The following is a 56,743-nucleotide window of genomic DNA, read 5'->3' as shown; positions in this document are numbered from 1 at the left end:
GGCCGAGGTGAAGGGGCCGTGGGTCCGGGCGTAGCGGGCGAGGAGGTCTCCGAGGGGGTCCTTCACCGGCTCCGTGAAGGCCTCCGGGACACCGACCGGCAGGGCCGTGCCGAGGGCGTCGCGCAGCCGGCCCGCGTCCTCGATCGCCGCCCAGTGGTCCGCGCCGGCGATGCGGACCCTGATCGCGCGGCGGGCGCCGGCCAGCTCCTGTGCCCACTGCGGCTCTGCGCCGCGTTCAGCCAGCTCCGCCTCGGTCAACGGGCCGAGCAGGCGCAGGAGATCGGCGACACCCTCGGCGTCCTTGACGCGCCGGTCCTCGGTGAGCCACTGGAGCTCCCGCTCCAGCTCGGTCAGCACCTCGGCGTCGAGCAGTTCGCGCAGCTCCGCCTGGCCCAGCAGCTCGGCCAGCAGCCGCGAGTCCAGGGAGAGGGCGGCGGCGCGGCGCTCGGCGAGCGGTGAGTCTCCCTCGTAGAGGAACTGGGCGACGTACCCGAAGAGGAGGGAGCGGGCGAAGGGGGAGGGCTCGGGGGTGGTGACCTCGACCAGGCGTACCTTGCGGGACTCCAGGTCGCCCATCAGCTCGACGAGGCCGGGGACGTCGAAGACGTCCTGGAGGCACTCGCGGACCGCTTCCAGGACGATCGGGAACGAGCCGAACTCGCTGGCCACCTGAAGCAGTTGGGAGGCGCGCTGGCGCTGCTGCCACAACGGGGTGCGCTTGCCCGGATTGCGGCGCGGCAGCAGCAGCGCGCGAGCTGCGCACTCGCGGAAGCGGGACGCGAACAGGGCGGAGCTGCCCACCTGGTCGGTGACCACCTGGTCGACCTCGCCCTTGTCGAAGACGACGTCCGCCGCGCCGACGGGTGCCTGGTCGGCGTCGTACTCCGTGCCCGCCTTCATCGGTTCCTGGTCGAGCAGGTCCAGGCCCATCAGGTCGGCGTCCGGGAGGCGCAGCACGATGCCGTCGTCGGCGTGCATGACCTGGGCGTCCATGCCGTAGCGCTCGGAGAGCTTGGCGCCGAGGGCGAGTGCCCACGGCGCGTGCACCTGGGCACCGAAGGGGGAGTGGACGACGACCCGCCAGTCGCCGAGCTCGTCCCGGAAGCGCTCCACGACGATCGTGCGGTCGTCAGGGACGTGACCGCAGGCCTCGCGTTGCTCGTCCAGGTAGGACAGGACGTTGTCCGCGGCCCAGGCGTCCAGGCCCGCCGCGAGGAGGCGCAGCCGGGCGTCCTCCTTGGGCAGCGAGCCGACCTCGCGCAGGAACTGGCCGACCGCACGGCCCAGTTCCAGCGGGCGGCCGAGCTGGTCGCCCTTCCAGAAGGGGAGCCGGCCCGGTACGCCCGGCGCGGGGGAGACCAGGACGCGGTCGCGGGTGATGTCCTCGATGCGCCAGGAACTGGTGCCGAGCGTGAAGACGTCTCCCACGCGCGACTCGTAGACCATCTCCTCGTCGAGCTCACCGACCCTGCCGCCGCCCTTCTTGGGGTCGGCTCCGGCGAGGAACACCCCGAAGAGCCCGCGGTCGGGGATGGTGCCGCCGGAGGTGACGGCGAGGCGCTGAGCGCCGGGACGGCCGGTGACCGTGCCGGCGACGCGGTCCCACACCACGCGCGGGCGCAGCTCGGCGAACGCGTCGGACGGATAGCGGCCCGCGAGCATGTCGAGGACCGCAGTGAACGCCGACTCCGGGAGTGAGGCGAAGGGCGCGGCCCGGCGGACCGTGGCGAGCAGGTCGTCGACCTGCCAGGTGTCCAGGGCCGTCATCGCGACCAGTTGCTGTGCCAGGACGTCCAGGGGGTTGGCGGGGACCTTCAGGGATTCGATGGAGCCGGTGCGCATGCGCTCGGTGACCACCGCCGCCTGGACGAGGTCGCCGCGGTACTTGGGGAAGACCACGCCGGTGGAGACCGCGCCCACCTGGTGTCCCGCGCGGCCCACGCGCTGCAGGCCGGAGGCGACGGACGGCGGGGACTCGACTTGGACGACGAGGTCGACCGCGCCCATGTCGATGCCGAGTTCGAGGCTCGAGGTCGCGACCACGGCGGGCAGGCGGCCCGCCTTGAGGTCCTCCTCGACGAGGGCGCGCTGCTCCTTGGAGACCGAGCCGTGGTGGGCGCGGGCGATGACGGGTGGTGCGCCCTGCGCGGCTCCGGAGCCGCCCATGAGCTCGGCCGGGGCGTGGTGCTCGTCCAGGGTCTCGCCGGTGGCCCGCTCGTACGCGATCTCGTTGAGCCTGTTGCACAGACGCTCCGCGAGGCGACGGGAGTTGGCGAACACGATCGTGGAACGGTGGGCCTGGACGAGGTCGGTGATCCGCTCCTCGACGTGCGGCCAGATCGACGGGCGCTCCGTGCCCTCCGATCCGTCGGCGACCGGGGAGCCGCCCAGCTCGCCCAGGTCCTCGACCGGGACGACGACCGAGAGGTCGAACTCCTTGCCCGACTTCGGCTGGACGATCTCCACCTTGCGGCGCGGTGAGAGGTACCGGGCGACCTCGTCGACCGGGCGGACCGTCGCCGAGAGGCCGATGCGGCGGGCCGGCTTCGGCAGGATCTCGTCCAGCCGCTCCAGGGAGAGGGCGAGATGTGCGCCACGCTTGGTGCCCGCCACCGCATGCACCTCGTCGAGGATCACCGTCTCGATGCCGGTCAGCGCGTCGCGCGTGGCCGACGTCAGCATCAGGAACAGGGACTCCGGGGTGGTGATCAGGATGTCCGGGGGGCGGGTGGCCAGGGCGCGGCGCTCGGCGGCAGGAGTGTCCCCGGAGCGGATGCCCACCTTCACCTCGGGCTCGGGCAGGCCCCGGCGCACGGATTCCTGGCGGATACCGGTCAGGGGGCTGCGGAGGTTGCGCTCGACGTCGACCGCGAGGGCCTTGAGCGGTGACACGTACAGGACGCGGCAGCGCTTCCTGGGGTCTGCGGGCGGGGGTGTCGAGGCCAGCTGGTCCAGGGCGGCGAGGAACGCGGCCAGGGTCTTGCCGGAGCCGGTGGGGGCGACCACCAGCACGTCCGAGCCCTCTCTGATGGCCTGCCACGCGCCTGCCTGGGCCGCGGTGGGCGCGGAGAAGGCGCCCGTGAACCAGCCGCGGGTCGCGGGGGAGAAGCCGTCCAGGGCTCGGTGTGCGGAGCTGACCATGCGTCCATCCTGCACCCGGCCACTGACAATGGGTCTGACCTGCGAGTTCGCTGCGCTGGGCTTGGGCCGGGCGCGAATTGGTTCGTTGTGGGTCGGGGTCGCGGCGGTACGGCGAGCCCGCCGCCCGCTGTTCGTCCGCCTGGTGCCTGAGCGGGCCGGTGGTGGGGCCAGGTAAGCGGCGGGCTGCGTCATACCGCGGCGACCCGCTCCTATCCGTCGGCGGCCGTGGGTGGGTGGGGGTGGAGGTGGAGAATGGGGGTATGGCGGGGTCGGGGAAGGAGTTGGCTCGGCACTGGCAGTACGCCGAGCTGCCCGGCGTCGATCTGCTGCGTGCCCGGTACGTCCGCAAGGAGTTTGTGCGGCATACGCACGAGAACTTCGTCATCGCCGCCATTGCCGACGGGGTCGAGGTGTTTCACCATCGCGGGGCGGATCAGTACGCGGGGGCGGGGGCGCTCGCGTTGGTCAATCCGGACACTCCGCACACGGGGCGGGCCGGTGTGCCGGAGGGGTGGCGGTACGGGGCCGTGTATCCGTCGCCCGAGGTGGTGGCCGAGATCGCGGCCGAGACCACGTTCATTCGGGGGACGCCCGGGTTCGTCAGTCCGGTGCTCGACGATCCGTACACCGTGAGGCTTGTGCATCAGGTGCTGCGTGCCGCGGAGGACGGCAATGCGCTGGCCGCGGACACGCTGCTGAGGGTCGCGGTGACGAGGCTGCTACGGCTCAACGGCGGGGCGTTGCCGCAGCGGGAGGTGCGGACGGCGGGTGCCCGGATCGCGGCACGCGCGCGTGCCGTGCTGGAGGAGCGGCTGGCCGGGCCTCCGACCCTGGAGAGGCTTGCTGCCGATCTCGGTACCAGTCCGTTCGCTCTGCTGCGGGCGTTCCGGGACACCTACGGGATGCCGCCGCACGCCTGGCTCACGGACGCGCGGGTGCGGCAGGCGCGACGGCTGCTGGACGCCGGTGCGACGCCCGCGGAGACCGCCGTCGCCGTCGGGTTCACCGATCAGCCGCATCTGAACCGGCACTTCACCCGGATCGTCGGCGTGCCCCCTGGGGCGTACCGGCGTGAGCGCAAGAACGTACAAGACGCGCGAGCGTGACTGCTTCTACCGTCCGGTGCGTGGCAGAAGAGACAGCTCTCGCAGGCATAAGTCCGGAAGGCGGACAAAGGGCCGACTCCGCCGTCGTACGGGACGCCCTAGGAGTCGGCGTCGCCGTAGGAGCGTCCGGCTTCGCCTTCGGGGTGACCTCGGCCGGCAGCGGGCTCACGCTGCTGCAGACCTGCGCACTCAGCCTCCTGGTGTTCACCGGGGCATCCCAGTTCGCCCTGGTGGGGGCGCTCGCGGCCGGGGGCAACCCGCTCACGGCGGCGGCGGGCGCCTTCTTCCTAGGTGTGCGCAACGCCTTCTACGGGCTCCGTCTGTCCCAGTTGCTGGCGCTCCCGCGCGCGGTGCGGCCGTTCGCCGCCCAATGGGTCATCGACGAGACCACCGCGGTCGCGCTGGTGCAGCCCACGCGGCGGAGCACGCGCATCGGGTTCGCCGTCACCGGGCTCAGTCTGTACCTGCTGTGGAATCTCACCACCTTCCTCGGCGCTCTGGGCGCAGACGCCATCGGGGACACCGACGCATGGGGCCTCGACGCCGCCGGGCCGGCCGTTTTTCTCGCCCTGCTCGCGCCGATGCTCAAGACCACCACCGAGCGCACGGTGGCCGGCCTCGCCGTGCTGCCGGGGCTCGGTCTACTGCCCGTGCTGCCCGCCGGAGTGCCCGTCCTGGTGGCCGCGCTGGCAGCGCCCGCCGTTCTGGGCCTGGAGGGCCGCCGCAGGGGCATGTCACGCAGGGAAGCGCACGAGAACGACGTACCGGGGGAGGACCGTTGAACACCTGGATCGCGATCGGCGCGACCGCGTTCGGCTGCTACGCCGTCAAGCTCGCCGGACTGCTCGTACCCGCGGGCGTGCTCGAGAAGCCGCTCGTCAGGCGTCTGGCCGCGCTGTTGCCGGTGGCCCTTCTCGCCGCCCTCACGGCCCAGCAGAGCTTCGCCGACGGGCACGCCCTGGTGCTCGATGCGCGGGTTGCAGGGCTTGCCGCAGCCGCTGTGGCGCTGGTGCTGCGCGCTCCGTTCCTGCTCGTTGTGGCGGCGGCCGTCGTGGTGACCGCCGGAGTGCGCGCCATGGGCGGGTGACGGCGCCCAGGTCAACCGATGGGACGCCCGTGCGCCCTGAGGGTGTGCAGCGCCTCGATCGTTGCCATGGGGCGAGCTTCCAGCGCGGTGCCCGGTGTCCAGGCGGGCCGGCGGACGGGCCAGCCGCCGTCCTCGTGCTGCGCGTCCGCGAGGTGGTCCAGGGAGCGCGTCATCTCGGCATCCGTGAACCACGCGCGCGCCAGGGAGCTCGGCGTCTTCGCGTAGTCGTGCGGGAAGTGGTGCTCACCGGGTGCGCAGCCGAGGGCGACCGGGTACGCGTCGAGGCGGTCGGGCTCCAGAGCCGCGAGCCGCCGTTCGCGCACCAGGCGGCCGAGGCGGTCGGCGGCCGCCTCCGCGCGCGGGCGGTCGGGAGCGGAGTCCAGGAAGGCCACGGCGGCCTCGATCTCGTAGGGGTGGGACTTCTCCAGCGACTCGACGGCATGCCAGCAGAAGTCCGTGGCCCGGAACAGCCAGGCGTGCCAGACCTCGTTGCGGTGCAGCAGGCCCACCACCGGACCTGTGGTGAGGAGTTCGCTGGGCGGGTCGTCCACGATCGGCATGAAGGGGGCCGCCGGATAGCCGCGCTGGCTGGGGTGGATCGCCGGGAGGGCACCGTCCGTCGTGGACACGGCGGTCAGATAGCGGCACACGCGCTCCACCCGCTGTCCGCCACACCGCCCGATGGCATCCAGAGCACGCAGCGCGCGCACGGTGTGCAGCGGCTGGCTGACCGGGCCGCGCAGATCGGGCTCCAGCGCGTGGCCGTACCCGCCGTCCTCGTTGCGGTAAGCGTCCAGCGCGGTCTCCACCGGGTCGGCGCCCCCGTTCAGGAAGTGGTGCGCGAAGAGGCGCTGCTCCAGCACGCGCGCGGTGAGCCAGACGAAGTGCTCGGCGCGGAACAGCGGGGAGCGTGCCGGGGGTGTGGCAGGGAGTGCGGAAGCTCCTGTTTGGGACATGCGTCAGACCGTAGGGCGGAAAGCGGTCTCGGCAAGGGGTCCCGGCCCAGGCCCACCCTCAGGGGCGGGATACTGGAGTCATGCGGTTGACGGTCTTCTGGCAGCGGATGGCGGATCACTTCGGTCCGGGATACGCCGACACCTTCGCACGCGACCACGTGATGGCGGAGCTCGGCGGTCGCACGGTGCGCGGGGCGCTGGACGCGGGCTGGGACGCCAAGGACGTGTGGCGCGTGGTCTGCACAGTCATGGACGTTCCGCGGGAGAAGCACTGATCGGTCACGAAGATCGCAGGACGGTAGTTGATTGTCAGACCAGTGGGCGAGACTGAATCCGTGGCACCCACTGACGAGGCCGGGCAGACGGCCCAGCACGCATCCCCGTTCGGTACGACGCCGCCCGGCCGTCCCCCGGCCGACGGCGCCGGGCCGGGCGTCCGTATGCCGCGCTGGCTGCCGCGCGCCGTGGTGCTCGTCCTCGCCCTCTACGCGGCTTTCCAGCTGGGCACGTGGGCCTTCCATCAGCTCACCGGACTGCTGATCAACATTCTCATCGCGTTCTTCCTGGCCCTGGCCATCGAGCCCGCGGTGAGCTGGATGGCCTCGCGCGGCATACGCAGAGGGCTGGCCACAGGCTTCGTCTTCCTCGCCGTAATGATCATGGCTGCGGGCTTCGTCACCCTGCTCGGCTCCATGCTCGCGGGCCAGATCATCAAGATCGTCGAGGACTTCCCGAACTACCTCGACTCCGTCATCAACTGGGTCAACACACACTTCCACACCGAGCTCAGACGCGTTGACGTCCAGGAGGGACTGCTCCGCTCCAACTGGCTGCGCAACTACGTGCAGAACAGCGCCACCGGTGTGCTGGACGTGTCCGCCCAGGTCCTCGGCGGTCTCTTTCAACTGCTGACGATCGTGCTGTTCTCGTTCTACTTCGCCGCGGACGGCCCGCGGCTGCGCCGCGCGATCTGCTCCGTCCTGCCGCCCGCGCGTCAGGCCGAGGTGCTGCGCGCGTGGGAGATCGCCGTCAACAAGACGGGCGGTTACATCTACTCGCGCGGCCTGATGGCGCTCATCTCCGGCATAGCGCACTACATCCTGCTGCAGTTCCTGGGTGTGCCCTACGCGCCCGTGCTCGGCGTCTGGGTGGGTCTGGTCTCCCAGTTCATCCCGACCATCGGCACCTACCTCGCGGGTGCCCTGCCCATGCTGATCGCCTTCACCGTGGGGCCCTGGTATGCGCTGTGGGTGCTGATCTTCGTCGTGGTCTACCAGCAGTTCGAGAACTACATGCTGCAGCCCAAGCTGACCGCGAAGACCGTCGACATCCACCCCGCCGTCGCCTTCGGTTCGGTCATCGCCGGCACCGCGCTCCTCGGCGCCGTCGGCGCGCTGATCGCCATCCCCGCGGTCGCCACGTTGCAGGCGTTCCTGGGGGCCTATGTGAAGCGGTACGCCGTCACGGACGACCCTCGTGTCCACGGGCACCGGAGAGGGGGATCCGGCCCGGGTCTGCTCACACGCGCGAAGCAGTTGTGGATACGGCGCCCGGGCGTGGCACAGGACGAAGCGGTGGAAGCCGGAGAGGGGTCCTCCTCCTGAGGCACGGCCCGCTGAGCGGGCGCAACCGGCTCAGTGCGTGAGGACGGCCCACACCCCGGCCACGATGACGGCAGCCACGTAGCAGCCGGTCGCCGCGGCCACGATCCGTCGCCGGGCCGACTCGCTCCAGGACGTGCCGGACAGCAGCCGGGCCAGCGCCGGCAGGACGAGCACCGCGTGCAGGCTGACTCCGTGCAGCGGCTTGAGCGGGGCCGTCGAGTGGTAGGCAGCCTCCTGGTGCCCGGTCCGGGTGAGTACGACACCGCGCGCGATCATCGCGGCGCCCGAAGCGAGCGCGACGAGCAGGATCGCGAAGCCGGAACGCACCGCGAGCGCCATCCCCGCGGGACCTGTCGGCCGGTGCCGGAACGACGCGACGGCGAACACGGTGAGCAGCACCACGAGGACGCCACCGCCCACCGCAAGCGTCATGGACACCGCGGTGTCGAACGGTGTCTCCATGTCGAGGTGCGAGGGCACCCGGCGCCAGGCCTGAAGGGTGATACCGCCGACCTCCACGACGCAGTCGGCGGCGAACACGACGAGCAGCAGGGCGCGCAGCCGCGAACCGATCCGCAGATACGACGTCACCCAGGTGACCGCGATCAGCGTCGCCCCGAAGGACAGCCCGAACGTGACGGGCTTGCGCCAGGAGACGGGCCCGTCCCAGGGTCCGCCGTCGACGGCGAACACCACGAGGTGCACGAGTCCGGAGAGGATCAGGACAAGGCCGACGGTGTGGCAGAGGCGCTCAGCCGGGCGGTCCCCCGCCGTGGCTGCGGCGACAGGGGGACGTTCCGCCCTGCCGTCCTCCTGGGTGAGCTGCGGGGTCTCCATGCCTTCAGCTTCGCGAGAGCGCCCCCTCCGGTCGTCGTCCAGCCGGAGACACCCGCCGTACGCCGCAGGGAGCAGCCGGACGGGGCGCGGGTGCGGACAGCGGCCGCATGCCTCGGGGTCCGGCCCGTTGTCGGACTGCGGACGTAGGGTCGGAGGTGCCGCGTGGTGCGCTTGACACGAAAATCGAACATCCATTCTTATGGAGGCTCCGGCGAGGCTCTCGACGGGTAATTCGGCACGGTTTTGACGGAGATGTACCCGAGTTATCCACAGGCCGGACGGGCGTCGGGGCGCATTGTCAGTGGCAGGCGTTAGCGTCTTTGACGTGAAGCGATCGACTCAAGCAAACCGGGTGGAACCCATGGCAGGAACCGACCGCGAGAAGGCGCTCGACGCCGCGCTCGCACAGATTGAACGGCAATTCGGCAAGGGCGCCGTGATGCGCCTCGGCGAGCGGCCGAACGAGCCCATCGAGGTCATCCCCACCGGGTCGACCGCACTCGACGTCGCCCTCGGCGTCGGCGGCCTGCCACGTGGCCGTGTGGTGGAGGTGTACGGCCCGGAGTCCTCCGGTAAGACGACCCTGACGCTGCACGCGGTGGCGAACGCGCAGAAGGCCGGCGGCCAGGTCGCCTTCGTGGACGCCGAGCACGCCCTCGACCCCGAGTACGCGAAGAAGCTGGGCGTCGACATCGACAACCTGATCCTCTCCCAGCCGGACAACGGCGAGCAGGCCCTGGAGATCGTGGACATGCTGGTCCGCTCCGGTGCCCTCGACCTCATCGTCATCGACTCCGTCGCCGCGCTCGTCCCGCGCGCGGAGATCGAGGGCGAGATGGGCGACAGCCACGTCGGCCTCCAGGCCCGTCTGATGAGCCAGGCCCTGCGGAAGATCACCAGCGCGCTCAACCAGTCCAAGACCACCGCGATCTTCATCAACCAGCTCCGCGAGAAGATCGGCGTGATGTTCGGCTCCCCGGAGACCACGACCGGTGGCCGTGCGCTGAAGTTCTACGCCTCGGTGCGCATCGACATCCGCCGCATCGAGACCCTGAAGGACGGCACCGAGGCGGTCGGCAACCGCACCCGCTGCAAGGTCGTCAAGAACAAGGTCGCCCCGCCCTTCAAGCAGGCCGAGTTCGACATCCTCTACGGCCAGGGCATCAGCCGCGAGGGCGGCCTGATCGACATGGGCGTGGAGCACGGCTTCGTCCGCAAGGCCGGCGCCTGGTACACGTACGAGGGCGACCAGCTCGGCCAGGGCAAGGAGAACGCGCGCAACTTCCTGAAGGACAACCCCGACCTGGCCAACGAGATCGAGAAGAAGATCAAGGAGAAGCTGGGCGTCGGAGTACGCCCGGAGGAGCCCACCGCCGAGCCGGGCGCGGACGCCGCCGTCTCCGCCACCGCGGACGACACCGCGAAGACGGCGCCCGCTCCTGCGGCCAAGGCAGCCAAGACCAAGGCTCCGGCTGCCAAGAGCTGACGTATGACACGGCGAACCGACTGGGCCGAGTACGCCTACCCGGACCCTCCGCGAGGAAGGGACGGGAGAGGCGACGCGGCTCTTGACGGGCCGGACGGCGATGCGTACGGGGCTGATACGGACCACGGCGCGCAAGTGAGACACGGCCGCGCGAGGCCACGCGGCACGACGGCGTACGGCATCGGGGGGTCGTACGGCGACGAGCCGGGCGGCAGCGAGTGGCCGGATGACGGGGGACCGGACGGTTTCGGCTCGTCCGGTGGTGGTTCGCGCCGTGGCGGCCGGACCCGTGGGGCGGGCGGCTCCCGCGGGCGCCGGCAGCGGCGCCGCGATGAGCCGTCCGGTGAGCACGGGGATTCCTCCTCCTCGTCGAGGGCCGAGCAGGAGGAATCTCCGGCGGACCCGGTGGAGCGGGCACGGGCGATCTGCCTGCGCCTGCTCACCGGGACCCCGCGCACGCGCAAGCAACTCGCCGACGCCCTGCGTAAGCGGGAGATCCCGGACGAGGCCGCGGAGGAGGTGCTGTCGCGGTTCGAGGAAGTCGGGCTGATCAACGACAGCGCGTTCGCGGACGCCTGGGTGGAGTCCCGGCACCACGGCCGCGGGCTCGCCCGGCGGGCTCTTGCCCAGGAGCTGCGGACCAAGGGGGTCGACTCCACGCTGATCGACGCGGCCGTCTCCCAGCTCGACTCGGAGCAGGAGGAGGCGACCGCGCGCGAACTCGTCGCCCGCAAGCTGCGTTCCACACGCGGCCTCGACCGCGACAAGCGCCTGCGCCGCCTTGCGGGCATGCTCGCCCGCAAGGGCTACTCCGAGGGCATGGCGCTGCGGGTGGTCCGGCAGGCGCTGGAGGAGGAGGGGGAGGACACGGAGTTCCTCGGGGACGAGGGGTTCTGACGGGGCAGGAGCCGACGAGGCGTGGCCGCCGGGATCCGTGCCACACGTAGAACGGCGTGACCATCGCACCCGGCGGCGCGGTCCCTCCTTGCCGGTGCTGTCGTCGTCAACGTCGATGCCATGCCGGACTGCTACGGAGTACCGGCGCCGGCGCCGACCGATCGCCTATGACGTCACCGGCAGCCCCGCCGCCTTCCACGCCTGGAACCCGCCGGCCAGATCCGTGGCCCGTCCCAGCCCCAAACCGTGCAGCGATGCCGCCGCGAGGCTCGATGCGTACCCCTCGTTGCAGATCACCACGACCCGCACCTCGTGACTCGTGGCCTCGGGCACGCGGTGGCTGCCCTGAGGATCGAGGCGCCACTCCAGCTCGTTGCGCTCGACGACCAGGGCGCCGGGAATCAGGCCGTCCCGTTCGCGCAGGGCGGCGTATCGGATGTCGACCAGGAGTGCCTCACCGGCCCGGGCGGCGTCGTACGCCTCCTTCGGCCCGATCCGCTCGTAGCCCCCGCGCACCCGCTCCAGCAGCTCGTCGATGCCGAGGGGCTGTTCGCCCGCACCGCCCGCGTACCCGCCGACCGGACCGCCGCCGCTCACTGCCAGTCCTCCGGACGCTCGACCTGCTCCAGGCGCAGGACCTGGCCCACGCGGCTGTAGCGGCGGATCTGCGGCAGCGGCGGGTAGTAGGCGTGGACGGAGACCGCGTGCCGGTCGGTGGACTCGTTGAGCACCTCGTGGACATGGTGGCGGCCGAAGGCACGCCCCTTGCCGGCCGGCAGCTGCCGCTCCCGGTCCACGCCGTCGGTGAGTTCCAGGGTCTTCCAGCCGTCGGCGGGCAGCCGGGCGGCGAGCGAGTTCTCCTTGAGCTCGCCGGACGCCGTCACGAAGGCACCGACGGACTCGGCGTGGTCGTGCCAGCCGGTGCCCGTGCCGGGCGGCCAGCCGATCAGCCAGGCCTCGCTGCCGCCGGGCCCCTCCAGGCGCACCCAGGTGCGGCCCTCGGGATCGAGCGGGAGGGAGGCGATCAGCTCGGCGTCTGCGGCCGTACGACGTACGAAGTCGAGGAGGTCCGCCTGCGTCGGAGCCTGGACGGCTGTGGCGGCAGAGGGAGGGGCAGAAGGGGAGACAGACACGTGGCACCGTCCTGACGAAGCGTTCGCTGGGCGCGCGGCAGCACCGGAAGGCGCGCGCGGGAAGAAGGGATGCGAATTCAGCAGGACGGACGACACACGCAGCCCGCATAGCGGACGAGGTCCATATGGACCCTCCGCCACAGGCGCACATAGGTGTCGGTCACGATCCGGAGTACACCATTGACGGCGCGAGCGGTCAACTCACCGTCACTATGTGGACCACTGGGTGACGGTGAGCAGGGTCACTTCGAGGGTGAGCCGGCCGTGGCCTCCGCCTTCGCAGGCCCTCCCAGTGTCGCCTCCGCCGCCGAGTAGAGCTCGGCCGGTCGCACTCCGCCCAGCGCCGTGGCCAGGTGCCCGTCCGGGCGCACCAGCAGTACGGTGTGGGCCGCCGCGCCTGGGTAGCTCTCCGCGACCAGCAGTTCGGCGCGGTGCGGCAGCGCGGCCACCGCGGCCGCCAGACGGGGCATGATCCCGGCGGACATCCAGTGCTTGCGGTCCCACACCGCCGTGCCCGGCGCGATCAGCACCACCAGCAGGGCTCCGCGCCCGAGCCGGTCCCGCAGCTGTACGAAGGTGCCGTCCTCCGCGGTGACCCGCACATCGGTGACCGGCTCGCCGGGCGCCGTGTCCACGGGGACCTCGGCTTCGAGGTGCCGGGGCGCGAGCGGGGAAGCGGCGTACGCCCCCGGCGCACCGAGTGCTCCGCGCCCCAGATGACCGTCCGTGAGCAGCGCGTCGTGGCCGCGCGCCGAGCCGGGCACGTATGCGCGCAGCCCTCCGCCGCCGCGCAGCAGCGGCAGGGCCTGGTCGGCGGCGCGCAGCCGACCTGCGACGACCCCGCGCCGCTCCGCCTGGTAGCTGTCGAGCAGCGCCTGGTGCGGGCCGTGGTGCCAGGCGAGCGCCAGCTTCCAGGCCAGGTTGTCGGCGTCCCTGAGCCCCTCGTCGAGGCCCTGCGCGCCCAGGGCGCCGAGCAGGTGCGCCGCGTCCCCGGCGAGGAAGACCCGGCCGACCCGCCAGCGGCGGGCCAGACGGTGGTGGACCGTGTGGACTCCGGTGTCGAGGAGTTCGTACGGCGGTGTCGGGCCCCCGGTCCAGCCGGCCAGGGTCTCCCGGATGCGGGCCAGCAGCAGCTCGGGCGTGACCAGGTCCTTGCCCGGCGGCAGCAGCCAGTCCAGGCGCCACACGCCGTCCGGGAGGGGGCGGGCGGTCACCTCCCCGGCCGAGGGCCCGGACGTCCGCCACGGAGGCATCCGGTGGAGCAACGCTTCGTCCGCCCACGGGAGTTCCGTGCGCAGCGCCGCCACGGCGTGTCGCTCCACCGCGGTACGGCCCGGGAAGCGGATGTCCTGGAGTTTGCGCACGGTGGAGCGCGGGCCGTCGCAGCCGACCAGGTAACTGCCACGCCACCAGGTGCCCTTGGGGCCGCGGGTGTGGGCGGTGACCCCCGAGGCCTCCTGCTCGACTGTGTCGAGGCGGCTGTCGACGGCGACCTCGACGAGGGGCTCGGTGGCCAGGGCGGCGCGCAGGGCGCCGGTCAGGACGTGCTGGGCGATGTGCAGCGGGGCCGGGTCGTCGCCGCCGAACGTGACCTCGCGCATCACCTGCTTGCGCCGCATCGACCGCCATCCGGCCCAGCGGGCTCCCTCCTGCGCGAGTGGCTGGCCGGACAGCCGCTCCAGCAGGGCGGCGGTGTCCTCGCGCAGGACCACGGTGCGCGCGGGGCGTGGTTCGTCCTTGCCAGGCCCCTCGTCCAGCACGACGCAGGGCACTTCCTGGCGCGCCAGCGCCAGGGCGAGCGTGAGCCCGACGGGCCCCGCGCCGACGATGATCACCGGGTCCACGGCGCGGCGCCCCCTGCTCGTGGCGGCGTCCTGTCGGACGTATGTGAACAGGAAGTTGGAGCCGGGTGCACGATCACAGAACGTATGCAACCCATTGGCGGGGTTTGCGTCAAGCGACGGAGGCAGTGGCGATCATGCCACTGCCTCCGTGTTGTCCATGCCGTTTGACCGCGTATCAGGTCGTCACGGCTTCTTGGTGAAGGTGAGGCCGCCCGGGCCGCCTCCCTCGCCGCCGGTCCCGAAGGCCCCGCCCACCGCGGCCGGGTTGACCTCCACCGCGTCCTCACCGAGGACCGCGCCCGTGCTCTTCTTGCTGCGCCTGAGCCTGGCCTCCAGCCAGCCTGCGAAGCTCGTGAGCGAGAAGTTCAGCACGATGTAGATCACGGCGATGACCGTGAAGCTGGCGATGGTGTTGCCGTAGTAGCCGATCATCGTGTTCGTCGACGCAAGCAGTTCCGGGAAGGTGAGGACCGCGCCGCCCAGGGCGGTGTCCTTCACGATCACGACGAGCTGGCTGACGATAGCCGGGAGCATCGCGGTGACCGACTGCGGCAACAGGATGAGCCGCATGACCTGGCCCTTGCGCATCCCGATCGCCACGGCGGCCTCGGACTGGCCCTTGGGCAGGGCCAGGATGCCGGCCCGGACGATTTCCGCGAGGACCGCGGCGTTGTACAGCACAAGGCCCGTGACAACCGCGTACAGCGGGCGGTCATCCGAACTGACGTTGGTGTAGTTGGCGTACAGGGCCTGCCCGAAGATCATCAGCACCAGGACCGGGATCGACCGGAAGAACTCCACGACGATCGAGGCCGGTACGCGTACCCAGACGTGGTCGGAGAGACGGGCGATGCCCAGGACGGCACCAAGCGGCAGCGCGATGACCATAGCCAGCGCGGCGGCTTTCAACGTGTTCTGCAGACCCGGCCAGATGTACGTGGACCAGGCCTCCGTGCCGGAGAAGAAGGGCTTCCACAGGACCCATTCGAGCTGGTGCTTGTCGTTGAGGCTGGTGTACACCCACCAGGCCACCGCTGCGAGGGCGACCACGAAGACACCGGTGAAGAGGACGTTGCGCCGCTTGGCCCGTGGCCCCTGCGCGTCGTAGAGAACGGAACTCATCGCTTGATCGCCACCTTCTTGCCCACCCAGCCGAGGATCAGACCAGTCGGCAGCGTCAGAATCACGAAGCCCAGCGCGAAGACCGCGGCGATCGGGATGAGTTGGGCCTCCTTCTCGACCATCGTCTTCATCAGGGTCGCCGCCTCGGCGACACCGATTGCGGCAGCCACCGTGGTGTTCTTCGTGAGGGCGATCAGGACGTTCGCCAGCGGGCCCACAGACGAACGGAACGCCTGCGGCAGTACGACCAGCCGGAGCACCTGGGAGAAGCTGAGGCCGATCGCGCGGGCGGCCTCCGCCTGACCGACCGGTACGGTGTTGATGCCGGACCGGACCGCTTCGCACACGAACGCCGACGTGTATGCGATCAGGCCGAGAACGGCGAGCCGGAAGTTGAGCGTGTCGATGATCCCCTTCGCGCCGAGGGTGACGCCCAGGGTGTTGGCCAGGCCCAGCGACGTGAACAGGATGATCACTGTCAACGGAATGTTCCGCACAGTATTCACATAGACGGTGGCGAAGCCGCGCATCAGAGGCACCGGGCCGACGCGCATGGCGGCCAGCAAAGTGCCCCAGACCAGGGAGCCGACGGCGGCGAGCAGCGTCAGCTGCACCGTCGTCCAGAAGGCCCCCAGCACGTCGTAACCTTCAAGAAAGTCGAACACGATCTCCCGCGCTTCCGCGTGTAGGGACGCCTCGGTGCGCCGCCGCCAAGGGCGGCGCACTCGTCAGGCGTTGCTTCAGCTCTTGACGTCGCCGATCTTCGGCGCGGGCTCGTTCTTGTAGCCCGCCGGGCCGAAGTTCTTCTTCACGGCCGACTCCCAGGAGCCGTCGGAGACCATGTCCTCGAGAGCCTTGTTGATCTTGGCCTTGAGGTCGCTGCCCTTCTTGACGCCGATGCCGTAGTTCTCGTTGGTCATCTTGAAGCCGCCGAGCTTGAACTTGCCCTTGTACTGGGCCTGAGAGGCGTAACCGGCGAGGATCGAGTCGTCCGTGGTGAGCGCGTCGATGGCGCCGCTCTGCAGACCGGTCAGACAGGCCGAGTACGTCGGGTACTGCTGCAGCTGGGCCTTGGGCGCCAGCTTGTCCTTGACGTTCTGCGCCGAGGTCGAGCCGGTCACCGAGCAGAGCTTCTTCTTGTTGAGGTCGGCCGGCGACTTGATGGAGTTGTCATCGGCGCGGACCAGGACGTCCTGGTGGGCCAGCAGGTACGGGCCGGCGAAGTCGACCGACTTCTCGCGCTCCGGCGTGATCGAGTACGAGGCGGCGATGAAGTCGACGTCACCGCGCTTCAGCATGGTCTCGCGGTCGGCGCTCTTCGACTCCTTCCACTCGATCTGGTTCGCGCTGTAGCCGAGCTTCTTGGCGACGTACGTGGCGACGTCGACGTCGAAGCCGGCGTAACCCTGCGGCGTCTTCTGGCCGATGCCCGGCTGGTCGAACTTGATGCCGATGGTGATCTTCTTGCCGCCGCCGGAGGAGGAGCCGCCGTCCTTGTCGTTGTTGCTGGAACCGCACGCCGTAGCCGCCACGGCAAGAGCGAGCACGGCGGCCGAAGCGGCGGTGACCTTGCGGAGCTTCATGATGAACATCCTTTGGCTGATGAAAAGATGAGTGCTGGCGGAGAGATGAGAGCCGACGATGGCTGAGCGGGGCGAACCGTCAGTGGTGGAGGATCTTCGACAGGAAGTCCTTGGCGCGGTCGCTGCGCGGATTGCTGAAGAACTGGTCGGGCGCAGCCTCCTCGACGATCCGGCCGTCCGCCATGAACACCACACGGTTTGCAGCCGATCGTGCGAAGCCCATCTCATGGGTGACGACGATCATGGTCATGCCGTCGCGGGCGAGCTGCTGCATGACCTCGAGGACCTCGTTGATCATCTCCGGGTCGAGGGCCGAGGTCGGCTCGTCGAAGAGCATGACCTTCGGGTCCATGGCCAGCGCCCGGGCGATGGCGACGCGCTGCTGCTGGCCGCCGGAGAGCTGTGCGGGGTACTTGTCCGCCTGGGTGGCGACGCCGACCCGGTCGAGCAGGGCCCGGGCCTTCTCCTCGGCCTTCTTCTTGTCGGCCTTGCGGACCTTGATCTGGCCCAGCATCACGTTCTCGAGCACGGTCTTGTGCGCGAAGAGGTTGAAGGACTGGAAGACCATGCCGACGTCGGCACGCAGCCGGGCCAGCTCCTTGCCCTCCTGGGGCAGTGCCTTGCCGTCGATCGTGATCGAGCCCGAGTCGACTGTCTCCAGGCGGTTGATGGTGCGGCAGAGGGTGGACTTACCGGACCCGGAGGGCCCGATGACCACGACGACCTCGCCGCGGGCGATCGTCAGGTCGATGTCCTGGAGTACGTGCAACGCGCCGAAGTGCTTGTTGACGCTCTTCAGGACGACCAGTTCGCCGGTCGCGGCCACATCTTCCTTGGCCACCGATACTTCGGTCATCGCTATCGGGCTCCGTCCTCCTCGGTTTCGGAGGACAGTAGTAACCCCGTTCCACCAGCGTCATTACATCTGAGGGGAATCTGAGCATCACGATCCGATAGCAATCGGACACATGTCGTAGCAGCTGCGAGGGGGCCGGTCTCGGCCGGGTAACTAAAGCGGTCCGCAACCGGAACCCACTTGACGGCGTACTCGTCCATCAGCGTGACTGCGTTGGTGCACGCGCGCGTGTCAGGCGTTTTGTACCCACTCCGATCATACGTTCGATGAACCGAAGGAGGCCCGGATGAGACTGCTCCTCGTCGAGGACGACAACCATGTCGCCGCCGCTCTTTCTGCGGTTCTGGCGCGGCACGGTTTCGACGTCACGCACGCGCGTAGCGGCGAGGAAGCTCTCCAGGCGCTCGTTCCGGAGGGGGACGGCTTCGGCGTCGTCCTGCTCGACCTGGGCCTGCCCGACCAGGACGGCTACGAGGTCTGCGGCAAGATCCGCAAGCGCACCAGCACCCCGGTGATCATGGTCACCGCGCGCTCCGACGTCCGCTCCCGCATCCACGGCCTCAATCTCGGCGCCGACGACTACGTGGTGAAGCCGTACGACACCGGGGAACTGCTCGCCCGTATCCACGCCGTCAGCCGGCGCAGCGTCCACGAGGACGCGGGGGCGGGCGGCGACCACGAGCTGCGCCTCGGGTCCATGCTCATCGAACTGCCCACCCGGCAGGTCAGCGTGGACGGTTCGGTTGTCCAACTGACCCGCAAGGAGTTCGATCTTCTCGCCCTCCTTGCGCAGCGCCCCGGGGTCGTCTTCCGCCGGGAGCAGATCATCAGCGAGGTGTGGCGCACCAGCTGGGAGGGGACCGGACGCACCCTGGAGGTGCACGTCGCGTCCCTGCGCGCCAAACTGCGCATGCCGGCCCTGATCGAGACCGTACGCGGCGTCGGTTACCGGCTTGTCGCCCCGTCCTCGTAGCGTGCACGGGTGCGTACTCGTCTTCTTCCGCTGCTGATCGTCCTGATGGCGGCCGTGCTGCTCGCGCTCGGTATCCCGCTCGCCGTGAGCGTGGCCTCCGCCCAGCAGCAGAAGGTCGTCGTCGACCGGATCGACGACACGGCGCGCTTCGCGTCCCTGGCCCAGTTCGTCACCGACGCCTGCAGTTCCACGCGTACGTCCACGGACGCACGCCTGGAGACACTGAGCAGTGAACTCGAGAGCTATTACGACGTCTACGGCATCCGGGCCGGGGTGTTCTGCCGTACCGGTACCCCCATGGCCCAGGCGCCGCAGACCTTCATCCTCCCCGACAAGGGCGAGGTGCACGACGCGTTCGCCGAGGCGCTGCTCAGCCGTCGCAGTCACGACCCCAAGCAGGTGTGGCCCTGGCAGCGCCACCGTCTGGTCGTCGCCTCACCGGTCATCCGGGACGGTGATGTCGTGGCGGTCGTCGTCACCGACTCGCCGACCGGGGCGATGCGTTCGCGGATCCTGCACGGCTGGCTGGTCATCGGTGTCGGTGAGATCGCCGCGATGCTGCTGGCCGTCGGCGCCGCGCTCCGGCTGACCGGCTGGGTGCTCAGGCCGGTACGGGTGCTGGACGCCACCACTCACGCGATCGCGAGCGGCCGCCTGAAGTCCCGGGTTGCGGCCGCCGGCGGCCCCCCGGAACTCCGGCGCCTGGCCCATGCGTTCAACGAAATGGCGGACAACGTCGAGGACGTACTGGAGCAGCAGCGCGCCTTCGTCGCCGACGCCTCGCACCAGCTGCGCAACCCCCTCGCGGCGCTGCTGCTGCGCATCGAACTGCTCGCTCTCGAACTGCCGGAGGACAATGAGGAGATCGCATCGGTCCGCACCGAGGGCAAACGCCTTGCGGAGGTCCTCGACGACCTGCTCGACCTGGCCCTGGCGGAGCACGCCGAGGCAGACCTGCGGATCACCGACATCGGCGCTCTGACCGCCGAGCGCGTCGCAGCCTGGACACCGACCGCCGAGGCCAAGGGAGTACGCCTGGTGGGAAACTGTCCGCCGACCACCGCATGGGCCGACCCGGTCACGCTCTCCAGCGCGCTGGACGCGGTGATCGACAACGCGGTCAAGTTCACGCCGGAGGACGAGTGCGTCGAGGTCACGGTCGCGATTGACGGGGATACCTCGACGGTCGTGGTCACCGACAACGGCCCCGGCCTGACCGATGAGGAACTCGCCCGCGTCGGCGACCGCTTCTGGCGCAGCAGCCGCCATCAGAACATCAAGGGGTCCGGGCTCGGTCTGTCCATCTCGCGCACGCTGCTCGCCGCGGGCGGCGGCTCGATCTCGTACGGCCGTCACGAGCCGCACGGGCTCACGGTGACGGTGTCCGTGCCGAGGAACAGCCCTGGGGTCTGACCGAGGCGTGAGACCCACAAGGCTTGACCGAAGGGTGGAACGGCTACGGCTTGACCGAGCGGTAGTAGCGCCGGGCGCCCTCGTGCAGGGCCAGTGGGTCGGTGTAGATGGCGGTGCGCACGTCGACGAGCTGCGCGGAGTGGACCTTGGTGCCGATGCCGTCCCGGCTCCTGATCACGGTGCGGGTCATCCACTCGGTGAGCCGGGGGTCCATGTCCTTGCGGGTCATCAGCAGGTTGGACACGGCCAGCGTCGGCACGGCGACCCCGTTCTGGATGCTGGGGTAGGCCGACTCCGGCATGTTGGTGGCGCGGTAGTAGCGGGTGGCGCGGTCCTTGTCGTGGAGCTCGGCGACGAGGTCGGGCTTGATCGGGACGAACCGGAAGGTGAAGGTGTCGGCGAGCTTCTGCAGCCCCTCCGTGGGCAGCCCGCCCGACCAGAAGAAGGCATCGATCTTGCCCTGCTTCAGCCGGGCCGGGCCGGTGTCGATGCCGTCGGCGGAGGGGGTGATGTCCTTCGTCGCGTCGATGCCGGCCGCCTTGAGTACCCGGTCGGCGATCAGCCGTACACCCGAGCTGGGCGGCCCTATGGCCACCCGCTTGCCCCGGAGGTCCGAGACAGACGTGATGCGAGAGCCGCGGGGGACTATGAGCTGCACGTAGTCGTCGTACAGGCGTGCGACGCCCCGCAGCTGGTCGGCGCCGGGGTTGTGGCCTCCGAGCTCGTAGGTCTCGACCGCGTCGGCCGCGGCGATGGTGAAGTCTGCCTTGCCGGTGGCCACCCGCCTGACGTTCTCCTGGGAGCCGTCGCTGGTCAGCAGCTTCACCTTCAGGTCCGGCATGTCCTTGTCGAGGGCGGTGCGCAGCAGCTTGCCGTACTGCTGGTACACCCCGGCCTGCGTGCCCGTGCTGATCGTGATCGTTCCGCTCGGAGGGGCCTCGCCCAGGGGCAGCAGCCACCACAGCAGCAACCCGAGGGTGACGACGCCGGCAGCCGCGCCCTGCAGGGCCCGACGTCTGCCGATCCGGTGGAACATCTGGGACATGCGAGGGATCCTGCCAGCCGGAACGCGGTGCTGACCAGGGCTGCTGACCAGGGCAGGGGTCACAACGGGATCACGACCGGGCGTTGTCAGTGGCGGTCGATACAGTCGCCGTATGAGTGCTTCGCCCGCCGACCTGGTTCGCCAATTCCACCTCGCCGTCGGGCTCGACGCCCGCAGTACGCCCACCGAGGTGTCGCCCGCGCTGGCCGCCCACCGTGGGGAACTGCTGGCGGAGGAGGCCGCCGAGGTCGCCGAGGTCTCGGTCACCGGCCCGCTCGACAAACTCGCCCACGAACTGGCCGACGTCGTCTACGTGGCCTACGGCACCGCCCTCGTCCACGGCATCGACCTCGACGCGGTGATCGCCGAGATCCACCGCTCCAACATGACCAAACTGGGCCCCGACGGCCTGGTCGCCCGCCGCGCCGACGGCAAGGTCCTCAAGGGCGACCACTACGAGGCCCCGGACGTGTCGGCGGTACTGCGCCGACAGGGGTGGGCGCCCGACGGCATGTGACGCCCTGCGGCGGTGCTGCCGAGGGCCCGGGCCAACGAGGCTCCCCCGTGGGGGTCCGACCTGTGTGCCTCCATCAGTGGCCCGTCGGCGGGGCCGTCAGTCGTCCGTCAGCTGATCGATACACGGTGACGAGCGAGTCTCGCGGCGGCCTGCCTCAGTCGCTCCAGGGTGTCCGACGTGCCTGCGTTCTCGCGGCGGTCCGTCGAGGGGACCGTCTCTGCACAAGCTGGGCATGCGCGACCGCCTGGAACTCACCCGCTAGGCGATTCGCGCGGGCTTCATCGGGCCCTGAGTCCCCGGTTGTCCACAGGGCGGCGGGAGGCACTTCCGGCACCGCCTACCCTTGTCACATGAGCAGCATCGACCGGAGCCAGGCAGTGGGCGTGAAGACCTACGAAGTCCGCACCTACGGGTGCCAGATGAACGTCCACGATTCCGAGCGCTTGTCCGGGCTGCTCGAAGAGGCCGGGTACGTGCGGGCGCCCGAGGGCTCCGACGGCGACGCCGACGTCGTCGTCTTCAACACCTGCGCCGTCCGCGAGAACGCCGACAACCGGCTGTACGGCAACCTCGGCCGCCTCGCGCCGAAGAAGGCCTCGCGGCCCGGGATGCAGATCGCGGTCGGCGGCTGCCTCGCGCAGAAGGACCAGGACACCATCGTGAAGAAGGCGCCCTGGGTGGACGTCGTCTTCGGCACGCACAACATCGGCAAGCTCCCGGTGCTGCTGGAACGCGCGCGCGTGCAGGAAGAGGCCCAGGTCGAGATCGCCGAGTCCCTGGAGGCGTTCCCCTCCACCCTGCCGACGCGCCGCGAGAGCGCGTACGCGGCGTGGGTGTCGATCTCCGTCGGCTGCAACAACACCTGCACCTTCTGTATCGTCCCGGCCCTGCGCGGCAAGGAGAAGGACCGCCGCACCGGCGACATCCTCGCCGAGATCGAGGCCCTGGTCGGCGAGGGCGTCTCCGAGATCACCCTGCTCGGGCAGAACGTCAACGCGTACGGCTCCGACATCGGCGACCGCGAGGCCTTCAGCAAGCTCCTGCGGGCCTGCGGCAAGATCGAGGGCCTGGAGCGCGTCCGCTTCACCTCCCCGCACCCGCGCGACTTCACCGACGACGTGATCGCGGCGATGGCCGAGACCCCGAACGTGATGCCGCAGCTGCACATGCCGCTGCAGTCCGGCTCGGACACGGTCCTGAAGGCGATGCGCCGCTCGTACCGGCAGGAGCGCTACCTCGGGATCATCGAGAAGGTACGCGCCGCCATCCCGCACGCCGCGATCACCACGGACATCATCGTGGGCTTCCCGGGCGAGACGGAGGAGGACTTCGAGCAGACCCTCCACGTCGTCCGCGAGGCGCGGTTCGCGCAGGCCTTCACCTTCCAGTACTCCAAGCGCCCCGGCACCCCGGCCGCCACCATGGAGAACCAGATCCCGAAGGAGGTCGTCCAGGCGCGTTACGAGCGTCTCGTCGCCCTCCAGGAGGAGATCTCCTGGGAGGAGAACAAGAAGCAGGTCGGCCGCACCCTGGAGCTGATGGTCGCCGAGGGCGAGGGCCGCAAGGACGGCGCCACCCACCGCCTCTCCGGGCGTGCCCCCGACAACCGCCTGGTCCACTTCACCAAGCCCGAGCAGGAGGTGCGGCCCGGCGACGTGGTCACGGTCGAGATAACGTACGCCGCTCCCCACCACCTCCTCGCCGAGGGAGCCGTCCTCGACGTGCGCCGCACGCGCGCGGGGGACGCCTGGGAGAAGCGCAACGCGACCGAGGCGGCGAAGCCCGCGGGCGTCCTGCTGGGCCTGCCGAAGATCGGTGTGCCCGAGCCGCTGCCGGTGGCCACGGGGAGCGGCTGCGGCTGCGACTGACCGCTCCGCCCGGCGCGGTGTCCGCCGCCGGTCGGCGGGGTTACCCTGCCGATCATGCTTGTCGCCGCCGCTGTCTGCCCCTGCCCGCCGCTGCTCGTGCCCGAGGTCGCCGCGGGTGCCGCCGCCGAGATGGACGTCGCGCGTGCCGCGTGCACGGACGCGGTCGGCGTGCTCGCGGCCGCCCGGCCCGACCGGCTCGTCGTCGTCGGTCCCGCGGAGCAGAGCGGTCGGGGCGCGTATCCGGAGGACGCGCAGGGCTCCTTCCGCGGCTTCGGCGTCGACGTGGACGTACGGCTCGGCAGGGCCGACCGCTCCGAGGCCGAAGCCCCTGCCCCGCCGGCGTCGGAGCGGTCGCTTCCGCCCTCGCTGGCGGTGGCCGCGTGGCTGCTGCAGCGCACCGGCTGGTCCGCCGCCCCGATCGAGGGACTCGGTGTCGAAGAACCTCTGGCGGCCGAGCGGTGCATTCAAGCCGGAAGGGACATCGCCGCCGGGGCCGAGCGGGTGGCGCTGCTGGTCATGGGCGACGCCAGCGCCTGCCGCACGCTCAAGGCTCCCGGTTACCTCGACGAGCGCGCGGCGCCCTTCGACGCGGAGGTCGCGCGTGCGCTGGGAGCGGCGGACGTGGCGGCCCTCAAGGCGCTGGACACCGAGCTGGCGTCCGAGCTGAAGGCATCGGGCCGGGCTTGCTGGCAGGTCCTCGCGGGCGCGGCCGAGGGCACGGACCTCGCGGGCGCGCTGCTGTACGAGGACGCGCCGTACGGCGTGGGCTACATGGTCGCGACCTGGTCGTAGAGGCCGAGGGGAAAACGGCGGACGGCCGGGAGCCCTCGGGCTCCGCGGCCGTCCGCCGGTGTGCCGTGCCGTTCAGGAAGCAGGCGGCGGGGAGTCGGGCCGTGCGGTCGTGCCACCGCCTGCCCCCGTGTCGTCCTTGTGCGCGAGTCGGTCCATGGCGCCCTTGGCCTTGCCGGTCCCGGTGTGGATCTTGTCCCTGTACTTGCCCTTGGTCTTCTCGTCGACGACCTTCGCGGCCTTGTCCAGACCGTGCGTGATCTTGTCCCCGTGCTGCTGCGCGAGGCCGGTGACCTTGTCCTTGGCCGGGTTGAGCTTGGCCTTCAGGTTGTTCAGGAGACCCATGGTCCGCCTTCCGTTGTTCCCGGGCTCGGCACGCCCCTGCGGCTCACTCGCCACCAGGGGCCGTTACGTGCGGGCGTCCTCGTCGGCGTCCCTGTCGGCCGCCTCCTCGGCGGACTGCTGCTTGGGGATCTCGACGGCCTCACCGGAGGCGGCCTCGGCGGCCTCCGTCGCCTCAGGCTCTCCCTCGGTCGGCTCCTCGGCCTCGACCGACCCCTTCGCCTCTGCCGCCTCCTCCGGCGCGGGCTCGGCCGTCGGTGTGTCGGCCTGAGCCTCGGCGGTTGACGCCTCCTCGGTAGCCTTCGACCTCCGCAGAAGTCGTGCGAAAACGCCCATATCCACTCCATACGTTACTTGTGCGGGCGAAATCCCGCGTCGTCCGGTGCGTCCGTTTGCGCCGCCCGGGTCGCCGCCCCCCGAAACCGGCGGCGAGAGCCTCGCAACGGGCAACGACCCGGCATCCGTGCCGTCACGTAACTCGTTCGAGGAGTGCCCTCGGGGTTTGCGAGACTGGTGCGGTGAGCACCGCACCCCCCGCCCCCCGAGTCATCGCCGTCGTCGGACCGACCGCGGCCGGAAAGTCCGATCTGGGCGTTTTCCTCGCCCAGCAGCTCGGAGGCGAGGTCGTCAACGCCGACTCCATGCAGCTCTACCGGGGGATGGACATCGGCACCGCCAAACTGACGCCCGAGGAGCGCGGTGGTATTCCGCACCACCTCCTCGACATCTGGGACGTGACGGTCACGGCGTCGGTCGCCGAGTACCAGAAGCTGGCCCGCGCCAAGATCGACGGCCTGCTCGCGGAAGGCCGCTGGCCGGTCCTGGTCGGCGGCTCCGGCCTGTACGTCCGCGGGGCCGTCGACAACCTGGAGTTCCCCGGCACCGATCCCGAGGTCAGGGCCCGGCTCGAGGAGGAGCTCGCACTGCGCGGCTCGGGCGCGCTGCACGCCAGGCTTGCCGCCGCGGACCCGGAGGCGGCGCATGCGATCCTGCCGAGCAACGGCCGCCGTATCGTCCGGGCCCTCGAAGTGATCGAGATCACCGGCCAGCCCTTCACCGCCAACCTGCCCGGCCATGACTCGGTCTACGACACCGTCCAGATCGGCGTCGACGTGGCCCGCCCCGAACTCGACGAGCGCATCGCCCGCCGTGTCGACCGGATGTGGGACGCCGGGCTCGTGGACGAGGTGCGTGCGCTGGAGGCGCAGGGTCTGCGTGAGGGCCGTACGGCAGCCCGCGCGCTCGGCTATCAGCAGGTGCTCGCGGCGCTGGCCGGGGAGTGCACCGAGGAGGAGGCGCGGGCCGAGACCGTGCGCGCCACCAAGCGCTTCGCGCGCCGGCAGGATTCCTGGTTCCGGCGTGACCCCCGGGTGCACTGGCTGAGCGGGGCTGCGGCGGATCTCACAGAACTTCCGCAGCGTGCACTGGCGTTGGTCGAACGACCGGTTACAGCCTGATCACGTCATGGCATCGGGACGCTCCGGGCGCCGTTCCGGCATCCGGCGCCGTGCCATCATCGAGCTTCGATCGACCAAGTGGAGTCCTAGTTGGGAGGGCGCGTGGCGATGGAGGCCGGCCCTCGCGACACCGCACAAGGCACCGAGCCCCTCACCGTCGAGAGCGGTGGACCGGAGCAGGACGAGAACCGTCTGAGCCCCGACGGGCCCGACGAGACGCAGGGCGGGGTGACCGCCGACGGTCCCGAGCCGGACGAGATGTTCGCCGGTGGCCCCGAGGTCGAGGTCGAACTGCGTCCGCAGCGCCGCCTGCGCATCTGGCAGCTCGCCCCCATCGTCGCCCTCGCCGCGGTCGGGTCCCTGATGTTCGCCTTCCCGCTCGCCTTCGACTTCGGCGACAGCGGGGCCGTGATCGCCATGCTGGGACTGCTGATCTGCTCCTGCGCGGCCGGCTGGGGCATGATGGCCGCCCGCCGGGTGGGCTACACGGGCCCCGGGCTCCCACCGCGGGGTTCCGGCCGCAGACCGGACTGGCGGGTGGTCCTGGCGTACGTGGTCGTAGTGGCCGCCGTGGTCGTGCTGGCGGTGTGGCGCGTGGCGAGGCTCCGCTGACGCGTGCCTGAAAAGGGGCGCGGGGCTGTGTCGATAGGCGGCTCCGCCGCGTGGGCGCGACCAGCCCCCACCGGCCCGCACGGACTCGCCACCTCGTCCGTCTGTCACTCCCGGCGGAGTGGTCCCTTACGATCGAGGAATGAGCACGCGCACGCGGATCGCCTTCCTCAAGGGCCACGGCACGGAGAACGACTTCGTGATCGTGCCGGACCCCGAGAACGTCATCGACCTGCCCCCGGCCGCCGTCGCCGCCCTGTGCGACCGCCGCGCGGGCATCGGCGGTGACGGTCTGCTGCATGTGGTGCGGTCCGCAGCGCACCCCGAGGCGCGGCACATGGCGGCCGAGGCCGAGTGGTTCATGGACTACCGCAACGGCGACGGCTCGATCGCGGAGATGTGCGGCAACGGCGTGCGGGTGTTCGCGCGCTACCTCCAGCGCGCCGGGCACATCGCCGAGGGCGACCTCGCGGTGGCCACACGCGGGGGCGTGAAGAGCGTGCACATCGCGAAGACCGCATCCGACAGCGGCTCCGCCGCGGGCGACATCACCGTCGGCATGGGCAGGGCGCGCCTGCCCGAGGGGGACGTCACGGTGAGCGTCGGCGAGCGCAGCTGGCCCGCGCGGAACGTGAACATGGGCAACCCGCACGCGGTCGCGTTCGTCGACGACCTCGCACACGCCGGCACCCTGTACTCCCCGCCGCCGTTCAGTCCGGCCTCCGCATACCCGGACGGCGTGAACGTGGAGTTCGTGGTCGACCGCGGCCCCCGGCACGTCGCCCTGCGCGTGCACGAGCGGGGGGCCGGCGAGACCCGCTCGTGCGGCACGGGCGCGTGCGCCGTCGCCGTCGCCGCCGCCCGCCGGGACGGCGCCGACCCGGCCGTCACCGGGAGCCCGGCGACGTACACCGTCGACGTCCCCGGCGGGACCCTGGTCATCACCGAACAGCCCGACGGCGAGATCGAGATGACCGGCCCCGCAGTGATCGTCGCCGAGGGCGAGATCGACCCCGAGTGGCTGGAAACATACGTTCGCTGAACACGATGGCGGCTTGGGATCCGAGGCCTGTGTGCCGGATGGCGCACGGGAGTTGCTCCGGGGCGCCGACCCCGGGCTTGAAATCATGGGCGGCTCCCTGCCGCGTGGCTCGAAACCGTAAACCTACAGACCTTCGCTCGAATGGGTGATCCGTTTCACGCTCGGCGAGAGGCGGTCAGCCGCACGTGATGGGCTCGGTAGCATCAAGCACCGGCCCGGACGGGGGACCGTTGCCATCCCCTGAGCCGTGTCCGCCATGGGGCACCCCGTCCGCCGGTCCACGCAGCCGGAGGTGCCCATGAGTGCGGAGGCCACGAACCCCGCGACCCCAGGTCCGGTAACAGGCCCGGCGGCGCGCTGGCGGGCGCGGATCGACCTGCGCCGCCTCGGCCGTGCCGCCCTGCTCGGCCCCGCCACCCGTGACCGGCTGCCCAGTGCCATCAGCCATGTCGTCGACGCCCACCGCGCCCACTACCCGAGCGCCGACCTCGAACCCCTGCGCCGTGCCTACGTGCTGGCCGAGTCCTCGCACCGCGGCCAGATGCGCAAGAGCGGCGAGCCGTACATCACGCATCCGCTCGCGGTGACGCTGATCCTCGCCGAACTCGGCGCGGAGACCACGACTTTGACGGCCTCTCTGCTCCACGACACCGTCGAGGACACGGATGTGACCCTCGATCAGGTCGGCGAGGAGTTCGGTTCGGAGGTCCGCTACCTCGTCGACGGCGTCACCAAGTTGGAGAAGGTCGACTACGGCGCCGCCGCCGAGCCCGAGACCTTCCGCAAGATGCTCGTCGCCACCGGCAGCGACGTCCGTGTGATGTCGATCAAACTCGCCGACCGGCTGCACAACATGCGCACCCTCGGCGTCATGCGCCCCGAGAAACAGGCGCGCATCGCCAAGGTCACCCGCGACGTCCTCATCCCGCTCGCCGAGCGGCTCGGCGTCCAGGCGCTGAAGACCGAGCTGGAGGACCTGGTCTTCGCGATCCTCCACCCCGAAGAGTACGAGCACACACGCGAGTTGATCGTCGACAACGCCTCCCGCGCCGACGACCCGCTCGCCGAGATCGCCGACGAGGTACGAGGCGTGCTGCGCGACGCCGACATCCCGGCCGAAGTCGTCATCCGGCCGCGGCACTTCGTCTCCGTCCACCGCGTCGCCCGCAAGCGCGGCCAGCTGCGCGGCTGCGACTTCGGCCGCCTGCTGGTGCTGGTGAACGAGGACGCGGACTGTTACGGCGTCCTCGGCGAACTGCACACCTGTATGACGCCCGTGGTCTCGGAGTTCAAGGACTTCATCGCCGTCCCCAAGTTCAACCTGTACCAGTCCCTGCACACCGCGGTCGCCCGCGCGGACGGCCAGGTCGCCGAAGTCCTCATCCGCACCCACCAGATGCACAAGGTCGCCGAGGCCGGCGTGGTCGCGCTCGGCAATCCCTATGCCCCGCCTCCGGAGGAGCACGCTCCGGCCGACGGCGAGCGCGTCGACCCCACCCGCCCGGGCTGGCTCTCCCGCCTCCTCGACTGGCAGGAGGCCGCGCCCGACCCGGACACGTTCTGGTCCACCCTCCGCGAGGACCTCGCCCAGGACCGCGAGATCACCGTCTTCCGCCCCGACGGCGGCACCCTCGGTCTCCCCGAGGGCGCCACGTGCGTGGACGCCGCGTACGCGCAGTACGGCGAGGACGCGCACGCGTGCATCGGCGCTCGCGTCAACGGCCGCCTGGCGACGCTGAGCACGGTCCTGCGGGACGGCGACACCGTCCAGCTCCTCATGGGCCAGGACCCGGCCTCAGAGCCCTCCAGGGAGTGGCTGGAGCACGCGCACACGCCTGCCGCACGTATCGCCATCCAGCGGTGGCTCGCGGCCCACCCGACGCACGAGGAGACGCAGGAGGCAGCGCAGGAGACCGACGAGGAGCCCTCGGTCGCTCTCCGGCCCCTGGCGGAGGGACTGAACTCACGTCCCACCACCGCCGACATCACGGTCGACCAGCCCGGCGCGACCGTCCGCCTCGCGGGCTGCTGCACGCCCGTACCGCCCGACGAGGTCACCGGCTTCGCCGTGCGGGGCGGTGTGGTCACCGTCCACCGCGTCGAGTGCGCCGCCGTGGAGCGTATGAAGAACGGGGGGCGCGCGGAGGTCGACGTGCGCTGGGGGGACACCACCGAGTGCCGGGTCACGCTGCTCGCTGAATCGTTCGTCCGCCCCCATCTGCTGGCGGACCTGACGGAGGCCATGGCGCTCGAAGGCGCCGAGATCGTGTCCGCGACGATCGAACCCCCGACCCAGCAGCGCGTCCGCCACACGTACACCCTTCAACTTCCGGACGCGGCCCACCTGCCCGCCCTGATGCGCGCGATGCGCAATGTGCCGGGCGTCTACGACGTGAGCCGGGCGCAGACGCCGGGCGGGTGAGCGCCGGGCCGCGCGCCCCACGGCGCCGGAGCCGCACACTTGCACCCGACCTACCCATTCGGGTGGGCCGAACGCGAGTCGTCGCCGTCCGGCACGCGCGCGCTGATAGCCGTGATCCATGCTGCTCACCCCGCGCTCCCAGGCCCCACGACCCGACGGCCCGCGTCCCGGCACCGCGGCAGGGTTCCGCCGCCGTCCCGGCCGCCTGAAGGCGGCCGCACTGCTTGCCTCCGCCGTCTCCGTCTGCCTCCTGGCCGCGAGCTCGCCCCCGGCTCCCCTGGGCATCGGGGACCGCCTCTACCCGGACCTCGGCAACCCCGGATACGACGTGCAGTCCTACGACCTCTCGTTCACCTATCCCGGCACCAACAGCAAACCCCTCCAGGCCGTCACCACGATCAACGCCTCGACGACCACGGACCTGGACCGGCTGAACCTCGACTTCGCACACGGCCAGGTCGAATCGGTCCAGGTCAACGGCGAGCCGGCCACGTTCACCAGCGCGGGGGAAGACCTCGTCGTCACCCCCGCCAGGCCACTGCCCCGAGGCACCTGGACGCGGATCACCGTGCGGCACACCAGCGACCCCGCGGCCGTCAAGGACCAGGACGGCGGCTGGGTGCGTACCGAGGACGGGCTCGCCATGGCCAACCAGGCCGATGCCGCGCACCTGGTGTTCCCGTGCAACGACCACCCCTCCGACAAGGCGCTGTTCACCGTCCGGATCACCGCCCCCAACGACTACACAGCCGTGGCCAACGGCCTGCCGACCGGTGTGGAGCGCGGCGCCGAGTCGACCACCTGGACGTACCGCACGCGGCACCCCATGGCCACCGAGCTCGCCCAGGTGTCCATCGGCCGCTCCACCGTGCTGCACCGCACCGGGCCGCACCACCTGCCCATGCGTGACGTCGTGCCCACCAAGGACGTCAAAGAACTCGAACCGTGGCTCGCCAAGACCCCCGACCAGATCGCCTGGATGGAGAGCAAGGTCGGCCACTATCCCTTCGAGACGTACGGCCTGCTCATGGCACAGGCGTCCACCGGCTTCGAACTTGAGACTCAGACGCTCTCTCTCTTCGAGAGAGAGCTCTTCACCGGCCACACCTACCCCCAGTGGTACGTCGAGTCGATCATGGTGCACGAACTGTCCCACCAGTGGTTCGGCGACAGTGTCAGCCCGCGGAGCTGGTCCGACCTGTGGCTCAACGAGGGGCACGCCACGTGGTACGAGGCGCTGTACGCGGAGGAGGTGGGACACAAGCCCATGGAGAAACGCATGAAGGCCGCCTACGCCGCCTCCGACGGCTGGCGCGCCGCCGGTGGGCCGCCGGCCGCGCCCAAGGCGCCCGACCCCGGTCAGAAGATCAGCATCTTCCGGCCCAACGTCTACGACGGCGCCGCGCTCGCGCTCTACGCCCTGCGCCAGGAGATCGGCCGCCCCGCCTTCGAGCGCCTGGAGAGGTCCTGGGTGAACCTCCACCGCGACGGCACGGCCACCACCGCCGACTTCGAACGGCTCGCCTCCCGGATCTCCGGGCGCGACCTGAGCGGCTTCCTCGAAGGCTGGCTGTACGGCAAGAAGACCCCGCCGATGCCCGGCCACCCGGACTGGAAGCCGGCGGCACCCGGCGCGAAGGCTGCGAAATCCGCGAAATAAGGCGATGACCGGACGGGCCGTGCCGTGCGACCATCTTCCGGTCGACGCGGCACGGGTCGCGGGAATCTCCCGGGGTACTCCTACGTTGTCGACAGTGACCGCTCTCGCGATCGCCGTACCGGAATCCCCATCGACGTAAGGATCCAATGACCTCCTCTTCATCCCCTTCCCAGGACACTGAGCGCTTCGCGCACACCTCCCCCGAGCGGCTTCGGGCCGATGCCCTGATGGAAGAGGACGTCGCCTGGAGCCACGAGATCGACGGAGAGCGGGACGGCGAACAGTTCGACCGCTCCGAGCGTGCGGCTCTGCGCCGTGTGGCGGGCCTCTCCACCGAGCTCGAGGACGTCACCGAGGTCGAGTACCGCCAGCTCCGCCTGGAGCGTGTGGTGCTCGTCGGCGTCTGGACCACGGGGACCGTGCAGGACTCGGAGAACTCCCTCGCGGAGCTCGCCGCCCTCGCGGAGACCGCGGGCGCGCTCGTGCTCGACGGCGTGATCCAGCGCCGCGACAAGCCCGACGCGGCCACCTACATCGGCTCCGGCAAGGCCACCGAACTCAGGGACATCGTCCTGGAGACCGGCGCCGACACCGTGATCTGCGACGGTGAGCTCAGCCCGGGCCAGCTCATCCACCTCGAAGACGTCGTCAAGGTCAAGGTCATCGACCGTACGGCCCTGATCCTCGACATCTTCGCCCAGCACGCCAAGTCCCGAGAGGGCAAGGCGCAGGTCGCGCTCGCGCAGATGCAGTACATGCTGCCGAGGCTGCGCGGCTGGGGTCAGTCGCTGTCCCGGCAGATGGGCGGCGGCAAGGGCGGCGGCCTCGCCACCCGTGGTCCCGGTGAGACCAAGATCGAGACGGACCGGCGACGGATCCGCGAGAAGATGGCGAAGATGCGCCGGGAGATCGCGGAGATGAAGACCGGCCGCGAGATCAAGCGCCAGGAGCGCAAGCGCAACAAGGTGCCGTCCGTCGCCATCGCGGGCTACACCAACGCGGGCAAGTCCTCCCTGCTCAACCGCCTGACCGGAGCCGGCGTCCTGGTCGAGAACGCCCTGTTCGCGACCCTGGACCCGACCGTCCGTCGCGCGGAGACCCCGAGCGGGCGCCTGTACACCCTGGCCGACACGGTCGGCTTCGTCCGGCACCTGCCGCACCACCTGGTCGAGGCCTTCCGCTCCACCATGGAGGAGGTCGGCGAGTCCGACCTGATCCTGCACGTGGTCGACGGCTCGCACCCGGCGCCGGAGGAGCAGCTGGCCGCAGTGCGCGAGGTGATCAGGGACGTCGGCGCCACCGACGTACCCGAGATCGTCGTGATCAACAAGGCGGACGCGGCCGATCCGCTGACCCTTCAGCGGCTCATGCGGATCGAGAAGCGCTCCATCGCCGTCTCGGCCCGCACGGGCAAGGGCATCCAGGAACTGCTCGCGCTCATCGACAACGAGCTGCCCAGGCCGTCCGTCGAGATCGAGGCGCTGGTGCCGTACACCCACGGCAAGCTGGTCGCCCGCGCCCACGACGAGGGCGAGGTGATCTCCGAGGAGCACACCCCGGAGGGCACCCTGCTCAAGGTACGGGTCCACGAGGAGCTGGCGGCGGACCTCGCACCGTATGTCCCGGCCCCGGCCGTCTGAGGCGCAGGCCGGATCACCGCAGAATCGAGAAACGCCAAAGGCCCGCCCCCTCACCGAGGGGGCGGGCCTTGGCACGAGGCAGGTCTACCGACCGGCGAACTTCTTGCTCACCGAGTCGTACACACCCTTGGCCACATCACCCAGCCGCGGTCCGGCCAGCCAGCCCGAAGTCACCGGGCCGATCGAGGTGTTGGACACCAGCGCCGGCTTGCCGTCCGAGCCCGTCGCGACCCAGCCGCCGCCGGACGAGCCGCCCGTCATGGTGCAGCCGATGCGGTACATCGTCGGGTCCGCGGCGTTGATCGACAGCCGCCCCGGCCTGTCCGTGCACTGGAACATCCTCTGACCGTCGAACGGCGGGGCGGCCGGGTAACCGGTCGCGGTGATGCTGGGAACCTTCGGCACGGCCGGAGCGTTGAAGTCGACAGGCAGCGCCGAACCGACCGTCTCCTCCAGCGACTTGCCGCCCGCGCCCTTCTCCGGCGTCACATGGATGACGGCATAGTCGTAGGAGGCGCCGTCGCCGCCCGTCTCGCCGCCCTTCTCGATCCACTGCTGGGAGGTCTGCGCCCAGTCGCCCCACCAGACGCCGTAGGGAGCGGCCTCCTCCCTGGTGGCGTTCTGCAGCTGGGCGGCCGACCTGCCCGCGTCGTTGTACGACGGCACGAACGCGATGTTGCGGTACCAGCCGCCCTTCTTGCCGGCGTGCACGCAGTGCCCAGCCGTCCACACGAGGTTCGACTTGCCGGGGTGGGCCGGGTCCTCCACGACCGTTGCCGAGCAGACCATCGTGCCTTCGGGGGAGTCGAAGAACACCTTGCCGGACGTCGCCGCGTTGGCGTGGTACGTAGGCGCCACGGCCTTTGCGTCCACGGGCGCCGGCGTGGGGTCGGTCACGCCCTGGTCACCGGAGAGGTCGTTCTCGTTGACGCCCTTGTCCGGGTCGTTGGCCTTCCGCATCCGGTCCGGGTTCCACAGCCCCTTGATGATCGGGTTGATGAACTCGTCGGCCTCGCGCAGCCAGTCGTCCTTGTTCCAGTTCTTCCAGGCCCCGTGCTTCCACTTGTCGATGTCGAACCCGTGCTCCCTGAGCTTGTTCTTGATGTCGTCAGGGATCTTGATCTTGCCGTCGCCGCTGCTGCCGGTGTCGCTCGCGGAGGCGGAGGCAGAGGCTTGGCCGTCGGCCTTGTCGTCGCCCGAGTTGCAGGCGGTGGCGGTGAGCGCCAGAGCCGACGCGAGGGCAACGGCGGCAAGAACGGGGGAGGTTCTGCGGCGGCCACCCCTCTCCCGGCGAACGGTGACGGACGGCCTTATGGATCGCATGCTCTGACTCCCCCTGGGATGAAACGAACGAATCGGGTGCTGCGGCCGTGAACCCCGTGCTCGAAGCAGGTGATCTCACGTGACTGCACGGCTTCTTGGAACGGCATCACACACTATGCGCTCGCTGTGAGGGACTTCCGATGGAACGGCAACGGTTCCGTCACGGAAAGGATCTTGAGGCAACCCGTAACGCCGGTGAGCGGCGGGGGGTTGGTACCGGTGGGGGTTCTGCTGTCCGTGTGCGGTTCCCCGGTGGGAGGACAGGGAGTCGTGGCCGAGTCTGCATACGGCGGGAGTGCGTCCGAGGGAATGCTTGGGCGTCGTGCTGCCGGCGAGGTGTCCGCGACCGGGCGGGCCGCGCACGAGGGGATCCTGCGGCGGCAGTCGGCGCGCGAGTCGGCGGCGCGCACCTATGCGCGTGCCCTGCCGATCGTGCCCGTGCGAGCCCGGGGGCTGACCATCGAGGGTGCCGACGGCCGCCGCTACCTCGACTGTCTCTCCGGGGCCGGGACGCTCGCCCTCGGCCACAACCACCCCGTGGTGCTGGAGGCCATCCGCAAAGTCCTCGACTCGGGTGCCCCGCTGCACGTCCTCGACCTGGCGACCCCCGTCAAGGACGCCTTTGTCACCGAGTTGTTCCACACCCTGCCGCGCGGCCTCGCCGACCACGCGCGCGTCCAGTTCTGCGGGCCGGCGGGCACCGACGCGGTGGAGGCCGCGCTCAAGCTGGTCCGCACCGCGACCGGCCGCACCGGACTTCTGGCCTTCACCGGCGCCTATCACGGCATGACCACCGGAGCCCTTGAAGCCTCCGGGGACGCCTCGGACGTACGAGTCGCCCGCCTTCCCTATCCCCAGGACTACCGCTGCCCCTTCGGTGTCGGCGGGCCCCGCGGTGCCGAACTCGCCGCCCGCTGGACCGAATCCGTCCTCGACGACCCCAAGTCGGGGGTGCCCGATCCCGCGGGGATGATCCTGGAACCCGTCCAGGGTGAGGGCGGGGTGATCCCCGCTCCGGACGAGTGGATGCGGCGCATGCGAAGGATCACAGCGGCCCGCTCCATCCCGCTGATCGCCGACGAGGTCCAGACGGGGGTCGGGCGGACCGGTGCCTTCTGGGCGGTGGAGCACAGTGGCATCACCCCCGACGTGATGGTCCTCTCCAAGGCCATCGGCGGCAGCCTTCCCCTTGCCGTGGTGGTCTACCGCGACACCCTCGACGTCTGGGAACCCGGCGCCCACGCAGGCACCTTCCGCGGCAACCAACTCGCCATGGCCGCAGGCACGGCGACCCTCGCCCACGTCCGCGAAAACCACCTCGCCGAGCGAGCAGCCACCCTGGGCTCCCGCATGATCGCCCAACTCCGCTCGCTGGCAGGGGAGTTTCCTTGCATCGGGGATGTGCGGGGTCGCGGCTTGATGATCGGGCTGGAGTTCGTGGACGCAGAGGGGGATTGCGGGGGGCGCGGGGACGGGACGCCCGATTGCGAGGGCTCCGGAGTGGGGGCCGGGGGTGGTTCGGCGGGGCTCGATCGGTGCCTCGGGGGACTGGACTCGGCATCCGACGGGCTGAGTTGGACGTCCGACATGACGGACGGAGGTTCTGCTGGATCGGGTCGGGAGACCGACGGGTTGGATCGGAGCCGTCGCGAGGGCGTGGCCGACCGCTCTACGGACTGCGAGCCTCTCCACCGTGGGACGACTACGGCGGCGGTGCCGACTTCCCGCGCCGGCAGCCCGCGCCCGGCCGATCCCGAACTCGCGGCCGCCGTCCAGCGGGAGTGCCTGCGACGTGGCCTCATCGTCGAAGTGGGGGGCCGCCACGCAAGCGTCGTGCGGCTCCTCCCGCCACTGACGATCAGCGACGAACAGGCGGCCGCCGTGCTCGACCGACTGGCCGATGCCGTGGGGGCGGCGGCCCGCGACCGCTCCGGCCGACCACCCGGGATACGACGGCGCCACACGCCCGATCCCCAGTACCGACGACAGGGCGAGCGCGCCGAACGGGCGGGTCACACCGGCAACTGATGCGTGCCCGCTCGTACGCCGTCGGCACCCACGTCCATTCCCGCGTACCACTCGCACCTCCTGAACCGCCAGAACCCCTTGAAACCAGGACGCCCATACCTCCACTTCGCCGGTAAGGCAGTAAGGCCCAGGTTCGTCGCCGCACGAACCAGAACCACCCACGAGGACCGCCTTGAACCCCACCCCTGCATCCGACGCCCCTACTCGCGCCCCCGAGCGAGGCCCCTCCGAAGCACCGCTCTCGCAGCAGACCCCGCCTGCCTCGGCGCCCCCCTCAGTGCCTCAGCAGGGACGGACGGCCGCGCGGGAAGCGGAGCCGGGTCGGGGCGCGGAGCGGAAGTCGGAACGGGGGCCGGCTTGCTCTTCGGTCATGGGCGCAACCCCGGGGGACGGTCGCTCCACGGAGCGGGTACCGGAACAGCGCAAAGGCCCCGTGGCCGAAAGCCCGCGTCCCGCCACCGCCGATCTCCTCGATCACCCCGATCCGCACACCGCAGCCGAGGCCGCGGCGGTCGAGAACCTGCTGCGCTGCTGGGTGCGCGAAGCCGGCCTCCACGCCCCCGAGGACGGCACCCTCCGTATCCCCCTGCCCGCCAGCGGCACGGCCCTCCTCGCCCCGGTCCACTACTGGTCCCCGACGGGATGGCACCGGTTCGGTCTCCCGTTCCTCGCCAACGCCCCCGCACCCTCCCGACCGGCCGACGCGGTGACCATCGCCGCACTCCTGGCCAGGGAAACGCCTGACCGAGGCAACACGTCCGCCCTGCCCGCCGCCGGACCCACGTCCAGCGGCGTCGGCCGTCCCGCGGCCGCCCAGACACCAGCCCCCGCCTCAACGGCGTCCACATCCGGCCCGGACCTCGTCGCCCGCGTCGCCGACTCCCTTCGCCGTACCGTCACGTTCGTCCGCGAGCGCCGGGAGCGCCCCACCGACGGACCAGACCTCTTCCTCACTTCCGAGCAGGCACTCGTACTCGGACACCCGCTGCATCCCACGCCGAAGAGCCGCGAAGGTCTCTCCGAAGCCGAGGCGCGGTCGTACTCACCTGAGTTGCGCGGCTCCTTCCCCCTGCACTGGCTGGCTGTCGCCCCCTCCGTACTTGCCACGGACTCCGCCTGGACCGAGCGCGGTCGTCCCGTACCCGCCCCCCGACTCATGGCACGGCTCGCCGAGACCGAGCCGGCGCTTCCCGACGGCTACGCAGCCCTCCCGTTGCACCCTTGGCAGTGGCGTGAGGTGCGGCAACGCACCGAGATCTCGCCCCTTTTCGACGCCGGGCTCCTTCGTGACCTCGGTACGCACGGGTCACCCTGGCATCCCACCTCCTCCGTACGCACCGTCCACCGGACCGGCTCTCCGGCCATGCTCAAACTGTCGCTGGGCCTGCGGATCACCAACTCCCGCCGCGAGAACCTCCGCAAGGAACTCCACCGAGGTGTCGAAGTCCACCGCCTGCTGCGCAGCGGCCTGTCCAGGCAGTGGCACGCGGCCCACCCCGGGTTCGACATCGTTCGCGACCCGGCCTGGCTCGCGGTCGACGCGCCGGACGGCAGCCCCGTGCCCGGACTGGACGTGATGATCCGCCACAACCCGTTCAGTCCGTCGGACGACGTCTCCTGCATCGCCGGGCTCGTCTCTCCCCGGCCGCAGGCCGGGACAAGCAGCGACTCGGCGGGCGCAGCGCGCCGCCCGGAGGGCGGGCCGCCGCCCGTGCAGTCCCGGCTGGCCACGGTTGTCACGCGCCTTGCGGGCCGGAGCGGTCGTCCCCGTGCGGCCGTCGCCGTCGAGTGGTTCCTGCGCTACCTCCAGCAGGTCGTCCGTCCCGTGCTGTGGCTGGACGCGGAGGCGGGGATCGCCCTGGAGGCGCACCAGCAGAACACGCTGCTCCTGCTGGACGCCGACGGCTGGCCCGCCGGCGGACGCTACCGCGACAACCAGGGCTACTACTTCCGGGAGTCCCGGCGCACCCAGCTCGACGCCCGGCTGCCCGGTATCGGCGAGCACAGCGACACCTTCGTCTCCGACGAGGTCACGGACGAGCGTTTCGCCTACTACCTCGCGATCAACAACGTGCTCGGCCTCATCGGGGCCTTCGGCTCCCAGCACCTCGCCGACGAACAACTGCTGCTCGCCGCCTTCCGCCACTTCCTCCACGACGTCGCCACCGGCCCCGCCCGGTTGGGCACCCCACTTCCTGCCCACCTCTTGGACTCACCCGTCCTGCGCTGCAAGGCCAATCTGCTGACCCGCCTGCACGGCCTCGACGAACTCGTCGGCCCGGTCGACACCCAGTCCGTCTACGTCACCATCGCCAACCCCCTCCATCGCTGAATGGCACCGCCGACCACGATCGACTCCCTTCGCTTCTGAGGAACATGCCCCATCCCGTCTTCTGAGAGGAGCGGCGCCGTGCCTCCCACCGACGCCAGCGCACACGCAGCCACCGCACCCGGCACTGACCTCGGCGCCGACCCGAGCCCGCCCGCGGCAGAGAGCAGCACCGGTGTGGGCACGGACAACGAGGACACCCTGGACCTGCGTCTGCCGGACGAACTGCTTGCGCTCGTTGCAGCGGAAACCGCCTCCGACGAGCCACGAAGCCGGTGTGCAGATCCAGCACCGCGCGTTTGCGTCAGCAGAGCCGACGACGACCTCCTCGACCGTGTCGCCGGCTGGGGGCCCGTCGTCACACCCGTGGGCGTCTTCCATCTCGCCACCGTGCACGTCGAGCGGGACCTGCCGCTGATCAGCCGCTGGATGAACGACCCTGCCGTCGCGGAGTTCTGGGAGCTGGCAGGGCCTCCGACCCTGACCGAGAGCCATCTACGGGCCCAGCTCTCCGGCGACGGACGCAGTGTTCCGTGCCTCGGCGTGCTGGAGGGCACCCCGATGAGCTACTGGGAGATCTACCGGGCGGACCTCGACCCGGTGGCCCGTCACTACCCCCTTCGGCCTCACGACACCGGACTGCACCTCCTCATCGGTGGGGTCGCCGACCGAGGCCGCAAACTCGGCAGCACCCTGCTCAGAGCCGTGGCCGACCTCGTCCTCGACAGGCGGCCCGCCTGCGCACGCGTCATTGCGGAACCCGACCTTCGCAACACCCCCTCCGTCGCCGCTTTTCTGAGCGCAGGCTTCCGGTTCGCCGCTGAGGTCGACCTGCCCGCCAAGCGGGCCGCCCTCATGATCCGAGACCGGTCCCTGCGCGATCTGCTGTGACTCGGTGTCGCGGCAGCATCACTCTTGGTACGCCGCCCGCACCGATCCGGTTCCCACTGCCCCACATCCGATTTTCCGCAGCGCCGGTCCCAAGGTCACCCGAGACGATCTTTCCGACCGATCCACTCCGACCCTCGCCCGAGGAGCATCCGGTCTTGATCCCGCCCCTCGTCCCCGTCTTGATCACCCGTTTGTCAGTGCCGGGTCGTAGGGTGGTCGCGCTATGACGAAGCCCTCACTCCCCGAACTCCTGCATGCTGCCGTCACCGCCGTCGGCGGTACGGAGCGCCCCGGCCAGGTGACCATGGCCGAAGCCGTCGCGGAGGCGATCGACGACGGTTCCCATCTGCTGGTCCAGGCCGGCACCGGCACCGGAAAGTCGCTGGGCTACCTCGTGCCCGCGCTCGCGCACGGGGAGCGTGTCGTCGTGGCGACGGCCACCCTCGCCCTGCAGCGCCAGCTCGTCGAGCGGGATCTGCCGCGCACCGTCGATGCGCTGCACCCCCTGCTGCGCCGCCGCCCGGAGTTCGCGATGCTGAAGGGCAGGTCGAACTACCTCTGCCTGCACCGACTCCACGAGGGTGTCCCGCAGGACGAGGAGGAAGGGCTCTTCGACCAGTTCGAGGCGGCCGCGCCCACCAGCAAGCTGGGCCAGGACCTGCTGCGACTGCGCGAGTGGTCGGACGAGACGGAGACCGGCGATCGCGACAACCTCACCCCCGGCGTCTCCGACCGGGCCTGGGCGCAGGTGTCGGTCTCCTCGCGGGAGTGCCTGGGTGCGACGAAGTGCGCGTACGGCGCCGAGTGCTTCGCCGAGATGGCCCGCGAGCGTGCCAAGCTGGCCGAGGTGGTCGTCACCAACCACGCGTTGCTCGCGATCGACGCCATCGAGGGCGCTCCGGTCCTCCCACAGCACGAGGTGCTGATCGTCGACGAGGCGCACGAGCTGGTCTCCCGGGTCACCGGAGTGGCCACCGGTGAACTCACGCCCGGCCAGGTCAACCGTGCGGTCCGCCGCGCCGCGAAGCTGGTCAACGAGAAGGCCGCCGACCAGCTCCAGACCGCTGCCGAGGGCTTCGAGCGGCTGATGGAGCTGGCCCTGCCGGGCCGTCTGGAGGAGATCCCGGAGGACCTCGGGTACGCCCTCATGGCACTGCGCGACGCCTGCCGTACGGTGATCTCCGCGATCGGCGCGACCCGGGACAAGTCCGTCCAGGACGAGGACGCGGTCCGCAAGCAGGCGCTGGCCTCCGTCGAGACGGTGCACGACGTGGCGGAGCGGATCACGAACGGCTCCGAGTGGGACGTCGTCTGGTACGAGCGACACGACCGTTTCGGCGCCTCCCTCCGCGTCGCTCCCATGTCCGTGTCGGGACTCCTGAGGGAGAAGCTCTTCGCGGACCGCTCCGTCGTCCTGACCTCGGCGACGCTGAAGCTGGGCGGCGACTTCAACGGGGTCGGCGCCTCCCTCGGGCTCGCACCGGAGGGCACCGAGGGTGAGGACCTCCCGCAGTGGAAGGGTGTCGATGTCGGCTCGCCCTTCGACTACCCCAGGCAGGGCATCCTCTACGTCGCCAGACATCTGTCGCGCCCCGCGCGGGACGGCGACCGCGCGGACATGCTGGACGAGCTGACGGAGTTGATCCAGGCGGCCGGCGGCCGCACCCTCGGCCTCTTCTCCTCCATGCGCGCCGCACAGCTCGCCGCCGAGGAACTGCGCTCCCGGATCCCGGAGTTCCCGATTCTCCTCCAGGGCGAGGAGACGCTCGGTGAGCTGATCAAGAATTTCGCCGCCGACCCGATGACCTGCCTGTTCGGCACGCTGTCACTCTGGCAGGGCGTCGACGTCCCAGGCCCCAGCTGCCAGCTCGTCGTCATGGACAAGATCCCGTTCCCGCGTCCGGACGACCCGCTGATGAGCGCCCGGCAGAAGGCGGTGGAGGACGCGGGAGGCAACGGCTTCATGGCCGTCGCCGCCACACACGCCGCGCTGCTCATGGCCCAAGGCGCCGGCCGCCTCGTACGGGCCTCGGGGGACCGCGGGGTGGTCGCCGTACTCGATCAACGACTGGCCACGGCGCGCTACGGCAGCTATCTGAAGGCGTCACTGCCCGACTTCTGGTACACGACGGACCGTAACCAGGTCCGGAAGTCGCTGGCGGCCATCGACGCGGCGGCGAAGAAGTCAGAGGCCGAAGCGAAGAAGACAGAGGCCGAATGACCACGGGGTTGGTCTGTCGCGGCGGCGTGACAGACCAACCCTGATGCGCGGAACACGCGCCGGCGGGGTCCGGACAGCACAGGGCCCCGGAACCGGCGCAGGGGTCCCGGGGCCCGGTCAGAGGGTGGTTCTCCACGAACCGCCCGCCGCAGCCGTCACACGCGCCGCAGCACTGCCACCACCTTGCCGAGGATGGTCGCGTCGTCGCCGGGGATCGGCTCGTACGCCGCGTTGTGAGGGAGGAGCCAGACGTGGCCGTCCTCGCGCTTGAAGCGCTTGACGGTCGCCTCGCCTTCGAGCATGGCCGCGACGATGTCGCCGTTCTCGGCGACCGGCTGGCGGCGCACCGTGACCCAGTCGCCGTCGCAGATCGCGGCCTCGATCATGGAGTCGCCGACGACCTTCAGCACGAACAGCTCGCCGTCACCGACCAGCTGGCGGGGGAGGGGGAAGACGTCCTCGACCGACTCCTCGGCGAGGATCGGGCCACCGGCGGCGATGCGGCCGACCAGCGGGACGTACGACGCGGCGGGCTTGCCGGCGGTGTCGGTGGGCTGCACGGACGCGCCCTGGTCGGAGCCGCGCACCTCGTACGCGCGCGGGCGGTGCGGGTCGCGGCGCAGGAAGCCCTTGCGCTCCAGTGCCATCAGCTGGTGTGCGACCGAGGAGGTGCTGGAGAGGCCGACCGCCTGGCCGATCTCCCGCATCGACGGCGGGTAGCCGCGCCGCTGCACGGAGTCCCTGATGACCTCGATCACCCGGCGCTGCCGGTCGGTGAGGCCCGAGCTGTCCGCCCGGATGCCTGGAGGTCGGCCCGGTAGGGAGCGCTTGGGCCCCTCGGGATTCACGGCTTCGTTCATCGCATGCACCGGCTCGAGTCGGCCCTGGGAGCGGTCCTGGGCAGTGATGGTGGCACTGTCTGCGGTGGTGGTCACGTCGGCCCCTCTCGATGGTCTCCCTGCTGGACAACGGTAGTTGCTTTCGAAAGGTTGCGCCAAACACACGTTCGAGTGAAAAAATATGGATCGCCGTACTTGATCATGTGTCTGGGTGTATAGCTAACGCGGCACCTGGCGGACAAAAGGGCCCATTGTTGTACTCTTCACCGCCGGGGTGCTGACCTCGTGGGTTACTGCCCCAGTCTGCCATCTGGCATTCCGTCAACCGGGCACAGCTCTCCATCTCTGCGGGAGCCCCACGTCCCCTCCCTGCGGCGCCCACGGTATCTCCGCATGCGCCGTAACGGTACGGCTGTGCACCTGGGATCAGGTGCGCCGCGCCGGGCGCATGGCACATGCCAATGCGTGCGCGACACGCGCGTACGACGTGCATGCATGGGCCAATCCCCACATCTAGTGGTTGGATTGCAACAGCAGCCCAGAAGTTGTGGTCCCCCGGGTCTTCAGGCTCCTGGCGATCGCCTATGCTTGGGGCTGCTTCGAGGGGCCCATGAGGCCCAGCGAGGCTATTGAGTCTGCTGTGAGGAGGGTTGGGAGTTCATGCACTGCCCCTTCTGCAGGCACCCCGACAGCCGTGTCGTCGACAGTCGTACGACCGACGACGGCACGTCGATCCGCAGGCGCCGCCAGTGTCCGGACTGCTCCCGTCGTTTCACGACCGTGGAGACGTGCTCGCTCATGGTGGTCAAGCGGTCCGGAGTCACCGAGCCTTTCAGTCGTACCAAGGTCATCAACGGCGTGCGCAAGGCATGCCAGGGGCGGCCTGTCACCGAGGACGCACTCGCCCTGCTCGGCCAGCGGGTCGAGGAGGCGGTGCGGGCCACCGGAAGCGCCGAACTGACCACCCACGACGTGGGTCTGGCCATACTCGGCCCGCTGCAGGAGCTCGACCTCGTCGCGTATCTGCGGTTCGCCTCCGTCTACCGGGCTTTCGACTCGCTCGAGGACTTCGAGGCCGCGATCGCGGAACTCAGGGAGGAGAGGCGACCAGTCGCCGCGGACAACGACGACCGCGAGGACGCTGTCGCGGGGGGCCAGGAAGAAGACTGCGGGCCCGGAGGGACTGCTCAGGTCCCCGAGCCCGCGCACGCCGCCGACTGATCGGCGGGCCGGAACCGGGCGGATACCCCGATTCCGGCCGGACGGCGGCCATCGAAGACCTGTTGCGGGCGGCAGCGCGAGATGCCCGCAACACCAGACACAACATGTGCCACGGGAACATCGGGGCACTTCAGGGCGTTTTAGCCCGTACCAGGGAGGCGGCATGACAGAGACGGCGAGCGGTCCGGCACGGAGTTCCCGCGCCAAGGGCACCAAGGCGACCAAGGGACTGCGTATCGAGCGCATCCACACCACCCCCGGCGTGCACCCGTACGACGAGGTGGCCTGGGAGCGCCGTGACGTCGTCATGACCAACTGGCGCGACGGCTCGGTCAACTTCGAGCAGCGCGGCGTCGAGTTCCCCGACTTCTGGTCGGTGAACGCGGTCAACATCGTCACCAGCAAGTACTTCCGCGGTGCCGTCGGCACCCCGCAGCGCGAGGTGAGCCTGAAGCAGCTCATCGACCGCATCGTGAAGACGTACCGGAAGGCCGGCGAGGACTACAAGTACTTCGCCTCGCCCGCCGACGCGGAGATCTTCGAGCACGAGCTGGCGTACGCCCTCCTGCACCAGATCTTCAGCTTCAACAGCCCCGTGTGGTTCAACGTGGGCACCCCGCAGCCCCAGCAGGTCTCCGCCTGCTTCATCCTGGCCGTCGACGACTCCATGGAGTCGATCCTCGACTGGTACAAGGAAGAGGGCATGATCTTCAAGGGCGGCTCCGGCGCCGGCCTGAACCTCTCCCGCATCCGCTCCTCCAAGGAGCTGCTGTCCTCGGGCGGCAACGCGTCCGGGCCGGTCTCCTTCATGCGCGGCGCCGACGCGTCGGCCGGCACCATCAAGTCCGGTGGCGCCACCCGCCGTGCCGCCAAGATGGTCATTCTCGACGTCGACCACCCCGACATCGAGGACTTCATCGAGACCAAGGTGAAGGAGGAGGAGAAGATCCGCGCCCTGCGCGACGCGGGCTTCGACATGGACCTCGGTGGCGAGGACATCACCTCCGTCCAGTACCAGAACGCCAACAACTCGGTCCGTGTGAACGACGAGTTCATGAAGGCGGTCGAGCAGGGCGGCAAATTCGGCCTGCGCGCGCGGATGACCGGCGAGGTCATCGAAGAGGTCGACGCCAAGGCCCTGTTCCGCAAGATGGCCGAGGCCGCCTGGGCCTGCGCCGACCCGGGCATCCAGTACGACGACACCATCAACCACTGGCACACCTGCCCGGAGTCCGGCCGAATCAACGGCTCGAACCCCTGCAGCGAGTACATGCACCTGGACAACACGTCCTGCAACCTGGCGTCGCTGAACCTGATGAAGTTCCTGAAGGACGACGGCAAGGGCCACCAGTCCTTCGAGGTCGAGCGCTTCGCGAAGGTCGTCGAGCTGGTCATCACCGCGATGGACATCTCCATCTGCTTCGCGGACTTCCCGACCCAGAAGATCGGTGAGAACACCCGCGCGTTCCGCCAGCTCGGCATCGGTTACGCCAACCTCGGCGCCCTGCTGATGGCGACCGGCCACGCCTACGACTCCGACGGCGGCCGCGCCCTCGCCGGTGCCATCACCTCCCTGATGACCGGCACGTCGTACAGGCGCTCCGCCGAACTCGCCGCGGTCGTCGGCCCGTACGACGGCTACGCCCGCAACGCGAGCGCTCACAACCGCGTCATGAAGCAGCACGCCGACGCGAACGCCGTCGCCGTCCGCATGGACGACCTGGACACGCCGGTCTGGGCCGCCGCCACGGAGGCCTGGCAGGACGTGCTGCGCCTCGGTGAGAAGAACGGTTTCCGCAACTCCCAGGCGTCGGTCATCGCCCCGACCGGCACCATCGGTCTGGCGATGTCCTGCGACACCACCGGCCTCGAGCCCGACCTCGCCCTGGTCAAGTTCAAGAAGCTGGTCGGCGGCGGCTCGATGCAGATCGTCAACGGCACGGTTCCGCAGGCGCTGCGCCGCCTGGGCTACCAGGAGGAGCAGATCGAGGCGATCGTCGCCCACATCGCCGAGCACGGCAATGTCGTCGACGCCCCGAGCCTCAAGCACGAGCACTACGAGGTGTTCGACTGCGCCATGGGTGAGCGCTCCATCTCCGCGATGGGCCACGTCCGCATGATGGCCGCGATCCAGCCGTGGATCTCCGGCGCCCTGTCCAAGACGGTCAACATGCCGGAGTCGGCGACCGTCGAGGAGGTCGAGGAGATCTACTTCGAGGCCTGGAAGATGGGCGTCAAGGCGCTCGCCATCTACCGCGACAACTGCAAGGTCGGCCAGCCGCTCTCCGCCAAGACCAAGGAGAAGGAGAAGGCCGAGGTCACGGAGAAGGCCGAGGCGGCCATCCGCGAGACGGTCGAGAAGGTCATCGAGTACCGCCCGGTCCGCAAGCGTCTGCCCAAGGGCCGTCCCGGCATCACGACGTCCTTCACGGTCGGCGGCGCCGAGGGCTACATGACCGCCAACTCCTACCCGGACGACGGTCTCGGCGAGGTCTTCCTGAAGATGTCCAAGCAGGGCTCCACCCTCGCGGGCATGATGGACGCCTTCTCCATCGCGGTCTCCGTCGGCCTCCAGTACGGCGTGCCGCTGGAGACGTACGTCTCGAAGTTCACCAACATGCGCTTCGAGCCGGCCGGTATGACGGACGACCCGGACGTGCGGATGGCGCAGTCGATCGTCGACTACATCTTCCGCCGCCTGGCGCTGGACTTCCTGCCCTTCGAGACGCGCTCCGCCCTTGGCATCCACTCCGCCGAGGAGCGCCAGCGTCATCTGGAGACCGGCTCGTACGAGCCCTCCGATGACGAGGTCGACGTCGAGGGCCTGGCCCAGTCGGCGCCGCGCGCCCAGGAGCTGAAGGCCGTGGCCACGCCGCGTGTCGAGGTCGAGGCGGCCAAGCCCGCCCCGAAGCAGGCCCACACCAGCGCCGAGCTGGTGGAGATGCAGCTGGGCATCCAGGCGGACGCCCCGCTGTGCTTCTCCTGCGGTACGAAGATGCAGCGGGCCGGCTCCTGCTACATCTGCGAGGGCTGCGGCTCGACCAGCGGTTGCAGCTGACGCAGTAGTGACCAGCGGTTGAGGGCGGCGGAGCGTTTCATGGCTCCGCCGCCCTCGGCCATTCCGTGCGAAAACTTGTTCCCCTTCGGGTCGATCACAGGCTAGGCTCCCCCCGCGCACGACCGGCGCGAACGGCAGGGTGGGGAACGTGGGGGACATGGTCGACGATTTCGCCGACTCCAAAAAGGCAACGAGCGAGCCTGAGAAGCCCATGAATGTGGCGGCTCAGGTGATCGCCGCGATCGTGGTGGTCGGGGGCCTCGCAGGGCTCCTGTGGGCGCTGGACCTGGACTCGAAGGCGTCCGCCGACCGCGGGCCGGCCACCTGCACGGCCACGCACGACAAGCCGTCGAAACCTGTCTCGGGCGCCCAGCTCTGCACGGCACTCAACCGCCCGGACCTGCCGGCGCTGCTCGGCACACCGGAGGAGTACGCGGAGACGGCCGACGGCAACGAGAGCACGATCACCTCGGCGGACGGCACGAAAATCACCACCCCCGAGGCGGACGTCGACCTGAAGACGTACTCCGTGAGGCTGTCGGCATCCGACGACGAGTTCGGCGTGGCCGACATGGCCGGTCTTCTGGGCACGCGCGCAGAGACGAAAACGGTGCTCGGGCATCCCGCGATCGTCTACTCGGACCGGACCATCGCACTGAGCTTCAACCTGGTGGGCGGCGGCAAGGCCAAGAGCGGCCCTGGAGGCATCGCCCGCAGCCTCTTGGTCGCCCGGGACGCCAAGGACGGCGGCGGCTACTTCGAAGTCGCCATCTGGCGCCAGGACTTCGCGACGCCCGACGACGCGGCCCTGTTCCGTGTCGCCGAGAACGTGTTGCCGACGGTCCCGGGATGGACCGCCGGCTGACGGACGTCAGGGCTGGTGCGCCCGGCCCATGTCCCGGGTGAACGTCGCCGGGTCGTCCTCGAAGCCGTGGATCCCGGGGCGAAACGTCCACTCGCCGGACTCGTCGCGTATGAACTCCCCGACCGTCGCCGCCGTCGCCCCGAGGACGTCACCGAAGTCGTCCTCGGCCAGAACGGTGTAGCCCTCGCGGATGCGCAGCCCCGGGTTGATCACGCCGACGAAGGTCCGGTGCGCCGTGCGCTGCTGGATGACCACGCCGACCACCACGCGTGCGTACCGCTCGCTGAGCCGCTCCAACTCCAGCGTCATGACCTCGTCCCAGCCGAAGCCCTTGCCGTCCTTGCTGTCTCGGTTGAGGTAGATCGTGCCGTCCGGGGAGCGGCTGTCGAAGTGCACCACATAGGCGGGATCGCCGTAGGCGTCGTCCGCCGGATAGGTGGCGGCGACGATGTCGAGATCGGTGTCCGCCTCTCCCGCCGGACTGGGGTCCCACTTGAGTGCGACCTCGACCTTGCGGATCCCCTTGTTGATGCCGGTCACCGGATCTCCCCTTCCCCGTTTCCCCGTGTGCCCCTGTCCGGCCCGAACTGCGCGGCGGACTGGGCCTGTTGTCCATCCTGCCACGCGCGCGTGCAGGTGTGCGCCGGAGCTGTCCACCGGAGCGTGACCGGCGCCACGCTCCGTGGCCTTACCATGGCGCGGTGCTGGTCAAGTGGATTCGCTGCACCGTGGTGGACCGCCGCGGCTTCGAGCGGGGGCAGCGAAAGTGGGCGGGGCTTCTGGGGGAGCCGGGGTTTCGGGGACAAGGTGGTGGCTGGAGCCGGGGACGCACAGGAGTGGCCCACATCTTCGCCTTCTGGGAGAGCCGTGCCTTCTACGACTCCTTCATGGCCCGTTCCCACGATCGGCTGGCGGCGGCTCAGTCGGGCACGTTCAAGGATGCCCAGGTCAAGCTCTTCGACTACCGCTTCGACGTGAAGACCGGCTTCGAACCGCGCTTCACGGACGCGGACCTGCTGCGGGTCGCCCTCTGCCGAGTGCACGAGGAACGGGCCGAGCATTTCACGCTGATGCAGGAGAAGGTCTGGAATCCGGCCATGGCCGGCTCTCCCGGCATGATCCGCGGCCTGTTCGGCGAGGCGCCGGGCCATGAGTTCCTGGTGCTGTCCATGTGGCGGTCGGCCGCCGAACACGGCAAGTACCGCACGGAGCGCGTGGAGCGGCTCGCCCTGCGGGCACAGACGGAGGCGGACGTGGCGGCTCTCACGGGCGACATCATTGAGCTGGAGCCGACCTGGACGGTCTGACGCGTGGGTTTGGAAACCGGACGCATTTCATGGTGCGCCCTGGTGTGGCCAGTGGTGCAGGAAGTGTGTGACCTACGCTGTATGAGCCCGTACGAGTGCTCGATCGGGCGTCACCCGATCTAGGGTTTCGGCATGGCACGACCACGGCGCATCGTCCTTGTCCGGCACGGAGAGTCAACGGGCAATGTTGATGACACCGTTTACGAGCGGGAGCCCGACCATGCACTGGCGCTGACCGAGCGCGGCTGGCAGCAGGCCGAGGAGACCGGCAAGCGGTTGCGCGAGGTCTTCGGCCGTGAGCGCGTCAGCGTGTACGTGTCACCGTACCGGCGCACGCACGAGACCCTGCGCGCCTTCCATCTCGATCCCGAGCTCATACGGGTACGGGAGGAGCCCCGGCTGCGCGAGCAGGACTGGGGAAACTGGCAGGACCGCGACGACGTGCGCCTCCAGAAGGCCTACCGGGACGCGTACGGCCACTTCTTCTACCGCTTCGCCCAGGGGGAGTCCGGCGCCGACGTGTACGACCGGGTCGGCGGCTTCCTGGAGAGCCTGTACCGCAGCTTCGAGGCCCCCGACCACCCGTCCAACGTGCTGCTGGTGACCCACGGCCTGGCCATGCGGCTGTTCTGCATGCGCTGGTTCCACTGGACGGTCGCGGAATTCGAGTCGCTGTCGAATCCGGGGAACGCGGAAATGCGGATGCTCGTTCTCGGCGACGACGGCAAGTACGTGCTGGACCGGCCTTTCGAACGCTGGCGAGATCCGGAACCGTACGGGATCACCGGATAGAGTGGCAGAGCGATGACCCCTGACTCCTCTCCCGACGGGCGCCTGGACCGCGCCGTGGCCAGCCTGCGTGGACTGGCCGTGGGGGATGCGCTGGGCTCGCAGTTCTTCGTGCCGGCGAACTATCCACTGCTGCAGCGTCGCGAGCTGCCGCCAGGCCCCTGGCAGTGGACCGACGACACGGAGATGGCCTGCTCCGTGGTGGCGGTCCTGGCCGCTCACCACCGCATCGACCAGGACGCCCTGGCGCAGTCCTTCGCCCACCACCACGACTTCGACCGTGGGTACGGTCCCGCGGTCAACCGTCTGCTGCGGCTGGTTCGAGAGGGCGGGGACTGGCGCGAGCTGGCCGCCGACCTCTTCCACGGACAGGGCTCCTGGGGCAACGGAGCGGCCATGCGGATCGCCCCGCTGGGCGCCTGGTACGCGGACGACCCGGAACAGGCGACTCATCAGGCGGAGATCTCCGCGTATCCCACGCACCAGCACCGCGAGGCCGTCGTCGGCTCCATGGCGGTTGCGGCCGCCGCCGCGCTGGTCGCAGCCCCCGGCGGTCCGCCGAGCCCTGAGGCACTCCTCGACGGAGTCGTCGCGCTCGTCCCGAAGAGCGCCGTCGGCGCGGGCCTGCGGCGCGCACGGGACATGCTCGACTACGCCGACGCGGGCACCGTCGCGGCCGTACTGGGCTGCGGACGGCGTACGTCCGCCCATGACACCGTGCCCTTCGCGCTCTGGTCGGCGGCGCGGGCCCTCGGCGACTTCGAGCAGGCGTTCTGGACGACTGCGCAGGTCGGTGGTGACGTGGATACCACCTGCGCCATTGTGGGCGGGGTGCTCGCTGCCGGGAAGGCCGGCCTGCCGCCTGCCGAGTGGGCGGGGCTGACGGAGGCACTCCCGGACTGGGTGCCGACCGTCCGGGCACCGTCAGCTTGAATCCTTTGCAACCTGTGGAGATCGCCCGGAGAGACTGGTGGAAACTCTCCGTGTTTGCCGGGAACTCTGCGTGACCGTGCGGCCGTTGTCCTGACATCAGCCGTGTGAGGCGCAGGAGCGGGTGCACTGCATCTGAGGCGCGAAAGGTCCGGGGGTGAGTCGTGCAGTTCGTGGCCGTCTGGGCGGTGCTTTCAGTCCTGACCTTGCTGTGCCCCGCGGGACGGGCACGGAGGGCCGGACCGACGTCCTCGCCGTCGGTCCCCCGGACTCGGTCCGGCCCTCCGCGGCTCCGTGTGGGGGCGGCCCGTTCAGCCGACCGTTGCTCCCGCCGTGCCGGCGAGTGCTTCCAGGTCGCTCTTGCGGACCCGGATCACGAACCAGGCAGTGCCGAAGGCGAGCACAGCCATGGCCGCGGCCGCCACGAAGCCCATGGAAATCCCTTGGGCGAGCACCTCGTGTCCCCAGGTTCCGGGCAGCTGGTGCGTCTTCGCGAACTCTGTCTTTTGCTCCGCCGAACCGTTGGCGAGGAACTTCGGCAGCTGCTTCTGCGCCTCGTCCTTGCTGGCCGACCCGAACACCGTCGTCAGGATGGACAGACCGAGCGAACCACCCACCTGCTGCGTGGCGTTGAGCAGTCCGGAGGCCGCCCCCGCCTCGTGCTGGGCGACACCAGAGACCGCTGTGACCGTCAGCGTCACGAAGTTCAGGCCCATGCCGAAGCCGAAGACCAGCATCGGACCGAGCACTCCGCCCGCATACGAGCTGCTGGAGCTGATGAGGGTCTGCCAGGCCAGTCCGATCACCGCGAGAGCCGAGCCGGTGAGCATGAACGGCTTGGGCCCCAGCACCGGCAGGAACCTCTGGGACAGGCCGGCGCCGAGCGCGATCACGACGGTCACCGGCAGGAACGCGAGACCGGCCTGGATGGGGCTGTACCCCAGCACGTTCTGCACGAAGAGAACGATGTAGAAGAACATGCCGAACATCGCCGCGGCCAGGCTCAACATGATCACGTACGTTCCGGAGCGGTTCCGGTCGGCGAACATCCGCAGCGGAGTGATCGGCTCCTTGGCCCGGGACTCGATGAGCGCGAAGGCCACCAGCAGGACCACGGCGGCGCCGAAGGAGCCGATGGCCAGGCTGTCCCGCCAGCCGTCGTCCGCTGCGCGGATGAAGCCGTAGACGAGGGAAGCCATGCCCGCCGTCGAGGTCACGGCCCCCGCGATGTCGAAGCGGCCCGTGTGCCGTTCGGACTCGCTGATGTAGAGCGGCGCGAGCAGGGTGATCACGATGCCGATCGGCAGGTTGACGAAGAACACCCAGCGCCAGTTGAGCCACTCGGTGAGCATGCCGCCGGCCAGCAGGCCGATCGCGCCGCCACCCGCGGAGACGGCGGCGAAGACGCCGAAGGCCCGGTTGCGCTCCGGGCCTTCCGGGAACGTGGTGGTGATGAGCGCCAACGCGGTGGGCGACGCAATCGCGCCGCCCATGCCCTGCAGGACCCGTGCGGCCAACAACTGCCAGGGTTCCTGGGCGAGTCCGCCGAGCAGCGAGGCGAAGGTGAACAGCACGATGCCGGTCATGAAGACCCGGCGGCGGCCGAGGATATCCCCGGCGCGCCCGCCCAGAAGCAGCAGGCCGCCGAAGGTGAGCGTGTAGGCGCTGACGACCCAGGTGAGGTCGGTGGTGCTGAACTTCAGAGCGTCTTGAATGTGCGGGAGTGCGATGTTCACAATCGTCGCGTCGAGTACCACCATGAGTTGGCAGGCCGCGATGACTGCGAGCGCAATGCCGGGATGCCCCTCCCGTCGCGCCGCACCTGGCTTCTGTTCCTTGATCAACTGAGAGGTTGTCACTATGGGTCCCCCACGAATGCGTTAGTGAACGCTCGCGTTCACTGCCGCGTCAACCGTAGTGAGTCCCCGATAGTGAACGCAAGCGTTCACTTAAATTGGTGTCATGTGGTGAATCCCCCGTTGTCGCCACGTGGTGCTCTTCCATCCCCGAAAACCCGCTCCCCCTGCTCGCTGGAGATACGTAGATGGCTACTTCGCGCTGGACGGCCGCCCCCGCTCAGGCGGCCTCCCTCCGTCGGCGCGGCGCCGTACTCGAACGCGCGATCCTCGATGCCGCCCTGGAACAGCTCAGCACGGTCGGCTGGAACGGCCTCACCATGGAGGGCGTCGCCGCCGGCGCCCAGACCGGCAAGGCCGCCGTCTATCGGCGCTGGTCGTCCAAAGAGGATCTCGTCGCCGATGCCCTGCAGGCGGGGCTGCCGCGCATAGAGGAGGCGCCGGATCTGGGCAGTGTGCGCGAAGATCTGCTCGCGCTGTGCCGGCAGGCACGTGCGGCGATGTTCTCGCGCCCCGGCTTCGCGGTCCGCTCTGTGATTCACGAATGCGACCCGATTCAGGCGGAGCGCTTCCATGGCGTGATCTTCGACGGGATCGTGGAGCCCACCATCAAGCTGCTTCGTGAGGTCATCACCCGTGGCATAGAGCGGAAGGAGGTGCGACCCGACGCGGCGAACAGCTATGTCTTCGATGCCATCCCGGCCATGATGATGTACCGCTCCAAGCTGCGCGGAAGCGAATGGGAGGACCGTGATCTCAAGGAAATGATCGACCAGTTGATGGTTCCGCTGCTGCGACCGGGCGTTGGCTGAGTGCGGGGAGCCGCCGTCCTGGAAGTGGTAGTGGGAGCCGGGGTGTCGCCGGGTGATCCACGGGGCGTAGGCTGAGGGCGCCATGCCGTACCAACCGCCTACTCACACCGTCGAGCGCTCCCTTCGCGCCACGACCGGAGCGAAGATCATTGCCGGTGTCGACGAGGTGGGGCGCGGTGCGTGGGCCGGCCCCGTCACCGTCTGCGCGGCGATCACGGGACTGCGCCGGCCTCCCGAGGGCCTGACCGACTCCAAGCTGCTCACCGTCAAGCGGCGCACTGTCCTTGCCGTGGAACTGCAGAAGTGGGTGACCTCGTACGCGCTGGGGCACGCCTCGCCGGAGGAGATCGACGAGCTGGGCATGACCGCGGCACTGCGCCTGGCGGCGGGACGCGCCCTCGAGGCTCTGCCGGTCCGTCCCGACGCGGTGATCCTCGACGGCAAGCACAACTATCTCGGCTCGCCCTGGCAGGTCCGTACGGTCATCAAGGGTGACCAGTCGTGCGTGGCGGTCGCGGCGGCCTCGGTGATCGCCAAGGTTCAGCGCGACAAAATGATGGCCGAACTGGGTATCGACCATGCAGACTTCGGTTTTGCGGACAACGCCGGGTATCCGTCGCCCGTGCACAAGGCCGCACTGGCGGAGCGGGGGCCCACCCCGTACCACCGGTTGTCGTGGGCGTATCTTGATGCGCTGCCCCAGTGGCGACATCTCAAGAAGGTCCGCAGTTGGGCGGACGGAGGCGTTCCGGAGATCGAGGGTCAGCTCGGCTTCGACTTCTGACGATTCCGCTCGCGCTCATGTGCCACCCGCCGACGCGAGCCGCACCAACGTTTGATAAATATCAGCCCATGCCTCTCATTCCCGAGGAGCCTCAGATTCACGAGAGTGCCCAGGGTCCCCGCGCCACGCCGGCCAGCGGCCGCACCGCGCCGACCCCCCGTCCCGTACCCGGTCCCCGTCCCGCGGCTCCGCCGCGTCCCGGTCGTCCTGGTCCGCTCCGGCCCACGGCGCCGGTGCAGCGCACGGCGCGTGACGTGGCCGTGGCCCAGCCCGGACCCTCGGTCCCGGCTGCCCCTGCCTCTGCTTCGGCGACCCCGCAGATCCAGCTGATCCCGGCCTCGGCGGAGGGTGCGCTCGACGCCGCCGAGGAAGCAGTGGACCTGCTTCTGGACTCGGGTCGTGCCCCCGGAGACGTTCTGGTGATCACCACCGGCGAACAGCACCCGTGGGCCGCCCACGAGCTGTCCTTCGGTGAAGCCTCCTACTGGGCGCAGCACGACGCGGGCGACGACGTCTTCTACACCGACGCCGCTGTCGCCGGTCGCGCGGCCTTGCGCCCCGTGGTCGTGGTTGCCGTCAACGGCGGTTCCGACGCAACAGCCGCCTCCGCACTTCCGCTGGCCCTCACCCGGGCCGGGGCCCTGCTGATCGTCTGCGGCGACCCGCAGCAGATCAACTCGGTGCTGGGCGCGGGCGTCTGAGCCTGTTCCGGTACGTCCACGGGGACGCCGGAGCGACGAGGACGCCGCGGTGGCGGCATCGGCGCAGCGGGCGTTTCGGTGTGCGCAGATCCCGTCGGGATGACCGCTGCGCGAGTGTTTCCGTCCACTTCTGTGGTGTGTGACCAGCAGGTGGGGGAGCGGCAGCGCCTCGGCGGGCAGCGTCCGCCGTTCGTGCAGCGACGGTCCCCCACGCCATGGGGCGGTGGTTGCTCGGAGTGCCGACGGGCGGCCCGGGTCGTCGTGTGCAACTCCCCTCGGCGCCGCGAAGCCGGCGTACGAAGGGAGTCTGCTGGTCGGTCGGGCGTGACCCGGTCGGTGTTGTCAGCGGGCCGCGGCGCGGCGCAGGACCTCCGAGGCGGCGCCACCGGTGCGGGGCAGCGGGGGCGGCGCCTCGGACAATCCGAAGGGCTCCGGTGAGGAGTCCGCGTTGGGACGGCGTCCGCCACGGCCCTCACCGAGCACCTGCCAGCCGTCCCGGGTCAGCGTGATGTACGCCCCGCAGCGCAGTCCGTGCAGTGTGCACGCGTCACGCAGGCCCCACATCCATGCGCCGTCCTCCTCGGTCCAACGCGCGTCGCCCTCACGGCAGTAGAGCAGCACCGCGGTGCGCACAGGTGTGCGGCGCCGCAGATCGTGCGGGATGACCCGGCGAAGCTGCGCGAGCAGCGTGTTGCGGAACATCCAGCCGTCGGCCGGAGCCGGGCGGCGGGTGAACGAGGCGCTCGCGCACAGGCGTTCGTCCGGATCGAGGACGGCCACCACCGCGGTCGCGGGCCTTGGGTGATGCCGGGAGTGGAGTCCGCTGACGACCTCTCGGGGATTGCGCAGCAGAGGAATTCCGGCGGCGGCCCACTCCGCGGGTTCGAGCATGCGGGTGAGAGGGTTGGCGGATGCGGCGGACAGGTCGGCAGACGTCGACGTGGATGCTGCCGAGGACGGAGCGAATCCGAAGGTCACGGTCCTCCCTTCGGCTACGCGCCCACACTGGGGGCGGGGTCATGTTCAGGGGAGCGCACGCCGCAGCAGAGCCCTACCGGACCACGGACGAGCCGTGCGGGGAGCGGACTTCAATTCTTCCTGTCGAACTTGGATGCGGCAACGAGCAATTGGGGCCACTGACCGAAACACGGCGGTCTGCGGTTTATATCCCTACCCAGTACGTTGCGTCACGACGCATGCGCCTACCGTTCACCCCGAGTTGGTGCACTGTTGAGATGGGGGTTCAAGGCGCGACTGCCGACGGGCGTGCGGTGTCGCGCCGCGGTCAGCCCTGGACGGCCAGGACGAGTGGCAACACCCCCCGCGCACCGGCACGTCGGAGCATGCGGGTCGCGACCGC

At 70.1% G+C, this 56,743-nt stretch carries 50 protein-coding genes and 1 pseudogene (2 of these 51 only partly in view); 31 read left to right on the top strand and 20 right to left on the bottom strand.

Features of this window, described 5'->3' with window-relative positions; translation table 11 throughout:
* Nucleotides 1–3,141: the 5' portion of an ATP-dependent helicase gene (locus ACWC1K_RS22670; RefSeq protein ID WP_450833733.1), read on the bottom strand. Its footprint begins 1,878 nt before the window's first position; the window shows 3,141 of its 5,019 coding nt (coding positions 1–3,141); the start codon lies at nt 3,139–3,141; its stop codon lies beyond the left edge, outside the window.
* 260 nt (nt 3,142–3,401) lie between these two features.
* On the opposite strand from ACWC1K_RS22670, the pseudogene ACWC1K_RS22665 reads away from it, so the two are divergent.
* The 3 genes and pseudogenes from ACWC1K_RS22665 to ACWC1K_RS22655 all read left to right on the top strand — a co-directional run.
* A pseudogene (locus ACWC1K_RS22665) lies at nt 3,402–4,295 on the top strand (AraC family transcriptional regulator); the annotation flags it as partial.
* Nucleotides 4,268–5,029, top strand: a complete 762-nt coding sequence (locus ACWC1K_RS22660; protein ID WP_450833731.1) for an AzlC family ABC transporter permease — start codon at nt 4,268–4,270, stop codon at nt 5,027–5,029. The pseudogene ACWC1K_RS22665 and the gene ACWC1K_RS22660, both read left to right, overlap by 28 nt.
* Nucleotides 5,026–5,334, top strand: a complete 309-nt coding sequence (locus tag ACWC1K_RS22655; protein ID WP_450833730.1) for an AzlD domain-containing protein — start codon at nt 5,026–5,028, stop codon at nt 5,332–5,334. The genes ACWC1K_RS22660 and ACWC1K_RS22655 overlap by 4 nt, the downstream gene beginning before the upstream one ends.
* A gap of 11 nt (nt 5,335–5,345) precedes the next feature.
* On the opposite strand, the gene ACWC1K_RS22650 is transcribed toward ACWC1K_RS22655, so the two are convergent.
* Nucleotides 5,346–6,290: a hypothetical protein gene (locus tag ACWC1K_RS22650; protein ID WP_450833729.1), complete on the bottom strand. Its 945-nt coding sequence runs from the start codon at nt 6,288–6,290 to the stop codon at nt 5,346–5,348.
* Between the two features lie 80 nt (nt 6,291–6,370).
* Here ACWC1K_RS22650 and ACWC1K_RS22645 point away from each other — a divergent pair, with 80 nt between their 5' ends.
* Together ACWC1K_RS22645 and ACWC1K_RS22640 are read left to right on the top strand one after the other, a co-directional pair.
* Nucleotides 6,371–6,565, top strand: a complete 195-nt coding sequence (locus tag ACWC1K_RS22645; RefSeq protein WP_351482413.1) for a DUF3046 domain-containing protein — start codon at nt 6,371–6,373, stop codon at nt 6,563–6,565.
* Between the two features lie 60 nt (nt 6,566–6,625).
* On the top strand, nt 6,626–7,894 hold the full coding sequence (locus ACWC1K_RS22640) for an AI-2E family transporter (protein ID WP_450833728.1): 1,269 nt from the start codon (nt 6,626–6,628) through the stop codon (nt 7,892–7,894).
* 30 nt (nt 7,895–7,924) lie between these two features.
* On the opposite strand, the gene ACWC1K_RS22635 is transcribed toward ACWC1K_RS22640, so the two are convergent.
* Complete coding sequence (locus ACWC1K_RS22635; RefSeq protein WP_450833726.1) at nt 7,925–8,731, bottom strand: hypothetical protein; 807 nt, start codon at nt 8,729–8,731, stop codon at nt 7,925–7,927.
* Nucleotides 8,732–9,092: 361 nt separating this feature from the next.
* Between ACWC1K_RS22635 and recA the strand changes: the two genes are divergently transcribed.
* Both recA and recX read left to right on the top strand, forming a co-directional pair.
* Nucleotides 9,093–10,217 carry a recombinase RecA gene (gene recA, locus ACWC1K_RS22630; RefSeq protein WP_351482421.1) on the top strand — a complete coding sequence of 375 codons (1,125 nt, stop codon included), beginning with the start codon at nt 9,093–9,095 and terminating at the stop codon, nt 10,215–10,217.
* Nucleotides 10,218–10,220: 3 nt separating this feature from the next.
* Nucleotides 10,221–11,114: a recombination regulator RecX gene (recX, locus tag ACWC1K_RS22625; RefSeq protein ID WP_450833724.1), complete on the top strand. Its 894-nt coding sequence runs from the start codon at nt 10,221–10,223 to the stop codon at nt 11,112–11,114.
* A 165-nt stretch (nt 11,115–11,279) separates the two neighbouring features.
* Here recX and ACWC1K_RS22620 read toward each other — a convergent pair whose 3' ends face one another.
* The 8 genes from ACWC1K_RS22620 to ACWC1K_RS22585 form a co-directional block, all read right to left on the bottom strand.
* A complete protein-coding gene (locus ACWC1K_RS22620) occupies nt 11,280–11,711 on the bottom strand; it encodes a rhodanese-like domain-containing protein (protein ID WP_450833723.1) in 432 nt (143 codons plus the stop codon).
* A complete protein-coding gene (locus ACWC1K_RS22615) occupies nt 11,708–12,247 on the bottom strand; it encodes a cysteine dioxygenase (protein WP_450833721.1) in 540 nt (179 codons plus the stop codon). The genes ACWC1K_RS22620 and ACWC1K_RS22615 overlap by 4 nt, the downstream gene beginning before the upstream one ends.
* Before the next feature lie 77 nt (nt 12,248–12,324).
* Nucleotides 12,325–12,396, bottom strand: a complete 72-nt coding sequence (locus ACWC1K_RS22610) for a putative leader peptide (RefSeq protein WP_309544753.1) — start codon at nt 12,394–12,396, stop codon at nt 12,325–12,327.
* Nucleotides 12,397–12,489: 93 nt separating this feature from the next.
* The gene (locus tag ACWC1K_RS22605; protein WP_450833719.1) at nt 12,490–14,091 is read right to left on the bottom strand and encodes an FAD-dependent monooxygenase; all 1,602 of its coding nucleotides are present in this window, start codon (nt 14,089–14,091) and stop codon (nt 12,490–12,492) included.
* A 183-nt stretch (nt 14,092–14,274) separates the two neighbouring features.
* Nucleotides 14,275–15,213, bottom strand: coding sequence for an amino acid ABC transporter permease (locus tag ACWC1K_RS22600; RefSeq protein WP_450833718.1), 939 nt, complete (start codon nt 15,211–15,213; stop codon nt 14,275–14,277).
* A complete protein-coding gene (locus tag ACWC1K_RS22595) occupies nt 15,210–15,878 on the bottom strand; it encodes an amino acid ABC transporter permease (RefSeq protein ID WP_450833716.1) in 669 nt (222 codons plus the stop codon). The genes ACWC1K_RS22600 and ACWC1K_RS22595 overlap by 4 nt, the downstream gene beginning before the upstream one ends.
* A gap of 75 nt (nt 15,879–15,953) precedes the next feature.
* Entirely contained in the window at nt 15,954–16,796 is an 843-nt protein-coding gene (locus tag ACWC1K_RS22590; RefSeq protein WP_450833715.1) for a glutamate ABC transporter substrate-binding protein, read from the bottom strand.
* A 79-nt stretch (nt 16,797–16,875) separates the two neighbouring features.
* Nucleotides 16,876–17,652 carry an amino acid ABC transporter ATP-binding protein gene (locus tag ACWC1K_RS22585; protein ID WP_030947272.1) on the bottom strand — a complete coding sequence of 259 codons (777 nt, stop codon included), beginning with the start codon at nt 17,650–17,652 and terminating at the stop codon, nt 16,876–16,878.
* Between the two features lie 286 nt (nt 17,653–17,938).
* On the opposite strand from ACWC1K_RS22585, the gene ACWC1K_RS22580 reads away from it, so the two are divergent.
* The gene (locus ACWC1K_RS22580; RefSeq protein ID WP_099931752.1) at nt 17,939–18,625 is read left to right on the top strand and encodes a response regulator transcription factor; all 687 of its coding nucleotides are present in this window, start codon (nt 17,939–17,941) and stop codon (nt 18,623–18,625) included.
* A gap of 9 nt (nt 18,626–18,634) precedes the next feature.
* Nucleotides 18,635–20,038, top strand: coding sequence for a sensor histidine kinase (locus ACWC1K_RS22575; protein ID WP_450833712.1), 1,404 nt, complete (start codon nt 18,635–18,637; stop codon nt 20,036–20,038).
* Between the two features lie 43 nt (nt 20,039–20,081).
* Here the strand turns inward: ACWC1K_RS22575 and ACWC1K_RS22570 are convergent, their stop codons facing one another.
* Nucleotides 20,082–21,083 (bottom strand): TAXI family TRAP transporter solute-binding subunit, encoded by a 1,002-nt coding sequence (locus tag ACWC1K_RS22570; protein WP_450833710.1) that lies wholly within the window; start codon nt 21,081–21,083, stop codon nt 20,082–20,084.
* Nucleotides 21,084–21,195: 112 nt separating this feature from the next.
* Here ACWC1K_RS22570 and ACWC1K_RS22565 point away from each other — a divergent pair, with 112 nt between their 5' ends.
* From ACWC1K_RS22565 to ACWC1K_RS22555, 3 genes are all read left to right on the top strand, one after another.
* Complete coding sequence (locus ACWC1K_RS22565; RefSeq protein WP_450833708.1) at nt 21,196–21,600, top strand: pyrophosphohydrolase domain-containing protein; 405 nt, start codon at nt 21,196–21,198, stop codon at nt 21,598–21,600.
* Nucleotides 21,601–21,950: 350 nt separating this feature from the next.
* Nucleotides 21,951–23,468, top strand: coding sequence for a tRNA (N6-isopentenyl adenosine(37)-C2)-methylthiotransferase MiaB (gene miaB, locus ACWC1K_RS22560; protein WP_450833706.1), 1,518 nt, complete (start codon nt 21,951–21,953; stop codon nt 23,466–23,468).
* A 54-nt stretch (nt 23,469–23,522) separates the two neighbouring features.
* Nucleotides 23,523–24,260, top strand: coding sequence for a class III extradiol dioxygenase subunit B-like domain-containing protein (locus ACWC1K_RS22555; RefSeq protein ID WP_450833704.1), 738 nt, complete (start codon nt 23,523–23,525; stop codon nt 24,258–24,260).
* A gap of 72 nt (nt 24,261–24,332) precedes the next feature.
* On the opposite strand, the gene ACWC1K_RS22550 is transcribed toward ACWC1K_RS22555, so the two are convergent.
* Nucleotides 24,333–24,602: an antitoxin gene (locus tag ACWC1K_RS22550; RefSeq protein ID WP_450833703.1), complete on the bottom strand. Its 270-nt coding sequence runs from the start codon at nt 24,600–24,602 to the stop codon at nt 24,333–24,335.
* A 63-nt stretch (nt 24,603–24,665) separates the two neighbouring features.
* Nucleotides 24,666–24,935 carry a hypothetical protein gene (locus ACWC1K_RS22545; RefSeq protein ID WP_450833701.1) on the bottom strand — a complete coding sequence of 90 codons (270 nt, stop codon included), beginning with the start codon at nt 24,933–24,935 and terminating at the stop codon, nt 24,666–24,668.
* Between the two features lie 182 nt (nt 24,936–25,117).
* Here ACWC1K_RS22545 and miaA point away from each other — a divergent pair, with 182 nt between their 5' ends.
* The 6 genes from miaA (at nt 25,118) to hflX (ending at nt 33,429) form a co-directional block, all read left to right on the top strand.
* Nucleotides 25,118–26,056 (top strand): tRNA (adenosine(37)-N6)-dimethylallyltransferase MiaA, encoded by a 939-nt coding sequence (gene miaA, locus ACWC1K_RS22540; protein WP_450833700.1) that lies wholly within the window; start codon nt 25,118–25,120, stop codon nt 26,054–26,056.
* Nucleotides 26,057–26,164: 108 nt separating this feature from the next.
* Complete coding sequence (locus ACWC1K_RS22535) at nt 26,165–26,668, top strand: hypothetical protein (RefSeq protein ID WP_450833758.1); 504 nt, start codon at nt 26,165–26,167, stop codon at nt 26,666–26,668.
* Between the two features lie 139 nt (nt 26,669–26,807).
* Nucleotides 26,808–27,707: a diaminopimelate epimerase gene (gene dapF, locus ACWC1K_RS22530; RefSeq protein ID WP_450833698.1), complete on the top strand. Its 900-nt coding sequence runs from the start codon at nt 26,808–26,810 to the stop codon at nt 27,705–27,707.
* A gap of 298 nt (nt 27,708–28,005) precedes the next feature.
* Nucleotides 28,006–30,129: a RelA/SpoT family protein gene (locus ACWC1K_RS22525; RefSeq protein ID WP_450833696.1), complete on the top strand. Its 2,124-nt coding sequence runs from the start codon at nt 28,006–28,008 to the stop codon at nt 30,127–30,129.
* Nucleotides 30,130–30,247: 118 nt separating this feature from the next.
* Nucleotides 30,248–31,789 carry a M1 family metallopeptidase gene (locus ACWC1K_RS22520; protein WP_450833694.1) on the top strand — a complete coding sequence of 514 codons (1,542 nt, stop codon included), beginning with the start codon at nt 30,248–30,250 and terminating at the stop codon, nt 31,787–31,789.
* A gap of 146 nt (nt 31,790–31,935) precedes the next feature.
* Nucleotides 31,936–33,429, top strand: a complete 1,494-nt coding sequence (gene hflX, locus ACWC1K_RS22515; protein WP_450833692.1) for a GTPase HflX — start codon at nt 31,936–31,938, stop codon at nt 33,427–33,429.
* A gap of 84 nt (nt 33,430–33,513) precedes the next feature.
* On the opposite strand, the gene ACWC1K_RS22510 is transcribed toward hflX, so the two are convergent.
* Nucleotides 33,514–34,752, bottom strand: a complete 1,239-nt coding sequence (locus tag ACWC1K_RS22510; RefSeq protein WP_450833690.1) for a trypsin-like serine peptidase — start codon at nt 34,750–34,752, stop codon at nt 33,514–33,516.
* A 309-nt stretch (nt 34,753–35,061) separates the two neighbouring features.
* Here ACWC1K_RS22510 and ACWC1K_RS22505 point away from each other — a divergent pair, with 309 nt between their 5' ends.
* From ACWC1K_RS22505 to ACWC1K_RS22490, 4 genes are all read left to right on the top strand, one after another.
* A complete protein-coding gene (locus tag ACWC1K_RS22505; RefSeq protein WP_450833757.1) occupies nt 35,062–36,780 on the top strand; it encodes a diaminobutyrate--2-oxoglutarate transaminase family protein in 1,719 nt (572 codons plus the stop codon).
* 370 nt (nt 36,781–37,150) lie between these two features.
* Nucleotides 37,151–39,112: an IucA/IucC family protein gene (locus tag ACWC1K_RS22500; RefSeq protein WP_450833689.1), complete on the top strand. Its 1,962-nt coding sequence runs from the start codon at nt 37,151–37,153 to the stop codon at nt 39,110–39,112.
* A 78-nt stretch (nt 39,113–39,190) separates the two neighbouring features.
* On the top strand, nt 39,191–40,000 hold the full coding sequence (locus ACWC1K_RS22495; RefSeq protein WP_450833688.1) for a GNAT family N-acetyltransferase: 810 nt from the start codon (nt 39,191–39,193) through the stop codon (nt 39,998–40,000).
* Nucleotides 40,001–40,223: 223 nt separating this feature from the next.
* On the top strand, nt 40,224–42,221 hold the full coding sequence (locus ACWC1K_RS22490) for an ATP-dependent DNA helicase (RefSeq protein WP_450833686.1): 1,998 nt from the start codon (nt 40,224–40,226) through the stop codon (nt 42,219–42,221).
* A gap of 155 nt (nt 42,222–42,376) precedes the next feature.
* Here ACWC1K_RS22490 and lexA read toward each other — a convergent pair whose 3' ends face one another.
* On the bottom strand, nt 42,377–43,156 hold the full coding sequence (lexA, locus tag ACWC1K_RS22485) for a transcriptional repressor LexA (protein WP_115909488.1): 780 nt from the start codon (nt 43,154–43,156) through the stop codon (nt 42,377–42,379).
* Between the two features lie 564 nt (nt 43,157–43,720).
* Here lexA and nrdR point away from each other — a divergent pair.
* From nrdR to ACWC1K_RS22470, 3 genes are all read left to right on the top strand, one after another.
* The gene (gene nrdR, locus ACWC1K_RS22480) at nt 43,721–44,281 is read left to right on the top strand and encodes a transcriptional regulator NrdR (protein WP_450833685.1); all 561 of its coding nucleotides are present in this window, start codon (nt 43,721–43,723) and stop codon (nt 44,279–44,281) included.
* A 163-nt stretch (nt 44,282–44,444) separates the two neighbouring features.
* Nucleotides 44,445–47,339, top strand: coding sequence for a vitamin B12-dependent ribonucleotide reductase (locus ACWC1K_RS22475; protein ID WP_450833683.1), 2,895 nt, complete (start codon nt 44,445–44,447; stop codon nt 47,337–47,339).
* A 157-nt stretch (nt 47,340–47,496) separates the two neighbouring features.
* Nucleotides 47,497–48,204, top strand: coding sequence for a DUF6215 domain-containing protein (locus tag ACWC1K_RS22470; protein WP_450833681.1), 708 nt, complete (start codon nt 47,497–47,499; stop codon nt 48,202–48,204).
* Between the two features lie 6 nt (nt 48,205–48,210).
* On the opposite strand, the gene ACWC1K_RS22465 is transcribed toward ACWC1K_RS22470, so the two are convergent.
* Nucleotides 48,211–48,744, bottom strand: coding sequence for a TerD family protein (locus ACWC1K_RS22465; protein ID WP_450833680.1), 534 nt, complete (start codon nt 48,742–48,744; stop codon nt 48,211–48,213).
* A gap of 161 nt (nt 48,745–48,905) precedes the next feature.
* On the opposite strand from ACWC1K_RS22465, the gene ACWC1K_RS22460 reads away from it, so the two are divergent.
* From ACWC1K_RS22460 to ACWC1K_RS22450, 3 genes are all read left to right on the top strand, one after another.
* Entirely contained in the window at nt 48,906–49,511 is a 606-nt protein-coding gene (locus tag ACWC1K_RS22460; protein WP_099931779.1) for a YdbC family protein, read from the top strand.
* A 132-nt stretch (nt 49,512–49,643) separates the two neighbouring features.
* Entirely contained in the window at nt 49,644–50,303 is a 660-nt protein-coding gene (locus tag ACWC1K_RS22455; protein ID WP_344401721.1) for a histidine phosphatase family protein, read from the top strand.
* A gap of 12 nt (nt 50,304–50,315) precedes the next feature.
* Complete coding sequence (locus tag ACWC1K_RS22450) at nt 50,316–51,233, top strand: ADP-ribosylglycohydrolase family protein (protein ID WP_450833678.1); 918 nt, start codon at nt 50,316–50,318, stop codon at nt 51,231–51,233.
* Nucleotides 51,234–51,541: 308 nt separating this feature from the next.
* On the opposite strand, the gene ACWC1K_RS22445 is transcribed toward ACWC1K_RS22450, so the two are convergent.
* Nucleotides 51,542–53,089, bottom strand: a complete 1,548-nt coding sequence (locus ACWC1K_RS22445) for an MFS transporter (RefSeq protein WP_450833677.1) — start codon at nt 53,087–53,089, stop codon at nt 51,542–51,544.
* Between the two features lie 185 nt (nt 53,090–53,274).
* Between ACWC1K_RS22445 and ACWC1K_RS22440 the strand changes: the two genes are divergently transcribed.
* The 3 genes from ACWC1K_RS22440 to ACWC1K_RS22430 all read left to right on the top strand — a co-directional run bounded on the left by ACWC1K_RS22440 (nt 53,275) and on the right by ACWC1K_RS22430 (nt 55,383).
* Nucleotides 53,275–53,898 carry a TetR/AcrR family transcriptional regulator gene (locus tag ACWC1K_RS22440; RefSeq protein ID WP_450833675.1) on the top strand — a complete coding sequence of 208 codons (624 nt, stop codon included), beginning with the start codon at nt 53,275–53,277 and terminating at the stop codon, nt 53,896–53,898.
* A gap of 82 nt (nt 53,899–53,980) precedes the next feature.
* Nucleotides 53,981–54,682 (top strand): ribonuclease HII, encoded by a 702-nt coding sequence (locus ACWC1K_RS22435; RefSeq protein WP_351482497.1) that lies wholly within the window; start codon nt 53,981–53,983, stop codon nt 54,680–54,682.
* A 68-nt stretch (nt 54,683–54,750) separates the two neighbouring features.
* Nucleotides 54,751–55,383, top strand: coding sequence for a hypothetical protein (locus ACWC1K_RS22430; protein WP_450833673.1), 633 nt, complete (start codon nt 54,751–54,753; stop codon nt 55,381–55,383).
* A gap of 342 nt (nt 55,384–55,725) precedes the next feature.
* On the opposite strand, the gene ACWC1K_RS22425 is transcribed toward ACWC1K_RS22430, so the two are convergent.
* Together ACWC1K_RS22425 and ACWC1K_RS22420 are read right to left on the bottom strand one after the other, a co-directional pair.
* Nucleotides 55,726–56,361, bottom strand: a complete 636-nt coding sequence (locus tag ACWC1K_RS22425; RefSeq protein WP_450833671.1) for a hypothetical protein — start codon at nt 56,359–56,361, stop codon at nt 55,726–55,728.
* Nucleotides 56,362–56,668: 307 nt separating this feature from the next.
* Nucleotides 56,669–56,743: the 3' portion of a RecQ family ATP-dependent DNA helicase gene (locus ACWC1K_RS22420; RefSeq protein ID WP_450833670.1), read on the bottom strand. 2,091 nt of this gene lie beyond the right edge of the window; the window shows 75 of its 2,166 coding nt (coding positions 2,092–2,166); its start codon lies off the right edge, out of view — the gene reads right to left on this strand; it ends in the stop codon at nt 56,669–56,671.

The organism is Streptomyces sp. NPDC001492, assembly GCF_053597275.1.
The sequence above is the reverse complement of the archived record's forward strand: the minus strand, read 5'-3'. Positions and strand labels throughout refer to the sequence as shown.

What these genes read in the sequence shown, in the direction of transcription:
- ACWC1K_RS22650 (WP_450833729.1), bottom strand. Translation starts at nt 6,290, where the DNA reads ATGTCCCAAACAGGAGCTTCCGCACTCCCTGCCACACCCCCGGCACGC.
- ACWC1K_RS22645 (WP_351482413.1), top strand. Translation starts at nt 6,371, where the DNA reads ATGCGGTTGACGGTCTTCTGGCAGCGGATGGCGGATCACTTCGGTCCG.
- ACWC1K_RS22635 (WP_450833726.1), bottom strand. Translation starts at nt 8,731, where the DNA reads ATGGAGACCCCGCAGCTCACCCAGGAGGACGGCAGGGCGGAACGTCCC.
- recA (WP_351482421.1), top strand. Translation starts at nt 9,093, where the DNA reads ATGGCAGGAACCGACCGCGAGAAGGCGCTCGACGCCGCGCTCGCACAG.
- recX (WP_450833724.1), top strand. Translation starts at nt 10,221, where the DNA reads ATGACACGGCGAACCGACTGGGCCGAGTACGCCTACCCGGACCCTCCG.
- ACWC1K_RS22600 (WP_450833718.1), bottom strand. Translation starts at nt 15,213, where the DNA reads ATGAGTTCCGTTCTCTACGACGCGCAGGGGCCACGGGCCAAGCGGCGC.
- ACWC1K_RS22590 (WP_450833715.1), bottom strand. Translation starts at nt 16,796, where the DNA reads ATGAAGCTCCGCAAGGTCACCGCCGCTTCGGCCGCCGTGCTCGCTCTT.
- ACWC1K_RS22585 (WP_030947272.1), bottom strand. Translation starts at nt 17,652, where the DNA reads ATGACCGAAGTATCGGTGGCCAAGGAAGATGTGGCCGCGACCGGCGAA.
- ACWC1K_RS22580 (WP_099931752.1), top strand. Translation starts at nt 17,939, where the DNA reads ATGAGACTGCTCCTCGTCGAGGACGACAACCATGTCGCCGCCGCTCTT.
- ACWC1K_RS22570 (WP_450833710.1), bottom strand. Translation starts at nt 21,083, where the DNA reads ATGTCCCAGATGTTCCACCGGATCGGCAGACGTCGGGCCCTGCAGGGC.
- ACWC1K_RS22565 (WP_450833708.1), top strand. Translation starts at nt 21,196, where the DNA reads ATGAGTGCTTCGCCCGCCGACCTGGTTCGCCAATTCCACCTCGCCGTC.
- miaB (WP_450833706.1), top strand. Translation starts at nt 21,951, where the DNA reads ATGAGCAGCATCGACCGGAGCCAGGCAGTGGGCGTGAAGACCTACGAA.
- ACWC1K_RS22555 (WP_450833704.1), top strand. Translation starts at nt 23,523, where the DNA reads ATGCTTGTCGCCGCCGCTGTCTGCCCCTGCCCGCCGCTGCTCGTGCCC.
- ACWC1K_RS22550 (WP_450833703.1), bottom strand. Translation starts at nt 24,602, where the DNA reads ATGGGTCTCCTGAACAACCTGAAGGCCAAGCTCAACCCGGCCAAGGAC.
- ACWC1K_RS22545 (WP_450833701.1), bottom strand. Translation starts at nt 24,935, where the DNA reads ATGGGCGTTTTCGCACGACTTCTGCGGAGGTCGAAGGCTACCGAGGAG.
- ACWC1K_RS22535 (WP_450833758.1), top strand. Translation starts at nt 26,165, where the DNA reads ATGGAGGCCGGCCCTCGCGACACCGCACAAGGCACCGAGCCCCTCACC.
- dapF (WP_450833698.1), top strand. Translation starts at nt 26,808, where the DNA reads ATGAGCACGCGCACGCGGATCGCCTTCCTCAAGGGCCACGGCACGGAG.
- ACWC1K_RS22525 (WP_450833696.1), top strand. Translation starts at nt 28,006, where the DNA reads ATGAGTGCGGAGGCCACGAACCCCGCGACCCCAGGTCCGGTAACAGGC.
- ACWC1K_RS22520 (WP_450833694.1), top strand. Translation starts at nt 30,248, where the DNA reads ATGCTGCTCACCCCGCGCTCCCAGGCCCCACGACCCGACGGCCCGCGT.
- hflX (WP_450833692.1), top strand. Translation starts at nt 31,936, where the DNA reads ATGACCTCCTCTTCATCCCCTTCCCAGGACACTGAGCGCTTCGCGCAC.
- ACWC1K_RS22510 (WP_450833690.1), bottom strand. Translation starts at nt 34,752, where the DNA reads ATGCGATCCATAAGGCCGTCCGTCACCGTTCGCCGGGAGAGGGGTGGC.
- ACWC1K_RS22505 (WP_450833757.1), top strand. Translation starts at nt 35,062, where the DNA reads ATGCTTGGGCGTCGTGCTGCCGGCGAGGTGTCCGCGACCGGGCGGGCC.
- ACWC1K_RS22500 (WP_450833689.1), top strand. Translation starts at nt 37,151, where the DNA reads ATGGGCGCAACCCCGGGGGACGGTCGCTCCACGGAGCGGGTACCGGAA.
- ACWC1K_RS22490 (WP_450833686.1), top strand. Translation starts at nt 40,224, where the DNA reads ATGACGAAGCCCTCACTCCCCGAACTCCTGCATGCTGCCGTCACCGCC.
- nrdR (WP_450833685.1), top strand. Translation starts at nt 43,721, where the DNA reads ATGCACTGCCCCTTCTGCAGGCACCCCGACAGCCGTGTCGTCGACAGT.
- ACWC1K_RS22475 (WP_450833683.1), top strand. Translation starts at nt 44,445, where the DNA reads ATGACAGAGACGGCGAGCGGTCCGGCACGGAGTTCCCGCGCCAAGGGC.
- ACWC1K_RS22470 (WP_450833681.1), top strand. Translation starts at nt 47,497, where the DNA reads ATGGTCGACGATTTCGCCGACTCCAAAAAGGCAACGAGCGAGCCTGAG.
- ACWC1K_RS22455 (WP_344401721.1), top strand. Translation starts at nt 49,644, where the DNA reads ATGGCACGACCACGGCGCATCGTCCTTGTCCGGCACGGAGAGTCAACG.
- ACWC1K_RS22450 (WP_450833678.1), top strand. Translation starts at nt 50,316, where the DNA reads ATGACCCCTGACTCCTCTCCCGACGGGCGCCTGGACCGCGCCGTGGCC.
- ACWC1K_RS22440 (WP_450833675.1), top strand. Translation starts at nt 53,275, where the DNA reads ATGGCTACTTCGCGCTGGACGGCCGCCCCCGCTCAGGCGGCCTCCCTC.
- ACWC1K_RS22435 (WP_351482497.1), top strand. Translation starts at nt 53,981, where the DNA reads ATGCCGTACCAACCGCCTACTCACACCGTCGAGCGCTCCCTTCGCGCC.
- ACWC1K_RS22430 (WP_450833673.1), top strand. Translation starts at nt 54,751, where the DNA reads ATGCCTCTCATTCCCGAGGAGCCTCAGATTCACGAGAGTGCCCAGGGT.